We start from the raw sequence: 56855 nt of genomic DNA, 5'->3' as shown, positions 1-56855 counted from the left end.
AAGCGGTGATTTCAGGCCCGGGTTTTGGAAGCCCGACCAGTTCACACACTCGTTTATTTTGAGATTTTGCTTCAAGATCCCAAAGAGCACAATCGACTGCGTTTCGTGCTGCACCTGATGGGAGTAGATCCTGCAATGAAGTTCTGTTAAACTCAGAGGGGAGAGATTCAATTTGAGATTTGACGCTTTCTATCGTTTCATCATAACGTGAGTAGGGTACACTTTCACCCCGCCCGGTGATACCGTTTCTTGAAATCTCAACCAACACGACATTCGCCTCTGTCTTCGATCCACGTGCGATGGTAAATACCTCTGCCAGGGGAAAGGATTCAGCTCGAAAATGGATCTTGAAATCACTCATATTAAAGCTCCTCAAGGGCATCCACGAGTCGGGCAGCTCCCTGTCGATAGGGATCTACCGTTGGGAGACCTATCTGTTCTTCTACATTAGCGAGATAGTTTTTCGCCTCATTTTCATTTAAGGCTGAGGTGTTCACAGAAATTCCAATCACTTTGCAGTCGGGGTTTACTACCCGGGCTACCTTCAGGGATAGGTCGCGGACCTCTTCTAACGTGGGAAGCCCGAAATTGGGAATACCGCGCATGTGAGTTCGTGTCGGTTCATGACAAACAACAAGGGCATCGGGCTGACCTCCATGAATCAATGCCATTGTTACCCCGGAAAATGAGACGTGAAACAGGGAACCCTGGCCTTCAATGAGGTCCCAGTGATCGGGATCGTTATCGGGAGTGAGCCATTCAACCGATCCGGCCATGAAATCAGCAATGACGGCATCCACCGGAACACCTTCGCCTGTAATCAAAATACCGGATTGGCCAGTGGCTCTGAAATCAACATTCATCTCCCTGGCTTTCATCTCTTTCTCAAGTGCCAGCGACGTATACATTTTTCCGACAGAGCAATCCGTCCCAACCGTCAGGCAACGCTTACCGGTTCTCTTTTCTCCCGTTGCGATGGGATATTGATGCTGAGGGACCCGTACATCAATTAGTTCCTGTCCATGACGTGCTGCGGCATCGGAAAGGTGTGGATTATCCTGAAGACGGTTATGAAGCCCGGAGGCCAGATCAAATCCGCTTTCAAGGGCTTCAACCATCACATCTTTCCAGGTTTCTGAGATTACACCACCACGATTGGCCACGCCAATCACCATTGTTTTTGCCCCAGCATTGCGAGCTTCTTCAAGTGTCAAATCTGGTAATCCAACGTCTGCGTCACAGCCCGGAAGTCGTAATTGGCCGATGGCATATTCAGGACGCCAGTCGCAGATACCTTTGGCTACTTTGGCTGCAAGTTGGTCGTGGGCATCGCCTAAAAACAGGAGGTATGGTGTTTTGAGCATAGTTAAAATGGTTTCATTTCTGTCTTAAAGCGGCAAATGATACCAATAAATGGAATCATTTACCATTTTGACAAACTGTTGTTAAATCAAAAAATAGTTCTTTGAATGAGAATTAGTATCACCGAATTTTATGTCATTATCTCCTGAAAAAAGTAGTAGATGTCTGTTGCATCTTTTTGTGAGACAATGGTAAAAGCTGTATTACCCTGCTCTGTTCCTGTGATTCCCAACTACAGTGAAGGTTGAGCCTTAAAGTGTATCAAATACCGGAATATTACACCCATGGAATCCAATCAAGTACCGTCAAACAGTGAATTACTTTGTGCTGAAAGTACGCGTGATATTGTAAGACAAGTTCCTGATCACTGCTTGATATTCGTCTATTCTGAAACTCAAGGTTTAGGAAATTGTTATCCGGTACCCGTATCTATTTCAATGAATAATCTGTCTCAGATCCCAGCAAAGTTCAGGTGCCTGCTAGTGAGCATCTGTCATAGTTTTCCAGAAATTTTGACTGAAAATGAACTCAGTGTATAGAAGAATAAGGTGGAAGTGAAGATTAAATTTCTTTTTAACCCTATCCGTTTAAGTCTAAAATTATCGGAGTGATCGTAAATATACAGTCAGGCATATCTGGATAAATCAAACAAAATTACAACAAACTCATTAGTCATCACTATGGAACTGATGTACGATATCCGGCTGAACCACTTCCTGGAATGTGGCTTTAAACATATCAAACTGAATACCCTCCAAGATGAATTCTAATTTTTTATAGAGATATTTCGGATCTCTCGTAATTTTTGGGTACTGCATTAAAGTAACATCAGTAGAACCTCCGGATAACTGATAGATTACCTTGTATAATTGGTTTAGTAATACTTCTTCTTGCTTTCCATTGCCTGTTGATTTGGTGTGCCACAAACCTCCTGGAAACTCTTTCGGGTTAAACAAGTGTTTGAATTTTCCGATAGATGAGAGTTCAGAATAGCCTTTTTTTGTTACATATCTTCGGCTTTCGGCGGCGGAGTTCAAATCTCTAACAGGAATATATACGTGCTAGAGGATGATATCATCTCGCTGAATGACTTCTTCTGCATAATCACAAAACCATGGATCCTTTGCGATGTATGGGCAATTTTCCGAACCGATTCTGTATTCCAAACCTGCATTAGAAAGATCACTCTTAAAATGGTCAATATTCTCAATTTCAAAACCGGTATCTAATCCAAGATGGGTTAAAAGTTCAACTAAAAAAGTTGTTCCGGTTCTGCCTGTCCCCGTTATTACAACGTGTTTTTTTTGATTCATGATCAGTCAATAAGGTTGAGAATCATTATTTAACATTCAAGATCATTTTATATATAAGACTTTTGACCTGCCTTAACTTGTGGATTGAGTTAGAAAAAGTTACTTCAAGATTTGTTTTTATTTACCGTATTAGTAATATGGTTTTTATATGCAATCAAAAAATGCCTTTATAATTAGTCTCATTATTCTGACAATAGTACTTCTTAGTCAGAATTGTTTTGCGCAAGATGGGGCTGATCGTTTTTTGTATTGGCTGAAGGAAGATCCTGTAAATATATTCACTGATTTTGGTTCCGCACAGATGCTTAAAGTGGCGTCAGTGGGTGTGAGCCTCTCTGTAATCGCAATAGAAGATGATATTTCGAGCCGGCATTTCCAGAATAAGTATGGTCAGTCAGAATTTCTTCATTTCACTAATTTATGGGGTGATTGGAAGATTGCGGGAGCAGCTTCAGCGGGAATATTTGCATCATCCCTGGTAACCAACAACAGGAAATTTCAAGACGCAGCCTTTACGTCCTTGCAATCACTTCTGATGACAAAACTAACGGTGAATACAGCTAAATTTATATTTGGCAGAGAGCGACCTTATCAAGAGGATGGACCCTATGATTTTGATTTTGTACAGCCGGGCGGAACCTCGTTTCCTTCCGGTCATACCGCTACAGCTTTTGCACTGGTAACCCCCTGGATGGTGTACTATCCCGGACCGATAACATACGCCCTGATGGTGGTTCCCATAGGAACAGCGGTTGCCCGAGTAGCCAAAGGCAGGCATTGGTTCAGTGATGTAACCGCCGGTGCAGCAATCGGATTTTCAATGGGTCATTACCTTGCAAAAAAACACCTGAGTTTACAGACAGATCGTGTGCAGGTTATTCCCACTGCCGGGTACGACAATTTTTCTCTGACTCTTAATATTTCGTTTTAGAGATCGATAGACGATATCTTCCTACATCAAAGATTTTTTGAAAAACATATACCGTGTGAAGATCTATACAATCTCTTTCTCCTTCTAAAAATCATTCCCCTGATTTTAACTCAATCGTACAATTCCTTACACTATATTTCTGACCGGGAAGATGAATGTAGTATCTCTGTCTTTTAACCAATCTGTCATTTTCAGGTAGTACAGGAAAATCAATAATACTCCAAGGGGAATGCCTATCAGGTAATCAGGAAGAGAAGCGTAATCCTGATCTATAACAATCCAGAAAAACACTACAGTAACAGGTAAATATTGAAGGATACTCGTAATCATACCGGCATTAAAAAAGGTGCCTCCCTTGATATTAAAAAAGAATACATGAGCAATAAAGCTGCCAAATGAGAGTACGATAGTTGCAATTCCAAGCCAGATGGCCGATTCAGCCAAAACAGCCGCTCCCACATAAAATAACCACCCAATTCCAATATTATTGATAAGTGCAGTTTGTGTATTTAAAGGGTATCGGTCTGGAATATCACTTTCGAAAAGAGTTCTATTTACCATTTCGGGATATGTGCCAACAATTCGAAACTTTTCCAGTTGGTGTAAAAAAAGTGAAATCAGGTTTATATAAACTACGCTCTTATAGTAGGTAAAATCGTAGAAATTTAGAACCAGGTAAATAGATGTAATGACAGCCAGAAATCCGCCAAGATCATACCAGTGATTTCTCAGTATTTGCATAAATAAAGGTTAAGGCGTTTCCGGCTTTATATAGCTCTGTCCCGGGAATGAAGCAGGGAGATGGTACTACTTTACTACACTAAAAAAGCCGAAATAACAAACCATAAATTTTTTATAAACAGATGATAAGCTTGAGCTTGAACACAAACAATGTATGAAAATTAACAAGACCAACAAGTCTTAATTAGAGACCTTATAAATTTTTTAATGATAAGTGGTTTAATTCCCTGTCCCTCTGGGTCGGAAAAAGATGAAAATTCCCCTTTACATCCTACGTCAAAGGCTTCGGAGGACAGGCCCGCCTGCGCCCAAGGCTTCGGAGGACAGGCGGAGTGAGCCGGGGGATGACTTTCTGAGTTTAAAAATGTCAATGACTAGAATTCTGATCCACAATGAATCATCCCCATTGCCCCCTTCCCCGATGTTTCGGGACGCGGCGAAAGGAGGACATTCCAAAAAAAAGCCATGTATTGCCCAAAATGTTACGGGTTCTTCGTTGATACCTCGCGGGCTCTGCCCGAGGTAGTTCATTATAACTTTTTCAGGTAGCTCGATTTATGAAACGTTTTTATGATTCAATTTAAGGCGACTGTTTCGCATAAAGTTTAGAGATTTTATCAGACAGATATAAAAAGAATCTGAAAAAATTTGAAAAGAGGATGATAGTTCTCTGACTTTTTAACTAGATTTTTTTATTTATGTGCTCGTCACTGAATATTTAAAATTTGTGGAGTTTTTCTATGTCTGATAATAAAATGTCGCGAAGGCAAATGATTCGAAACAGCGGTCTTGCTGTTATGGGAGCTGCAACCGGTTTCGGTTTTTCAAAGAGTAAGCCTGTAAATAATAGAGCACAAACTCACGATTTACCTTTTCGAATCAGTATGAACACCTCCACGCTTCAGGCATATGAGTTACCGGCAGATGAACAGATACGGATGGTGGGCGATGCCGGTTTTGATGGTATAGAGATGTGGGTACGCGATATTCGTAGTTTTATCGATGCAGGTGGTACGGCTGAAGAGCTGGGTGAATTGCTTTCATCAAACAATCTTCTGCTCGAGAATATGATTGGTTTTTCGGAGTGGATCAGTGATGACGCTAATACCCGTGCAGAAGCACTTGATCTGCTTCGCAGCGACATGGAGATGATTGCGGCGATGGGTGGAAACTATATTGCCGCACCTGTTCAGGGAATAGATTCGATCGATCTCTCAAAACTTGATGAATATGCCGATCGCTATCGAGCTATCTTGGAACTCGGTGATCAAACCGGTGTGATTCCCATCCTGGAAGTTTGGGGAACCGGAGCCCTTCATAGAGTATCTGATTGTGTTCATATCGCAATTGCAAGTGGTCACCCCGATGCCACTGTTTTGTTTGATTTTTACCACGTCTACCGCGGTGGAAATGATTGGGATACCATCAATCTGGTTAATGCGGGCAAGCTATCCGTGATGCATATGAATGATTACCCGGCCAATCCGCCGAGGGATGAACTGACGGATGCCGACAGAGTTTTTCCCGGTGAAGGAATTTGTCCTTATGAAGATGTTATACCCAAACTATATAATGCCGGATTCCGCGGAGGATTTTCAGTTGAACTCTTTAACCGAGAATATTGGGATTCAATGGATGCCCGGACAATTTTGAAGGAGAGTTATGAGAGAACACATACGGTTCTTACGAATGCGATGGCTGATCTGAATTGAGTCAATTCAAATCCATCAATAACCTGTCAGAAATCTTTTAGTTATTGGTGGACTTTCATACTCAGGGATTGACTAATTCGATTCTGTCAATTAGCAGGTTGAAGGTTTCGGCTTTCTTATTTCCAATCAAAAAACCGATTTCGCTGATTGAATCATGGTTAAAATCAGGAAGATCCAAACGCCTGCCACGGAAGGTAGGGTAGAGCTCTCGCAAAGTAAATTCAACAGATTGCCAATCACCTTTCGTATTGAAATAGGTGATGAACGAATGCCTGTCGTTTTTATGCCGGACCCGGAATTGGTATTGCTTGCCATCCCCTTTTAATCGTACCCTAATGACACTGTTGCCTTCAACAGCCGTGTTTGGGCAATCGTAACGTAGTGATGAAAATCCCCCGTTATTTTCCAGGGATATCGTCCCTGAAAATTGGAGGTGTCCTTCTGGCGTGAATTCAATCGCTCCATTTGATCGCCCCCCCATCACCACATCGTCTACAATTCTCCAATTATTAAGGCTTGTTGATTTGCTGCTGTCAAATAGTACTTTGGCTGTTTTAGACATCATTCATGAATATGTTTTCGATTAATTGTGAAGACACTCAGGATTCGGTTAAAGGATCTTATCTACAATACAATTTTCTGAGGGAGATCATTTTAAAATTGTACATGAATCGAACCAACCAGTCCGCCGTACACAGTTGGAGCCAATCTGACGTTCCATTCTGCTTGATGCCTGTTTGATAAGAGGTCGTTTTTTGCACCTCGGTAGATTTTATATTGGCTTTCCTTGTCAGATTCAATAAGGAAACTGGAAATACCTCCAATCAATCCGCCTACTGCAGGCCAGATATATGTATTCGGATCATTTGAATCTGATGAATAGGCAACTGCAATGCTCGTAATCCCGCCGGAGACGATGGTCGTAACCCCGCCAATAATCCGTTCTCTGCGCCATTTTTGAGCCAGTTCTGAAAAACGCCTGTCCCAATAGACATATTTTTGCTGAATTTCACGCGGGGTCCTTTCCGGCATCTGTTCGAACTCCTCATTTAACCGTTCGGATTCAGATCGAATATTAAACGGAATCAGGCTCAAGCCACTGAGTAGTGCACCCCCGCCTAAGAGTGAATAACCGACCATTCGCGCATCATCTCCTTCACCAAAAGCTAACGTTGCTGCTCCTCCTACAGCGGTCCCTGCACCAAGGCCAAGTAATACAAATCCGCCAGTCCGGCGCCCCCTTCGACCTTGATCGGACAGTGTTTGAAAACCCTGGTCCATCAAGCCAAGTAAAATTTCTTGCTGCTCTGCTGTTACAGAATCTTGAATTGAGGAAGATAGTAACGACTTTTCAACCAAAGAAGCCCTATACTGGGAAAAAGCCTCAGTGTAAGAAAAAAGGGTAATAATGAATGTTATAGTTAAAATCTTCTTAAACAGATCTGTATTGAACATTATTAACTCTCATTTAATGATTTTATAATTACTATATATTGGATTACTGAGTTCAAGTCTGTAGTCGTGATTTACTTTATAATGTAGTGGATAACTGACTGTTTTTATAAGGGTATTCCTGATTGAATATGAATCACCTTTCTACTCATATTACATTATGGCTCAAGAGAAGATGGAAAATTCGACGCTGTTAAAAACCGCTGCTTTGTTAGTGATCGGGGTTTTAACGGTTCACATTATGATCGAGACTCAATTTATCTTACTTCCATTGGTGTGGGCGGTATTCATTGCCCTGTTAATATTGCCGCTGACGGAAAAATTGGAACATATAAAATTTCCCCGATGGCTCGCAATCATCACCGTGCTTCTGGTAGTAACAGTTTTGGTTGGATTTATACTTTACCTGTTGTCTGTACAAGTGGCGGGTTTGCTTGGAGATATTCCGGCTGTAACCAGTACTCTGAGTGCCTGGACTTCGGAGCTGCAGCACCTGCTTGAAATTCGGCTTGGTATCTCTCATGAACTTTTAACTCAACAGGCATTAAATTCCATTTCTCAATTCATTCAAACGGGACTCACGGAAGTTAGGAATTCACTCTATTCCGTATTTCGGATCATTACGGTGATCAGCGTTATACCGCTCTATATCTTTTTTATGCTCTATTACAGAGATCAATTCTATAGGGGTACAATTCAGCTTGCAGTCCATTATCAGCAAACTCAAACCATCTTCAATAAAATCATGAAGGTGGTACAGCAGTATTTGCGGGGACTGGTCATTGTAACCCTTATCGTAGCCGTCCTATTTTATATAGTTCTGACTCTTTTCGATATAAAATTCGCTTTTTTCTTTGCTGTATTCCTGGCTCTCTTTAACCTGATTCCCTATATCGGAGTCTTTATCTCGTCCGTAGTTGTAGTGTTATATTCGCTGGCAACGTCCGGATCATTGTTCTATCCGGTTGGTGTACTCATCTCTTTATGGCTGATACAGTTATTAGAAAACAACCTGATTACTCCTTATGTGGTGGGCTCTCAGGTAAAATTAAATCCGCTGGTTGCTTTGATCGCCATTTTTGCCGGAGCTTCTATTTGGGGCGTTTCGGGCATGATTTTGTTCATCCCGATTGTTGGAGTTTTGAAGGTGATTTTTGACGAGTTTGAACAACTGAAACCGATCGGTGTTCTTTTGGGTAAACCGTAATTTTTTAAGATTGATGAGGCTTATTCAGGAGAAAAGATCTGCCCGAATGAATAGAATATTATTTAAGAATATCGGATTTTATTAATGCACAAGTAAGGTACTGGCGTATAGTGCAATCGGGAAACCTTTTGGAAAGTGATCGGGCAAATGGCAGGGTGCATTTGAAAATCCATAGAGTCGACACAGTACTCGATCTGCTGCCATATTTTTACCTTCTCCATTATCTTGCATTGAAAAGAGAAGACACCCACGATTCAATCCTCCTCCGTTTACTACACATCTATATACTATTTCGTTTGATTCCTTACCAGCCTGAATCCAACTTACCGGACAGTTGAAATTAACTCCTTCATAGTCCGATCTCCCCTTGAAATCAACAGCTCCTTTTACATCTTTCATGAGTTTAGCATTAAACTGCAGATAAAATTCACGATCAGGACGTGCTCCCTTACATCCCTGAGCTCAATGATAGCCATCTTAATATCCACCTTCATAAGCTTCAGAGTCATGGTGAGTGGTTCAATCTTCAAGATTTCCACTGTATCCACCACTATTGTCATCTGGATTATCATGGCCGCCGTCACATCCCTGCCATTTTGCCCAAAATTCAGCTGTTGCATGCAATTTATCTATTCCAAAATTTGTTTGAAACAACTCTTCAGATATGGACGAATTGGATTGGAGCTTGTCTTCGTTAATTCCCGTTGGACTATCAAAGCTAGTCAGCAGTATCAAGAATGCTATAGGAACCATTACTAATAAATTTAGCAATTTCATAATATTTCTCCCTTTCTTTACAAAAAAATTGCCGGTTAATGACAATTTCTTAACCGGCAATTCTTGTGGTTTATAAGTTTGATTTAAATTATTAGTTGCCTTTCTGACCTTTACCGCCATCATCAGGTTTACCGCCGCCGTTACCTTTATTTCCATCACCGCCACCGGGTTTTCCGCTACCGCTTTTTAGTGTAAGGCGAACATCCATATAGGTAAGGTTATTCACAGCATCAATTATAGCTACTCCACCAGCAAGGTCTGGTTCCTCTTGAATGACAACTTCTTCCTCTTCTTCTTCTTTGAGTACGATAATTGTATTACTGTCGAAGTCGGTATTGTAGGTCACGATGCTGTTGGGATCCAGGACAAACGTAATTCGATAGTCCCCGGGGCCAGCAGCAGTTCTACGGGTCACCCAGTTGTATCCGTAGATTACTTTTCCTTGAACGTTGATCTCGGCTGAATATCCGGATGGTCCATCCACTGCGTTCCATACACCACTTTCAAATAGCGGAGATCCGATGTCACCTGTCCATTGAGAAAGTACCGGGTCCCAGGTGGTTGTCAATGTAGGATCATCGCGTTCTTTAAGCAGTTGCTGAATCACCAGTTTGGCTGTACCGGAATACACAGTAGCCTCACTACTTGGATAGATTACTCCATTGGTTCCCCATACTTCTGCAAGGCCCGAAACACTTGGATCTTCGATTTGCATTGTATAGGCATCCATTGGTGTGCTCAAGGTTTTGTAAAGTACTGTTTCAACCCGAACCTGTGCACCAAACGGCCATGCTTTTGATTCCAGGTTGTCTCCCCAGTCAATGGAAGAAACAACCACCGGAGATTCGTAACCTACTTCTGTAACGGCATTTACAGAAGCAGCCTGCCATGTGTTCAGATCATCATTTTGTACATACCAATCATATCCATCGGCTGTAAAAAATAATCCGTCAAATTGTGGAGTACCATATGTACCTCTTAAAGGTTTCACTACTCCATCTGACCATATAACTGGAAAAGACAGATTATTACCTACCTTATCTCCATCTGTTGGTTTTGCCAACGCGATCAAATCGGAGTCCAACGAACTTACTTCTGCCTTATCTGATATTTCTAATGGGGTTTCGCACGCCCAGATTAGAATTAATAAAAGAGGCAGTAAGTTTTGCAGATATCTTTTTGTTGTTCTCATCTGTTTACCTCTCATCTTGTTTATTTTTGTTCTTGTTTTTGAGCATAATTACTCACTCTTTCTTGTTATATAATATCCTCCTTAAACCCCAGAAGACTACTATGATTTACTATTCTGATATGAAAGGTATTTCAATCACATTTGTAAGAATATTGCTTACCCTCCTGTACTGTAATTACTTTTTTATTTTTGTACAGAAAAGATATAGAGCAAATACAAAGAGTAGTTTGCCCTGACGTTACCCTATAGATTTAAAAAGCAGGAATTTGCTTAAATAAAATACTCTAGATGCCGCATAAATTGATGATGCAGTTAATCTGAAAGGCAGGATAGATCGGGAGAACCGTATATTTCGAAGCCTTGTAGTCATTTGTACTATGCTAATTTGCGGAATTTAATTACATGCTGTGTTGAGTTAATTGTTATTTCCAAAGCTTGTTTATGTCTAAACTACTTTTGTAGATCATCTTACCAATAATCAGAGATCAGGAGATGTCATGAAAAAAATAACAAGAATGACTTCAGTACTATTGATGCTGCTTTTTTTGACTGTTAATGTTTTTGCTCAACAACGAGGTCAGCAACAACAACAGCAGCAACAGCAACAACAGGAGCAACAGATGCAACAACAAATGCAGCAACATATGCAGCAGATGCAGCAAATGATGCAGCGGATGAATCGACTTCAGGAACGTACCTATGCAATGAACCAGGATATGAATCGTCGAATGCAGCAAACACAGAATGAACAGTTGCGAAACCAATTTCAAAATATGCATCGATTTGGTGAACAACTCGGACTGACCATTGGCAACATGAAAAATGCAGCCCAGCAGTGTAACCTAATGCTGCAAGATCGTGATATGATTCAGGATCGAGACATGCAACGAGACATGGACCGCCTGCGACTGCACCTGAATGACATGACTGGTCAGGCTGAAGATGCCTTGCAAACGATGGATCAAATAAGAGATAGGTTGCGAGATCAAGATAGAATTCATCAATCAAATTAACCAAGGCTTGTTTTTCGAAACAGGTAACTATGAGAGGAGGTCCAATTGGAAATCCAGAGACGAAATCGCAGAATATTCACGGTGGCGTTACTTGGGGTTACTTTGGTAGTCGGTTGTGTACAGGCTCAACAGGTATCATACCATGGGAATGTACAGTACGCAACCGGCTCCTATTTTTTTGATGAATCAACGAGCAGTTTTTCTGCATCCAATGGATTGGGCTATGTAGGAGATAAATTCTCCGTCTCCTTTTCCGTGCCGTTTATTGTTCAAAATTCACCATGGATCTCATACAGTGCAGCCGGACAATTACCAACCGGTGGTCCTCAGCATGGAGGTCTCGCAGATTCGACGGGTCGCAGACCCGGTAAGGGAGGCAAAAATGGGAATGGTTCAAAAAATCAATACGGTAGTGGAAGCTATAGTACTCCGATTCTAGTTGCCGAATCTGAAGAAGTACCAATCACACTTCCAGATACCACTTCATATACTCAATCCAGCTTTGGAGATCCAAATATTTATGCAAGTCTCAAATTATACAGTTCGGGCTCAGGTTCCAGCAACATTCAGTTAAACTCAGGATTCAAAATTCCATTTGCTGATCCAAACAACGGGTTTGGTACCGGCGAGTGGGATTATGGAGTCGGGATATCCCTTTCCCAGCGCTTTGGAAAATTCTTTATGTATACTAATTTCATGAGATGGTGGCTTGGAAATATGCCCGACCTGGAATTAAAAGATCCTCTTACTTACAGTGCCGGGCTCACACGGACATTCGGACAAGGGAAGTGGTTTATCAACAGTACATTTAGCGGATATACAGAGATTATTAAGGATTACGATCCCCCCATGAATCTCAGTTTTGGGGTTGGACTTTTTGCATCTAATCGAATTTCATTAAATAGTACGTTTACTCTTGGCTTGAGTGAATCATCTGCCGACCAGGTTTTTGGAATAGGATGGAGTCTGAAACTCTAAACCAAGAATTTTTAATTGTTTGTGATATGCTCGTTTAATTTGCGTTGTAAATCACCTTCAGTGAACCGAGTCAATCAATATGTTTTTGAGATAGTTTTAAAATTTTTGACTTAATTATTTCATATCTATCCGAATATCCAATAACTAAAAATTTTTAATTTTCCTGTAAATAAGTTGTGATTAAGTTGAACCTATTTGATGGATCAAATGAAAAAATACAACGGATGAGTTTTTTTAAAATCAATTAACTACATTAAAAACCACGAGTTGTAGTTTTTTCAATCACTTTCCAAAGGTAAAAATGGAGAATACCATGTATCGTAAAGCCTGTCTTATCATTATCACATGTTGTTGGGTTACAGCTTGCAGCACCGCTGAGAAAACAGTAGAACCAGAAACATCAGCGCCTCCTGAAACACCGGTAGCTGAAGAGATCGTTGAAACGGTTGAACCAGTTGAACCGGAAGTTGTTTCTACCGAAGCAGTATTGCTTCGCCAGCCGGCAAATTTGTATCGAACCAATGATACATGTATTGATATTATCAAAGAATCCGAAGGATTACGGCTTGAAGCCTATCAAGGCCTCAGTGGACATTGGTATATCGGATATGGTCACCAGGGTGGTGTGACTGAGGGAATGACAATTACAGAAGCCGAAGCTGAACAGTTACTACGTGAAGATCTCAGGGTTTTCGAGGAAAACATAAGCCAGATGGTAGGGGTAGGTGTAACCAATAATGAATTTAGCGCGATGGTCTGTTTATCTTATAACATCGGCTCAGGAAACTTTGGCCAGTCCACCGTATTGAGAAAAGTAAACGAAGAGAAGTGGGATGAAGCTGCTGATGCCATTTTAATGTGGAATAAAGTTAATGGACAGGTGAATTCACACCTCGTAAGCCGCCGGGAAATGGAGAGAGAGTTGTTTCTAAGCGTGGATTAAACAATCTTAAATTTTTGCAGTTTATTATTATTGACTTTAAGGAGTTTAGGTTGCAATTAACTACATTTGCATCTACAAGGCATTGGCTTCACTTGATATAAAGGGGATATAATTAAACGAGGAGTAGAATATGAAAAAAATAGGTAGTCTAATCATAGTTATCTGTTTATGGATAACGGGTTGCAGCAGTTCCGAGAAAACAGCGCAATCGGAAACTTCAGAACCTGTGAGAATTGAAACGTACAGGCCGGTTGAAAGAAATATTCCTAAAGCAACTGAGCAGCCAACTCGAGAATCTGCAGAAGAATTCCGGACAAATGATGCCTGTATTGATATCATTAAGGAGTTTACAGGTTTGCGCCTGGAGGCTTATTCAGATCAGCGAGGGAATTGGTATATCGGGTATGGACGAAGCCAGGAAGTAACGGAAGGCATGAAGATTACCGAGGCCGAAGCTGAACAATACCTGAGGGAAGATCTCAGGATCTTTGAGGAGAGCGTTAGCCGCATGGTGGAAGTGGAAATTTCTGAAAACGAATTCAGTGCCATGGTCTGTCTCACTTATAACATCGGGCCGGGCGGTTTTGCCGAATCTACTGTTTTAAGGAAGGTGAACGAGCAGGCATGGGAGGAAGCTGCCGAAGCTATTCTGTTGTGGAACAAAGTGAACGGCCAGGTGAATGAAGCTCTTGTAAACCGACGTGAGAAGGAGAGGGATCTGTTTTTGAGACTGCAGTAAATCCGGATGATTTTTTATGAATAATTTATTTCATATTGTAAATCATGGGACTTTATTTTTTTAAAACATACCGAAATTACACAGTAATAAGATGAATTATATCAAATACATACGTCATATCATTTTTTCAAAAATTCTCATTCTTTCGATCATTACAGGGATTATGCTTATGGCTTGCGGTGAGGAAGAGAGGGAAGCTGAGGAGGGTATACAAACTGCATCGGGAGATGTAGAGGTATTAGACGATGCGGTAAACGACCTGATTGATTCGGAAGCGGTTCTGACCGAGCTGGGCAGCGGATATGCCTGGAGTGAAGGTCCGGTTTGGGTGGAAGAGCATGGATTCTTACTATTTTCCGACATCCCGAATAACATCATTCACAAGTGGACACCGGGCGAAGGAGTTACACCCTACCTTGAACCGGCCGGTTATACAGGAGAGGAGCCTCGAGGTGGTGAGTTGGGATCGAACGGACTTTATCTCAGCCTTGAGGGGGATTTGTTGTTGGCTCAGCATGGTGACCGGCGAATTGCACGCATGGACGCACCACTGGATGAACCTGGGGTAAATTTTACTACAATTGCGGGAAGTTACAACGGGCAGCGGTTAAACAGCCCGAACGATCTTGTACAGCACAGCAACGGCGATATTTACTTTACCGATCCGCCCTATGGTTTGGAAGAACAAGCAGATGATCCATCCAAAGAACTTGATTTCCAGGGAGTCTACAGGGTGACACCGGAGGGAGAGGTGATACTCTTAACGGATGAACTCAGCCGACCAAACGGGATTGAATTCTCTCCCAATGAAAAGACTCTATACGTAGCAAATTCAAGTGGTGAAAACCCGATCTGGATGGCATACGATGTGACAGAAGACGGCAATATTGCAAACGGTCGTGTATTCCACGATGCCAGTGATTTTGTGGGTGTTGATCCGGGAAGCCAGGATGGCATGGATGTAGATGCCAACGGCAATATCTATGCAACAGGCCCCGGTGGTGTCTGGATCTTTTCACCCGATGGAACTGTTCTCGGCAAAATCAAAACCAATAAACCTACCGCAAATTGTACGATTGGCCAGGACGGCAAAACGCTCTTCATAACTGCAAGTGACCAACTGTTGAGTATTCCGTTGAAGTAAGTGAAGAGTAAATCTGTTATAGGTTCCAAGCTCATCCCGGAAATTGATATGGTTGGGAATTTTGTGAACGCGGGTTTCGGTGGGGTGAGGGGGTATTGATAATGATGCAGCAACTGCGCAACCTGCTATTTATTTAAGGCGCTTTTCCCAATAACCCGGTTTTCGTTTCATATGCTTGACAGCAGTAATAGTGATTATATTTTCAGAAACGAAATAAATAATTTCATAAGGAAAACGGTCAAGTAAAATCCTTCGATCTTGTTTGCTAAGTAAAGATCCAGATTGAGGATGTGCTAATGCCTGAGCGATGGCTTCTTCTATCTCATCAAGAAATTCAGCCCCAAGCCCATTAGATTTTTCTTCGTAGTATTGAATAGAACTCGTTAATTCTTTTGCTGCCTCAGGATGATATTGAAAAGTCATTTTTTAAGAAACTCTCGGGCGGCTTTATGCACTTCTTGACCTGAAATTGCAGCTACCTTTCCCGATTTGATCTCAGCTTTTCTTTGTTTTACTTCATCAATCCATGCTTGTTCAATATCATCATCAATTTGCTGATCAAGGCTATCAATAAGCTTTTTGGCTAATTCAGCGCGTTGTTTTTCGTCTAATTCGAGAGCCGAATGCTGAATTTCTTTATAATCTGTAATCATAGTTTTGGGGTTTGTCTCTTTCTCCAATCTATTGAAAAACGAACAATTCTGACAATTATTTATTGAGTGGAAGAGTGGGTGTAACGGTCCAGTGTTTAACCGACTCGGCCTTTTTGATGGGAATTTAATATAATTTTGGAGTTACTTTTAGCTCTCTTTTGCTCATCAGTCAAGAAATGACTTTGCATTTTTTTTTCACTTCGCTCCAGGGCTTTGCAGAACTCTCACTTTGCTCATACCTGTCAATACGTTTTTTTAGTTCCTTTGACCAGGCTTCCTCCGAATTGAACTCTTTCTCCGATTGAAGACTGTCTATCAACATATGTGCAAGTTCCGCCCGTTCTTGATGGGATAGTTCAAGTGCCTGTTTTCTGATCTTTTTGTTAATCATAGGTTTTTCAAATCTTTTGAATACTTCTGTAGTATGGTAATAAACTCGAAAAAAGGAAAATAATTTTGTCGGAGGGTAGAGGCGTATGAATAATAGACTGGGTGAAAAATTTTTCAGCATCCAGCACTTTACGCTTCATCAAGGTTGGGATCATTTTTGTAGGATCCCGCAATCAGCCACCCGATACCAAACAGTGTGAGTCCCCAAACTTCGATCCATAAAACCATATTCTCCAAATCCGTTGCTCTGCCGTAAATAAAGATGGAAAGGATTCCGAGAACCATGAGTACGCTGATGGTGCGATAGGTGTAGGAACGGCCGGTTTTTCCTTTTTTCATCGCCCTGTTTGAAAAAAACCACATCATCACGATCAGGCATGCAAACAGGAGAATGGCAGCCCCGTAATGAATATTCATCGGTTCAAGGTTGACAGCATTTGCTACGGTTGTTGTCCAGGCGGGCGGTATATCAGAGCCGGTGAATCCCTGGGTCGGAAAAAGGGCAACGCAAATGGCAAAAACACAGGAGGCTTTACTCAAATAAAATTCCCAGTCTTTTTTGCCCCCGGTTCCGTTGTAGGCTGAAAGGAAAAAGCCTACGACCACCAATGAGCCGACAAAGATGTCATGTGCATCTGTCCAGTACGAAATGCTGATTGATGTTAAGGTTTCTTCCGATCCAGCAAGCAAATAAACCGTTGGAGCAAGCAAGACGGCTATCGCTCCAACAATCACACGCATGGTTTTGTGATTAATCTGACGATCCATAGAAGTTCTCCTTTTATCTATTTAGTTAACGACATGGCACATAAGCTGCACGCAAATAAATGTTGAATTAGCAACTAACGAAAGACGCGACTTAAAACCAAGAGGGGCAAAGAATTGGCGCCTGTCCTCCGAAGCATCATACCTTCATTGAAAATGTGGAGAATCATTGAACCGTAGCGTAGGAGGGAGGCGTGTCCCTAAATGCACTAGTTATACCGCTTTTATTAATTATGTAGCAAATTCTTTTGGGCTAATAGCGATCTCAGGAAATTCACGAGCAATTTTTTTATCAAATGTGACCAGCTGAATATTTAAATCATCAGCCAATGCTACAAATTCACAATCATATGCTGAACATGATGAATTTGCAACAAGACTCATAACCTGTGTCGAGTTAACATCGAATTCGTTGGCCTCCATCAAATGCTCAGCTTCTTCTGTTACTCGCAAAACAACGGAGAATTCTAAAATTTCCTTCCGTAAATATATCGATAGTATATTTCTAAATTCGGATCGCCAGAGAAGAGGAGCAACCCAATCATCATCTTTCTTGAGAACCTTGTAAACCCATTCATCCATGTCATTTGGCACCCACATGGTTGCAATTACATTGGTATCAACAACAATCATGGACGGCCTTTGTCAATTGCTTGTTGAATTTCATCCATAGAAAGAGAGCCTTTCGCTTTCTGTTTAAGTTTTTTGGCACGAGTAATTATTTGGTCTGGATCTCGTCGATTGCTTTGAGCTAATTTTTTCAAATAAACAATCACTTCACTGTTAATACTTCGATGATGTAGCTCAGCCTGCTTTTTTATTTTGGCATAAACATCATCAGGTATATCTCGAATGGTGATACTTGTAGGCATAAGATTGAATTTAATTTAGTTTCATTATGAAACTAATCAGAAGAGGTGATTATTGCAACAGAAGCGGTATATCATATGATTGAGCAGATTTCACAATCCTTTCGAATACGTTGCATAATATGATTCAATAAATTTGTAATGTATACTGCGGAGATGGTTCACATAAGTGGAAAACAAATATGGTCTATATTCACGTACTATACCGGGGATGGAGAGGAGTCAAAAATCCACTGGGTCAAAAATGATATGCGATCTCAGATCTTTGATCTGGGAAACTTCTGAGATCAAAAAACGGATATCTCCAATCAGAGATCAAGCTTTACAAAATGATCTTACAGACTCCAGGATTTTTCATCTTCAGACAGAGGAATGCAACCTCGGTAAACACCGGGAATTGGATCATAAACAAGAATTTCTTCGCCGACTTTTTCAGAACTGAAATAGGCCCATAATGTCAGCGATTTTAAGGACTTGTAGAATCCCGGCGGTTCTTCCTGGTCACCGACGGCCGTTCCCCATACGCTTTTTCTGAATGTGCCGCCCTCTTCTTCCTGATCGAGCAGGAACTGCTTCCTGTCATCATTATTTAAATCAATGAAAGGAGCCCCGTAATTCTGCTCCGCCTCTGCATTCAATTGATCCAGCTCATCTCGTACCTGCTGCTGGGATTCTGCGTCGTACGATTTTTCAAAAAACAGGTCGATAAATATATCCACGTTTACATCCAAGGCACCCGGAGTATCCGTGGCCGGAAGAATGGTATCCACGAAGGCGGAGATGAACAATGCCTGGTCTTCATTCAAAAAAAGTGGCTGCCAGTCCAAACGACTGGCTTTTGTGCAGGATTGTAGTAGGCCTAACAACGAAGGTCCCGCGAGGATACCTCCGGTCAATAGTGCTGTATTTTTTAAAGCTTCTCGTCTGTCCATAGGTTCAGAGGTTATTTTTTTTGAGTTCCGATACGGCATGATCTGCGGCCCGGGCCGTCAGGGCCATGTACGTGAGCGAAGGATTTACACAGGATGATGAGGTCATACAGGCCCCGTCCGTTACAAATACATTTTTGCAGGCATGAATTTGGTTGGTGCCGTTCAAAACGGAGGTTTCGGGGTCTCTGCCCATGCGGGCGGTTCCCATTTCGTGGATTCCGTATCCCATCTCGTGGTTTTTATCAAAATCCACAACATTTTTTAACCCGGCATTATCCAGCATCTCTTTGGCATCTTCCCTGATCTGCTTGTTCAGGGCCAGTTCATTTTCATGCCATTCGGCATCGATGGCAAGTGTGGGCTGACCCCACTTATCCAGGTTTTCGTTGTCGAGGTACACTTGATTATCATGATAAGGCAGACATTCCGCAAAACCTGTGATAAAGAATTCCCACGGGCCCGGTTTCATCATTCTGTCTTTGAAATCTCCTCCAACATCCTCTTCGTTGGCGCCTCTCGACCAATTTGCGCGTCCGGCACTGCCTTGGTACCCAAAACCGCGAACGAATTTATCCGATTGAGGCTGATCTTGCAGATTTACATATCGCGGGATATAGATGCCGTTAGGACGGCGCCCCTGGTAGTATTGATCTTCAAAATCCTCAGATTCACCCATAGCCCCAACTCTGTAGGTGTGATCCATAAGGTTATGGCCCAACTCACCGCTGTCATTCCCGAGTCCGTCGGGAAATCGGTTGCTGGTTGAATTTAAAAGAATTTGAGTAGAGCTGAGTGCTGAGGCATTGCAGAAAATGATTCGCGACTGGTATTCAATCACTTCATCCGTTTCAGCATCAATAATTCTAACCCCTGATGCTTTACCGGACTCTTCATCATAGATGATTGATTGTACAATCGAATAGGGCCTGATTGTTAAATTACCGGTTGAGTGAGCGGCTGGCAGCGTTACTGCATTACTGCTGAAGTATGCTCCGTAGGGGCAGCCACGGTCGCAGCGATTTCTAAACATGCATTTGCCCCGTCCGTTCATCGGTTCGGTAAGGTGCGCTACCCGGCCAATAATCATATTTCTTCCGGTAAATTCACTTTCAATTCGGCTTTTGATCTGCTTTTCCAGGCAATTCATCTCCATAGGGGGTAAGAAATGGCTGTCAGGCAGTTGAGGCAGTCCAAGCGATTCACCACTGATACCTGCGAATTTTTCTACATATGTGTACCACGGTTCAATGTCTTTGTAGCGTATGGGCCAGTCAACACCATGTCCGTCTTTTGCATTTGCTTCAAAATCGAGGTCTGACCAGCGATAACACTGCCTTCCCCATAAGAGGGAACGTCCTCCCATTTGATGCGCTCTGACCCATAAGAACGGCTTTACTTCGGTATAAGGATTCTCCTTATCATTTGCATAAAAATGTTTGTTGCTCTGTCCAATAAACCCGGCCCGAACGGCTTTATAATGATTTTCTCTGTCTTCGGGGGTAAGTGAACCCCTTAATTCATCATCCCAGGGGTCATCATGCATGGTTGGGTAATCATCAACATGTTTGACAATCCTGCCCCTTTCCAGTACCAGTGTTTTAAGTCCATTTTCGCAGAGTTCTTTGGCTGCCCATCCGCCACTTATTCCTGATCCGATAACGATCGCATCATAAGTTACATCACGCTTTGCTTGAATATTATAATTCGCCATAAAAAATTAATTAAAGAAACAGTATTATAGGTAGACTTAACATTTAATTGTATTCGGCAGAAATGTAATAATTCTGATCAACTTACATAATTGTAATCCAGTACAAGTGTTGATCTTAAAAAAACGATATCTCAAACGCTATAGGGCTACATTAAGTAAAATGATAGCTGGTTTAACTTATTATTCCGGATAATCATACTAAATTCTATTTAAACCGCTAAACCATGGATTTAGGTTTTGTCAACACTGGAGAAATTATATATAAAAAAATTGTGGAATGCAGATATAGATTCAGGATTGGTAACCAGGGGGAATCTGGTATAGAAAAAATGATATAATATTTAGGATATGCGAGCTTGGCTATTTGATCTAAGACCCGAGATCTGAATTCGCAGAATGAATCTCCATTCAGAGATCAATCACCTTATATGCGGAATCTCGGTCAGATACTGTGTATAAAGCGAAGTTGCTTGTTTTAGATCTATCTGTTCAAACTCAAGCATGGTTTCCAGTCCTTCAAGTTTGGCATCGCAGCCGCGAACCTGGGTAATTTTCGAGGTTAGATCACGGGCTTTTAACAATCCGTTTGCAATGACAGCAGACATGGATAAGAGGGTAGCCACTAAACAGAGCACTTGCCATACAGGAATACCAAATGATATCACACCCTTTGCAGATTCGATAAAACCGGGGCCTCCCACACCGGGGCCGGCTGTCAGTGCTGCAGCTAATGCACCGGCCACGATTGAGATGGTAATGTACCGGGAATGTCTTGGCTCATTCTTTTTTAGATAATCAGATACCTCCCCTCGTTTTGTGTTTATTTTTTTTAAAAGTGCATCCTTATCATTCATGGTTCTCCCGCTTGTTTGAGATTTATGGAAATGGTAATGATTAATTTAGTGGTGAGCAAGGGGTGAGATACGAGCCAAAACTATATATAAATATTGAATTTGTGGTTCCGCTCTGTTTTCGTCAGTTTGGCAAATCATTTCGGATAAACCATTTTACTTTATTAAAAGAATGAAACATCAATTCTTTCAAAAATCAGACTCTGAACAACAAAAGTTTCTTTGGAAAACTGGGCTGCTCCTATTCCTGGTAAGTTCTCTCATTTTGTTGATATGCTACCTCACAGGATTATATCTGCTTGCAGGGCTCATCCCCTTTGCTATTTTGATTACCGCACCGTTTATAGACCTTCCTATGGGCAGAAAAAACGGAAAATTTATTTACTATTCTCCATTATTCATCACTGAGCCAGAAAGGAATGGCAAGGTGGTTGTTCACGGCGGGACTCTGTTTGATTATCTGTTCACCATCACTTCGGATTTGAAAGGGCGGAACCGGACAAGATTTGTGTTGTATGGCTATATACTTGGCTTATTACGTTTTATCTCGGAACACGAGAATAAGAGTAGGGGAGACCTTCAAATTCGTGGAACTTCCTATATCATCAATGATAAAACTGCAGCCCGGTTTGGCTTAAAACCCGTTAAAACGGATATTCTTCAGCTTTTGATTTTATTGCTGAACTACATTCCTATTACACTTTCCTATTCCTATATCAAGCAAAAAGTACATTTTCCGAAAATTTCAGAGATAAAAACCTATGAGGGTAAACTGTCTGAAATGGTGAGGCATAAGGAGAAACTCATTGAGCTCAAAAATCAGTTAGAGCCAACATGAAGGGTTCATTTATTTAAAAACAGCTTTCCAAAACGTTTCTGCAATTGGAAAACATTTACTATGTCAATCGTAAACTCATCTGGTGCATGTATTAAGCGAAGCGTCCTCGGTCAAGAAAGCCTGCTGGCGTAGTTGACTCACCTGTACCCTTTTTATTTATTAATAAAGCATGCTGAAGGCCTGCAAGAGAAGACATTTTTTGATCTCAAAACCGTTTGGACAGATCTGTCGTTTAACAAATAGTACCCATTAACCCGGTTGGAATCCGGATATTGAATCTTGACAACAGTAGAAGGGGAATGTCGATGGACATTCATCATTCTGTTAATTGTCCCGATTGTCTGGATCAGTTAAAAAAGTTAAGTGTAGGGAGAGTTTTTACTCGTAGGGAATTGTTTTTAGAATATGTTTGATAGCCTCAAGTCGTGCATACCTTTTATTGTTGGCATCGATTATTCTCCATGGTGCATGTTCTGAATTGGTGACTTCAAACATTTTTTCCTTGTACTCTGTGTAAGAGTCCCAAAGATCTTGTGCTCTTTCATCTACGGCGGTCATTTTCCAGCGTTTTAACGGACTTTTTTTGATGTCTTTAAACCGCCGGGCCTGTTCTTTTTTTGTGATGGAAAAGTAAAACTTCACCAGGTACGTATTGGATTGAACCAACATCTTCTCAAATTGATTAACCTGGGACATAAAAACCCGGTATTCCTCTTCGGTGCAAAAACCATTGACCGGTTCAACGACCGCCCTGTTATACCAGCTCCGGTCGAACAGGACAATCTCCCCGGGGTTGGGTAACTGGTTAATGTATCTTTGGAAAAACCATTGTTTTTGCTCATCGTCAGAAGGAATATTCAAAGCAACACTGCGAAAGTGTCTTGGGTTGATGCGCTCCGTCAGGCGACGAATAGCTCCACCTTTTCCGGCTGCATCCCTGCCTTCAAAAACAATGACCACTTTTTTATCATTTTCTATAACCCAGCTTTGCAGTTTGATCATCTCTTCCTGCTTTTTGTTCATTTCATGGGCATATTTAGCCTCCTTCAAAGACTTTCTGATATTAAGCTTTTTCCTTTTAAGAAGGGCATAAAAGCCATCTTTGGAGTTCAGGAGCTCGATCTCTTTATCTGTTAGTTTCATCCTGTAAAAATTATTTAGATATCAATTTGAGTTGCACTTCGATGGTATCTCATCACAATATTAGGATCCGGAAGTAGAGTTGTGTCCGATTCACCTTTCCCTTCGTAATTAAATTTCGAAAGTATATATCTCATACTTTCCAGCCTGGCTTTCTTTTTACTGTTGGCTTTTACGATAATCCAGGGACTGAAATTAGTGTGGGTCTTACTGAACATCTGTTCTTTGTAATAGGTATAGCGATCCCAAAGCTCCTGGCCTTTCATATCAACGGGACTGTATTTCCACTGTTTCAACGGGTTTTGCAGTCGGGATTCGAATCGCTCCTGCTGCTCATCCTTTGAAATTGAAAACCAAAACTTGATCATAATGAGATTGTCTTCGTAAAGCAGGTGTTCAAATTCAGGTACCTGAACAATAAACTGTTCATACTCCTCCTCATTACAAAAACCCATCACAGGTTCCACAACAGCACGGTTGTACCAGCTTCGGTCAAAAAATACAATCTCACCCGGGTTGGGCAGTACTTTGATATACCTTCGAAAATACCATTGCCCTCTTTCAACTTCTGTTGGTTTTGACAAAGCGACCACCCTGGATGACCGTGGATTGAGATGCTGTTTAAGCCGTTTGATGGATCCACCCTTGCCGGCAGCGTCTCGTCCTTCAAAAATAATTGCAAGTCGTTTCTTCTTTTTGGCTATCCATTTTTGAAGATTCACCATCTCAATTTGCAACTGCTTTAGTTCAGCTTCATACCGTAATTTATCCAGTGTTTTTTGAACAGGTATACCGTTCTTTTTTGCAATTTTGATGAGATCATTTCTTGTATCTGCGTTTTTTAGGTGTTCAGATGTAAAATTCATGGTCCAGGATCGTTCCAATTTCGTAAAACAACGGAGATGCCTTCAGTAGATGCCCCTTGTATTTCCGGGATTTCTTGAGCCGTTCAGGTAGGCTGCTGCTGTTTTAATGCTAATTGAGATTCGTTGGTTAGTTGCTGTGTTTTTAGCTATTTATCCGTTTCAGGATAACGGCTCATTTATTTGATTGAATAGAATAAAATCGCCAAAAAAAGTCAAATATTCGATTTTATTCAGGTTAAATGAATAATAAGCTATAATTGAAACATTACGGTGAATATCTTCTCTGAATAAAAAGTGCATCAAAGCCGGGGAAGAGTTCTTCTGAATAGATCTTATGATCGGATGCGTCCTGCAGATTTTCAAAAAATGGATGGCCGCAAATGTAATCACCCGGGTAATGGTGGGGTTTTGTCAATGCATCCAGCTCCCAAACACTCCGGCGTTGTGTCAGGCTCATTTTGGTGCAGAGGTAATCATCTTATTCTAATTGTTACTCTACATATTTATGTGATCGATAATCCATTGCGGACTCATTAATGGTTGATAAGCAAAATTGGGCAGATTATTCCAGCGTTTGAGTTAAGTAGTTGAAACTGCTGGTGTTATAAAATGTCATTCGTCCGGGGGCGCACTTCATAGGTAACTAACCTGCCCAATCAGGGATTAATATGTTTCATCAGGCATAGCTAAAGAGGGGTGGAATGAATATCACAACAAGAGCTGCCCAAATAGCATAGACCGGCAGGTAATCGCTTTGCCATTTTTCGAGACGATTGTAAGATCCCTGTTTTAGTATATACCGGATATAGAGCAGGGCAGACCCACTTAAGTTGATAAGGAGAATCAGGTTTAAACCCAGTGCCACGATGCGATTCGGTGTTAAGCCGAGTTCGGAAATTCTTCCGCCAATACTCCAGAGCGCAATCAAGTCAACGATTAAAGCGCTCACCAGTAGAACGATCCGAACAAAATCAATTATCCCTGGAGTAGAATCTACCCGCCGGGCTGAGATGGAATAGAGCAAAAGACCCAGTACCACCACAAGAAGCAGATCCAGAGCAATAAGTACATCACGTTCTATTTCCATGGTGCGTCCGGTCCAAATCAGCGTACCCAGGAATGAAAGCAGTACGACAGCAAAAAGTGGTGTAAAGAGTCGTGCCAGCATAGGCGCAAAGTTTTCGGCTGCACCTTTTTTTATCTCCACCAGCCAGGCGGCGATAATTAAAGCACCAACCGATCCGCAGGGAAGTATCCATGATTCAAAGAGAGGTTCAATATCGATGGCGATGGTTTGGAATATGAATGCCATTAATGCCATCAAAACCCCGCCACCGAGGGCGATAAGGACATAGTAGATGAACAGTTCACCGGAGAATCGTATAAAATCCATACGAGCGCTAATCTGATTCCATTTACCGCCTGTATACGCTATTCCCACAAGCAACCATAGTGCAATTGGCATATGCAATGAAGTAAGTATGATCGTATCACCGGACGTTTCAAACGGATAGGTGTTGGCGAATAGAATTGCTGCCACAAAAGCAAAGGTCAACCAAGAGAGAGTTCGAATTCCAGGGCTTCGTTTCCAGGTAAAGTAAATGACAAGGAGCGGGAGAACGAAAAAGCTGAAATTCTGGATGTAAAAAACTTCATTTTGGTTTGTATCAAATCCTAAAAGATCGGGTAATTTAATGAACAGAGCCGCTGTTGTTGCCAGGGCAAAGACAATAATGGCTTCCTTGTATGTTTTTGTTGATTCGGTGAGTTGGGTTGGTGTTGACATTGAATGTATTCCATTTAGGTTTAATAAAGCTGGGCTTTATTGGTTTGTTTTCCGGCTGAATTGGGAACAAGAAGTTATTTGAAGATAGAAAGTACTTTGTAATTCAAAGTTATGATATAAATTTTTTTACATGTTGCGATGATCCTGCTTTACAGGCTTGAGTGTTGGTGTTCTGTGAACAAATGAGCAAGTATCCTTTTCAAAGATGAAAGAAAAGTGGAGCTTAACAACGTGTAAAGGGGTGAACTGTTTATTCAGCATCTATTTTTGTGATTTAATAATCTGTTCCATGAGGCCCAGGTAATCGGCGAAGGCTTTCTTACCCTCTTTAGTCATATAGTACCTGGTGTTTGGTTTGTTGTCGATAAATGATTTTTTGATCCCGATAAAGTTTTCCTTCTCCAATTTTTTAATATGAGTCGCTAAGTTCCCATCGGTCACATCTAAGAATTCCTTCAGTGAAGTAAAATCCAATGTGTCGTTCACAGCCAGGGCAGACATAATTCCAAGTCTTACGCGACTTTCAAATGCTTTATGTAGATCATCAAATGATAATTTCACTGTTTCTCACCGTTCGTACCTGAAATGCATGTAAATGCCATATATGATATGAACCAAACCAAATCCAACTGCCCAAAATATCAAACTGTATTCAAGGAAAACCGAGCTGAATAATCCGAGGGCGATCTGGACAAACCCCATCAGCCTGACCTCAAAAATGGTTGTATTACCAGCGTTATATAGAGCAAGTCCGTAAAACAGGAGTGTGAATGGGGCGATTAGCCCAATCAAACCTTTTGATATTAAAATTAGAATTAGAATTCCACCAGTGAACAGAGGAACTGCCATTTGGGTCAGTAACCGTCGTGATGTGGCATTCCATATGTTTTCACCATTGATGTTCGCATTTCTCCATGAAAAAAATATGGCGGTTAATAGTGCCACAACCAAAATGATGAGCGCCAGACTCACTACATTCGTAAGGGCAGGGGTGCTGTATGAAATTTCATCCGGGTAAAAATCAAAAAAACGGTAGGCGATGTAAGCACCCGTCAGTGCATAAATACCGGCCATGATTCCGGCCCATCCAGAAAGAGATAAAAATTTGGAAGATTTCTCCATCATGGAGCGTATCTCAGCGATATCTTGAATGTAGTCCCGTTCTTTATTCATACAAAGTACTTTTTATTTCAAAGTACATTCAAAATATGAATTAGTCAACAGATAGAATGAAAAAAAGAAGGGAAGGGAGGTGGGTCTATCAGATGATACTATGCGATACTTGCACATATGCTGATCAATAGTCTTCACCCAGAGAAGGAATTTGAATCTGAGGAAGCGTGGTCTGAAGAACAAAAAAACGTATTGACCGGTATGAACAAGGTAAAAGTTCTACAAAACCTTGGATTGAAGTAAAAAAATGCGCAGGCACTTCTTGACCGATGAGCAAAATGGCCTTTGAACTTGATAATGCGGCAGAGGCCAAGTTTTACGATATCGTTGATTATTATAAACGCGTTTACCAGTTGAATTTACAAAGCCATAGTCGTATTCATTATACGAAGCATGTTTTATAGGCTGATCATCCCCCTGAGTCCCCCTTACATCCTACGCCAAAGATGCTCACCGTAACCCTGCGCAAAGGAGAGGCTTCGGAGCACAGGTCGAAGGGGGAAGATTCGGGTGCTTTTTCCCGACCGCTGTCGGGAGGAATGACAATAGCTAAAAAAGCTCATTCCAGATAACTATAGGGTTTTATTTCTTACAATCTTAACCGGTAAACGCGTTATTATAAACAATTTGATCTGACGCTTTCCTACGATTTTATTCAAGAGTTTGAATATGCTGTACAGCGACTTATAAAATTCCCCAAAGCAGGCCATCCTTATCTACATCAAACCAAGCTTATTTTTCTGAATTGATTCCCTTATGCGATTGTATACAAGGTTTACAGGGATGAATTGATCATGGTTTTTGCATCTTGCAGATGAATCGAAAACCGGATTATTGGGAAAAACATCTTAAATAAATCCGCAGGTTGCATAATTTCCTAACCGAAATACCGGGCTATTGTCATTCAAAATGTCCTTCATTTTTTAACATCACATACGTCCAAATACCTCCCAGCAGGTCAATAACAGATATAATGATGATGTTTGGAGAAACAAAATCAAGCAGTGCAAATGCTGAAAAGAAAAAGATGATGGTGAAACGAATAAATGCAGTCGCTTTCATGATTACAATAATTTCATACCTGGCTGCTAAAAAGTAATAGACAGATATAGCCATCAGTAATATTCCGGAAAGCCGGACCCAGACTTCAAATGTGGGTTCGATTCCCAGGGGAGTTAACAGTGCATTCGGTACAAAAAGAAGCATTATTCCGTTAAAAGCTAGAAAAATACCATAAACTAAAACGCTGATAGCTGATCGGCTCATATCTTATCCATTTTTTAAAAAAAACAATACACAGTCTGATGATTAAGCTGCTGGTTTTCAAGTTGTTAATGCCAAAATAAACATCTGTAATAGAAATTTGGCAAATAAATATTCCCATAAGTGGGAAACTGTTTTATGATAAGTGGTTTAATTCCCCGACCCTCTGGCTCGAAAAAGATAAAAATCCTCCTTTGAAGTGGGACACTCCAAAAATAAGACACGTTTTGACCAAAATGTTATGGGTTCTTCGTTGATACCTCGCGGGCTTTGCCCCGGGGTAGTTCATTGTATGCTTGATTTACACAGACACATTCAATTGGTAAATAATCAACACGCCTGGATTCTCCATTCAACGATTATACGATCGGTACTGTGTGAGAATAATAAAAACTGATTGCTCCAAACGAATGGCAGATACAAATAACTTTTACCGATATCTCGACACTAATCTTTAGCTGCTTCTAAGACGGCTTCAAATGCAGGTTTGGCTTCAAACTCACGGTCAAAAAGAAGCGGATAATTCGTTCGTCCGCGAATTGGAAAATTATTAAGCCAGGATTGTCCGTCATTGAGTCCCCAAAACGTCACACGCTCTATTTTATCACTGTGCTTTTTAAATAGCTCAAACAGAGCTGAATAACGGTCTGCAAGTTCCTGGTGCATTGAGTCCGGCAGGTTTTCAGTGAATGGATTAAGGGCATCAGGTACCGGGCTATTTTCAGGAAGTTCAACATCTGCTTGTTCTTCCCGAGGCAGGAGGTCAATGTCGAGTTCGGTAATCATAACTTTCAGGCCCAATTCCGAAAAGGCAATGATGCTCTCCTCCATCATTTCGATAGAAGGAGTATCTATTTTCAGGTGAGCCTGCATGCCTATACCGTCAATGCGGATATTATTCTCCAGCAGGCTTTTCACCAGTGCAATTGCAGCTTCCCGTTTTTCAGGAATCCACAGGTTATAATCATTGTAATAAAGCTCAGCGTCCGGAGCGGCTTCACCGGCATACTGAAATGCTTTCTGGACGTAATCTTCTCCCACCAATTCATACCATTTTGATTCTCGCATGCCGCCTTCATCCAACACAGCTTCGTTGACGACATCCCAGCCGTCTATGCGTCCCTGGTATCGGCCTGCAACTGTTTGTATATGATTTCTCATTCTCTGTAGAAGTTCTTCCCTGCCGACGGCTTCGCCGTTCTCTGTTTCAAAGACCCAATCCGGAACCTGTGAATGCCATACCAATGTATGCCCAACAATAAACATCTTATTCTCTACACCGAACTCAACAAAAGTATCCACTGGAGTAAAATTATATTCGTCGGGATTTGGATGTACCCGTTCCCATTTCAGCAGATTTTCCGGGGTGATGGAATTAAAATGCTGCCGGATCAATGGAGTGACCCGTGGTATTTCTCCGGCCACTTGGGAATGGTTCAGTGCTACACCAATTTTAAAATCATGCAGGTAAGAATTTGATAATGAGTTTGAGTCGGATGACTCCAGGTTCTGTTGCTCATTTGTGCATCCAATGATGATCAAAAAGAGAATCAGAAAAAGAGTTGACCGGGTATTTCTGTCGATTGAGTGATTATGCTTCATCATCTTATCCTCACTATTGAATTTGTATGAATATCGATTTTAAAGAGTGACAGATACTAATTAACGTAATACAGAAAAATATCAGATTATTTCGTATAAATAACCCTATTTCTCTTTAATACCGTTTTCATTCAGTAATAAACTCCCTGTACGGTATGAAGGCTCTTAGCTCATATCCCTCATGGGGGAGAGGTTCAGGCTTTCTTCCTCAATGCTCCAATAAATAACGTAGCCGGTGGCATCGGGAACGGCGTCCCATGATAGCATCGCATTTCGGCGGTCGTCCATTCTCTCGACGATACAGTTATCGGGTGTTTGCGTTTGTTCACCCCAAACTTTTAAAAAAAGGAATTCGGATATGGCCAGGTATTTGTGAATCCAAAGTGCAACTGTACCACAGGTATGAAACAGCTATAAAACAGGTAAGGAAATTGATCTATTCGACACCACCAGCCAGTTTTGCTTATAGACTTAATCTATGGATAGTGGAGATAAATTTGTTTGGTGTCAAAGTTATATTAGAGAAGTCAATTGGCAAGCAATAAACGTGCCTGGGTTCCCCAACCGCCTATGAAGATATCATTTTTGCCATCCCCGTTGAGGTCTCCAGCTTCAAAACCCCAGCCTCGTCCCACAGTTTCTTCAGGAATATAATCTTCCGTTTTGTCTCTGAAATATCCGCTGCCATCATTGATATATGCACGAACTTGCAGTGGAACAAATCCCGGAATCTGGATCGGCCCGAGGAGGATATCCAGTGAACCATCCCGGTTCAGATCTACAGGTATGCCGGCGTAAACGGAAAACGAATTGTATGGCAAACGGTCAGGGGTTTCATCGTTAAACTGTCCCTGTCCGTCATTCACCAGCAGACGAACCCTTGGATTTTTATCCCAACCTGTATTATTACTTGTCAGGTTAAAAAAGAGGATGTCCAGGTGGCCGTCCCCGGTAAAATCCCGCACATGTACTTCTCGCGTTTCCAGTAGAGTGACAAGGTCAAGGCGATCCGAATGGTCTGAGAAGTGCCCGTTACCATCGTTTAGGAAGAGGGCATTGGGTGGTGTTTCATTGCCAAGTACCATATCCGGGTCTCCATCTTTATCGATATCTGCCAGTGCAATACCCTGCGTATTATCCTGAATCTGTGGCAACCGTTCACGGGTCACATCCATAAAACGGCCGGGCTGATCGGGATTGTTCAACCACAAAAAGTTCTGGTTTTCTTCACCGGTATTCCCAACAACGATATCCGGTAAATTATCCCCATTCAGATCACTGACTGCCAGGGCATTCCCCTCGCTCATCGCCGGAATTCGGTCACTTTCATCAGAAAAGCTTCCATCGGAATTTCCGAAAAAAAGTTGATGTGTTTGATCATCTTCTGCAATGAAAATGAAATCCACATGTCCGTCTTGATTAAAATCAGTTCCCACCACATGTTCTGTATCATGAGAGGCCCGGCCAAAAGCCCCCTCTTTCCAGCGAAAACGTCCCTGTCCGTCGTTGATGTAAAGCCGGTTGGCACCATATTCCACAGCAAGTGCGATATCCAGGTCACCGTCTTTATCCACATCTACAAATTCGGATCCAAGGGCATGAAGATCCGGGGCGGAGGGGAGATGTGTGCTTGTAACATCCCTGTATTGTGTTTGGGCTGTTGTAATACCAAAGCCGAGTATGGTGAATAGCAAAAGCAGTGTAGAAAACTTGTGTGGTTTCATATTCATTCTCGATTCGTTGGACGATTTTTTTTCTCTCTTATCAAACTATCTGAGAATTAAAGTTTAAGGATAATATTAGATGAATTTCAAAGTATAATTGTCTCTTGTTGATAAAAAAATATCAAATAACTGCTCAAGCATTACATACTCATAGGCAAAAATACCATTAAATAAGACGATGAAAAAAGCTTAGTTCATTTGTGGAGAGTTTTCTTTCCAAAAGTAATACCATCAAAATAATGTTCGAAATGACACTTGTTCACAAAAGGTTTTTACTTAAACGAGTTAGGAAACAATCAAGATGACACCTCCAATATGTTATAAAGTTCAATAAAGGTTTTACCGCTTAACATTGAGGTAACATTAGCATAAAAATTGATTTGTATCTTAATCAAGAGATATCGAACAACAATGAGCTGCATAAATTTTGGAACAGGCTGAAACAAAGAGTTCGGGTATTTTTGATAGTTACAGACATCTCATCAAGTGGGGTGCCGTAGCAGCACTCGTTTACTTGCTCTTGGTTGCAGTATCTATCATTGGAGATGGTTTTGAAATTGCCACAGGAGGAGCCGCAGCTCAACTATTTGAATTTGCCACGAATCCCATCATCGCGTTGATGATTGGAGTTGTTGCCACAGCGGCAATACAAAGCTCAAGTACTGTCACATCCATTATTGTCGGCTTGGTTGCGGGAGGATTACCGATGTCGATGGCGATACCGATGATTATGGGAGCCAATATCGGTACCTCGCTTACAAGCACAATTGTAAGCCTGGGGCATGTAAGGGACGGTGAAGAATTTAAACGAGCTTTTTCAGCTGCTACCGTTCACGACAGTTTTAATGTTTTTGCTGTTCTGTTGATTTTACCGATTGAACTTCTTTTTCATCCTCTTGAACATGCCTCCCTATGGTTAGCCGGGTTTTTTTCAGGCGATATAGCCATGGCAGATGTAGGTGTGAGTAGTTTTAATATTGTCTCATTTGCAATTGCTCCTTTAGTAAATCTGATTATGTGGTCTTCATCGCTGATCCAGGGAGTCTGGCAGGGGATATTTCTTATCATTCTTGGTGTGGGCCTCATCCTTTTTGTTGTCCACACGATTGGGAAAATACTAAAAAGGCTTATGACAGGGCGAGCTCTTGAAATCATGAATACTGCCGTGGGCCGTGGGCCGATCTCCGGAATCGGTGCAGGTACGGCAATTACGGTTTTGGTTCAATCCTCATCCACAACCACTTCATTGATTGTTCCGATGGCCGGAAGTGGGGTTATGTCCATGAAACAGGTCTATCCCTTTACACTTGGAGGAAATATCGGTACAACAGTTACAGCATTGCTTGCAGCAATGGCTATTACCGGGGCGACGGCTGTACTGGCATTTCAGATCGCACTGCTTCACTTACTCTTCAATGTTTTTGCTATTCTGCTAATTTTCTCCATTCCATTTCTGCGTAATGTTCCACCGACCATCGCCGAAAAAATGGCCGAAATGACCCAAAAGAGGAAATGGTTTGTGGGAGCGTATATTGTATCGGTGTTCTTCCTTCTGCCGCTTCTTGCCCTTGGAGTTTCAGAGCTGTTTTTCTGATCACAGACCTGATTTCATGATGGATTCCCTGGGTTAGTATTTTGAGTTTCACATTGAAGCTCAGATTTATTCAAAAAGGAAGGCCCGGTCTCGCGAAAACTCACTTCTTCTTCGCAATTTTTCAGCAAATGGGCGTATAAACTGCATGCAGTAAGCAACTGCAGAAGTGGTGCGCTGAATAGAATTTCAAAAATAGAATCGACTTTTTAGAATGATACCAGTGCAAGACACATCTCTATCATTCATTTATAGGTAATTCTTTAATAACCTTGGCAGGATTTCCGCCGATTACTACATTATCGCCGAAACTCTTCGTCACGACCGCCCCTGATGCCACAACCACATTGTCTCCAAGTTGAACTCCAGGATTAATTGTTGCATGTCCTCCAATCCAGCAGTTATCACCTATCGTAATTTGTTTTGCCAATTCTAACCCACTGTTTCTCTCGTGGGGTAACAGGGGATGTGTTGCTGTATAAATACCAACTTGGGGAGCTAATAAACAGTTATTGCCAAAACGTACCTCGGCTACATCTAAAATCACACAATCAAAGTTTGCATAAAAATTTTCACCGACATGAATATTTCTCCCGTAGTCACATCGAAAGGATGGTTCAATGTGAATATTTTGACCTGTTGATCCGAATAGGGATTTAATAATGTCAACTCTTTTTTGGCTTTCATTATGAGATGTTCTGTTAAACTTCTCAGTTTTTTGGCGGGCAATCTGCCGCATTTTTGCCAATTCGGGTTCGCCCGGATCATACAATTTACCGGCGAGCATTTTCTGTTTTTCGGTCATAGAACAAGAATTGAGTAGGTTTACCAAATGTCTAATGAGAGTTCATATATACTTCAGGCACTTATTTTTATAAGAAAGTTGAAGAGTGAAAGGGTAACTAATAAATAGATAGCGGGCAAGAACCGGCATGGCCTTACCAACAAAATACACAAGGAGGTTTTGAAATATCAGTCTGATATGGCAGATCTGATGAGCTTAACCAAAACTTGACAAGGGAGAACGAATTACAGTTTTCCTAATCCTGCTCGTTCTGCAATGTTGGCTCACCATCCAGATATCCTAAAGAGCTCAAGAAGCGATCCATTTCGATGACCGTCTTGTTGTAGTATTCTCTACTACTATAGTTAAAGAAACCGTGAGGCTGCCCCTCATAAAGATGGAGATCGCAGCGGCGGCCCTTTTCTTCCATCAGGCGTTTATATTTCCTGGCTGTACTCACCGGGACAAGACTGTCCTCAGTACCAAGGAAGACGATGGTTGGTGGTGCAGTATCGTCTATATTGTGCATTGGAGAGAACTCCTTCCAGTATGACTTGACACGAGAATGACCATAACCCTCGGGTCCATTATCAAATACTGGATTGAATAATACCAGCGCATCCGGACGGGAGGGTATACTCAGATCTTCCCCTTCTTCCTCAAACCCATCTGTTATTGCTGTGGCGGCCGCCACATGACCACCTGCTGACCCGCCACCTGCTGCAATTCGTTCTGGATCTATACCCAGTTCACCGGCATGTTGCCTTATCCATCTGATCGCCGAGTTGCCATCCAATACACACTCTCGCGGGGTTGTGTTATGCCGGGACTCCACCCGGTATTCTGCGGATATCGCCACCATACCGCGAGAAGCGAGGTACCTGCTTTGCGGGTAAAACTGGCTTGGCGATCCACCTTTCCACCCTCCGCCAAAGAAGAAGACGATGGCAGGTCTGTTATCGGACGTCTCATATCCTTCCGGGGTGAAGATGTGTAGTTTAAGTTCTGTCTCACCAATCGTCTTGTATGATACGATACTGTCAGGTGCATTATCATCATTCCCCGTTGCGCAAAATAAAATTGAAAGCAGTAAAAGAGTTAATAATCTCGGTGCTGAAGACATTTTCATTTCAAGCTCCTCACTAATAATGATCTACTGAATGGTAAAGGTTGATTACAAACAGAATGTACTACAAAATGGGGGAACTAGAAATCGGTAGAAGACAGAGAGGATATACCTTATCTCTGCACATTAGTCAAGATGATACTAACGCAGTATTGTTTTTGTGTCTGAAGTATTTAAAAAATATTGGAATTATGAAAACATCCGTACGAATGTAATCTGCCCATCGTTGACGGTATAGGCAACTACAGCATGTGCCTCTTCTGGAAAACCTTCAGCTTTGAGGCCTTCAAGTTTTTCCTCGTCAATGATCCAGTCACCAACTTTTGTTCGGTTGATGATGTCACAATGAAGTTCAGGGCTATTATTAAACAGGTTCTCATAAAAAGCGCGAAATTCATCAAGACCACTCATCATTTCTTCACCGCTTCCGTTTTCAGCTTTCACGTCAGAAGAAAAGGCTTTTAGAAATGCGTCAATATTCCGGTTGTTGAAGGCCTTGACTTGGTGTTCAACAGGATTTTCCATTGTAATTATCTCTCTTTTTGGGTTAAGATTTTATTTAGCAATCGAAGGGAATGAACTTGTACCCTCATACTCCTACTGTTCGTTAGCTATCCCAACGATATTTAAATCAACAGTAAAACCTTTTAAAAACAATTGGCAATTTCAAAGTGGCAACCTGACCTTGAGGTGTTTAAATGCCGAGTTGTTGATGATATGCTTTGATTTTTACTGCAAGAGACAGTTCCGCTTTTCATCCAAAAGGTAAAGGAAGTGTCTTGAGAAAGCGTTTAATGCGAATACAGATCGTTTTGATTTTGCTTTATAACATTTCAACGATCATCATATTGTTGCCACAAGTGTCGTCGAATATAGCCACCTTGGAAGTACCCATGTCTGTGGGTTCCATACTAAATTCAACTCCAATACCTGATAACCGTTCATATTCATCCTTAATATTATCTACTCTGAACTGGGTATACGGCATACCTGCATCCTTTACTGCTTTTTGGTAGACCTTTGCAGGTTCAAAATGATTGGGGGCGGGTTCAAGGAGCAACTCGGGACCATCTTGTTCATCCTTGGATACAACGGTCAACCATCGGTTTCCTTCACCCAGTGGAAAATCACGTTTTTTGATGAACCCCAATTTCTCTGTGTAAAATTTCAGCGCTTTTTCCTGATCCTTAACAGGAATACCTACAACTTTGATTTTCATAATCTCAAGTTTTTATTAATGGATAAATTGTAGCATTAAGATTATAAATCAACATGAGATTTACTTATTGAAAATTGCTGTTTTTGAAATCCGCTTGGTGTGATCCCGGTTTTGGTTTTAAATAACGTGATGGATTAGTTTGGGTTTTATAACCAGCTGCAAAGCAAGATTCGTAAAGTCTTCGTATAAATCCCTCTCCCAAAAAGATTAATTGACAGGGATACCATTGTTTGAATCAAGTTCTTTGAGATATCCACGTAGTTTTTCGAGGTTACCACCATGTTTTTGATACATAAAACGGCTTGCTATAACATAAGAAAGTACTGCTGCGGCGGAAACGATAAGCACCAGGTAAAAAAGGCGGATATCGGATACAAGGCCGTCGTTGAAAAGCCATTTATAGGCGATAAACCCAGAAAATACCGGTACAAATATCGCATCCGAATAGATGCCCAGTGAGATAATATTGCGCAGAATAGTGACGCTTTCACTCAGCATCTTTTTTAGGGGTTTTGAAGATTGCTCAAATTGTTTAACCCGGTTGTAACTCAATAGATTGGCTACAGCTGTAACACACAAGATAAGCCCCATCAGAAAAAGGATAACCCCCGTCTCCATAACACTCAGGAATGGCGCAACTGAAAGGGGCTCTTTTATAACTCCAAAAAAGTAAAAAGCGGCAAGTATCAAAGCACCCGTTCCGATGATACCCGCTGTTCCGGATTTGAACTGCATGGAGCGTTTTATTTTAGCAAAGGTCATCTGTGATTTTGACTTCATAAGTGATTGGATTTTTTCCTGTTCTATTTGATTGTTTTGAAAATGCTCTTCACTCTCTTTTTTCCAGATTGTTTTCATTGTTTCAAGTTCCATAGTATTATTCCTCCACTATCTGTTTGAGTTTCCTTCTGATGCGGGTCATTTTGACTCTTACATAATTTTGGCTGATTCCGATGATCTTTGCGATCTCTTCATTTCCTTTTTCTTCCAGGTATAACATTACAATAGCTTTTTCTACCTCGTTTAACTTCTCAATAGCAGCATACATTTGTTGTTTTTCTCTGTTCGGTAAGCCTTCTTTCCCGGAGCTTTTCATGGTATCAAAGGTGGTCGGAAGCATTACCTGCTCCATGTTTTTTGCTGTTTTCCGTAATCGCTGAAAAGCTAAATTCAGGCTTACCCGGTACATCCATGTTGTAAAAGTTGAGTCTCCCCGAAAGGAGGGATAGGATTTCCACAGGTTGATAAGAATCTCCTGGAAGAGATCTTTTTTGTCCTCTTCATTATCACAGTACATACCGCATACTTTATGTATAATGGCTTGATGGTCCATTACCTGGTCTAAAAATTGTTGTTCAAGATTTTCGTTTTTCAACGGTTAGCCTGCATAAATGAAAATTGCCTGTTTTATACTGTTAGTTACAAATCAACTATCAGAATTACATATTCCGTGATAATTTTTTTCAATAGGAGAAAATTAATCAATCAGATGGAACCGTATGAGGTTTTAACGGAGTTTGCAGAGCTTTTTAGGGTAAGAAAAAATATTTTCTTTCTTGGTGCTGTAGTTCCGCGCTTGTTCATCCGGATTCAGGATACACAATATGTTCTGTAGCCGTCCTGTAAATAGAGGGATCGCCTGGCTAACCTCTGTTCGTTGAGCTTCATTATCTGCTTGGTGTCCCATAGTGCCTGAGCGAGCCACCGTTGAATACTACTTGCACCGCAAGGGACGCCTTTGGCGTAATAGACATGCACAGGAAGGGTATCAGAACTATTTAGGCGAGAAAGGACAGTTTTGATCAGGAGTGCATCCGGTTGACATTGGAGGGCATAAATAGGTTATAAGTCAACTAACACATAAGGATGGATACAGCTTCTGCGTCGTTATTCATCCATTTCAACAACAATCTTTCCCAAATGCTTGCCTTCCCCGAAATATTGAATTAACTCAGGGATTTTATCAAATGGGTGGGGGCCATCAATAACAGGTTTCATTTGTCCCTTCTCTGCAAGTTTAGAAATCCGGTCCAAACCTTTATTTGGTTCCAGGATGAGAACACTCAGCTTTTTACTCGTAAAAAGTGATATGAGCGAGCCCATCAATGCTATTTCAATTAATCTGACCATCGACCCTCCGACTGTGACATAAGTACCATTCTTTTTGAGAGATCGTGCATATTTAAATACGGATCTGTTTGATTTTGCATCAAGGATGAGGTCGTATTTATCTCCGGTAGCGGTAAATTCCGTTTTTTTAAAATCCATTACGCTATCAAACCCCAGTGATTTCATCAAACCGAGTTTTTTGTCACTGTCAACACCGGTTACCTTTACCCCGTAAGATTTCAGGATTTGTATGCCCAAGGTCCCGACACCGCCTCCGGCGCCATTGATGAGGACACTTTGTCCGGATCTCACCTTTCCCTTTTCAACGAGCCCCTGTAGGGCGAGTACCCCGGCATGTGGCAGGGCAGAGGCATCACTGTAACTTATATTGGAGGGCTTTTTGGACAATATTTTTTCCGGAACACAAACGTATTCGGCAAATCCACCGAGACCGCAATCCGACAGATCGCAGTAGATTTCATCACCGATTTCAAAGGAACTCACATTACTGCCCAATGCTTCGATCTTTCCGGAAATATCAACCCCCGGAAACTGAATTTTGGGTTTTCTCAGACCGAAAAACAAACGGATCACAAATGGCTTTCCCCTGACCAATCCCCAATCCCAATCGTTAATAGATGCTGAGTGAACTCTCACCAGCACTTCATTGTGTTTCGGGACCGGTTTAGCCACCTTCCCAATTGTAAGATCGTACGGTGTTCCATACTTCTTTAAAAGTATTGCTTTCATGAGATATTTTTATGAAGAGATCACGAGGGTTGCCCGGAAATTCCACTGTGGCTACCGCGCTTTATGAATAGCAATTAAAGTAGCTTAACTGTTGGTGCATTCAAAGTGACGGTAACGCACTGCGTCATTATGATTTAAAAAAACGCGTATAAATTGATTGTAATTTTCGGTCTTTCATTTCCTTCTTTAGTGCATCGTATCTCTTTGATTTTTTTAAAAACAGGTAGATCAAAAACAGAGGAATTAAGGTAAGAAACCCCCAACTGCTCGCGGTTACACTGAAAATGATGATTCCGATTAAAAACCCAATAAAAAATGCATCAATGCCGGGGGATGGCTTTATTTTTTGTACTTCTTCCAGCAGTTCTTCGTCACTTAATTGAGAAATTTCTTTTTGGTTCATCTGATCTGATTTGTATTAATGATACTGGCGCTAAATTAGATGCAATGTTTTTACAATAAAAGCCAAAGTTGGAATATGTCCAATGCCGTTCTTCTATCCTAACTTCATAAACCAGTTCTATTCACGTTCTAAATAAAACTAACAGGGCAACATGAATAACGCCGATTAAATATCAAATTACTGTCAATATCTTGCGATTTAGAGTTTGGAAGATTGCTCGGTTAATTGATGATAGATTAAGGCAGATGATAGGAATAGAACTACCGGAGTGTAGTAAATTCAAGGCATATAGAGCCTCCTTGCCAATTAAGGAGCAGGCAGCGCAATGTTACTTTGCATAATAATATTCATCTTTATCTCGAAAAGTTGTTATTTATCTTATACTGAAGAAACAGCTGTGGGGCCGGTTACCTTTGCTTCGATTCTATAGAGAGTGGCAAACAGGTCATTCTAATTTTGCCATGATACCCCAACCGTTTGCCTTGTCAATAACTATACAATGAATTTCATTTTTACCTTTATTGAGAGGCAGGTACAATTTGTTGGTATTTATATCCATATGACCCATGTATTGTATTCCTTTAGCCCTGAAAGCGTTGTTACCTTTAAAAATGGGTTCGCCGTTGAGATAAACAATTATCCTGTCACTATAATCAAAGGAGAAAAGTTTTGTTTCCCGTTTATCTGCGTGAATTGTTGTATATGCTATGGTGTAATCTTCCCGGTTCTCCTCAAAATTACCTGATGATGGTTTCTCAAGATATTTGGAAATTGGTAGTAGACCGGAATTTTCTGTTGTAGCGGTCATATAATTTATACTTGAAAAATTATTTATACCAAACTCTTCTTCATTGAAAGGTTTTGCCTGGGAAATTTGCCATTCTGAGATGATATTTGGGTCCATAACACTATTGTCTTCGGTTTGCGAATCAACAGTATTATCACTGTTGGTTACCCGAAAATTTGAAAATCTATTGGTAAACAGAGCAGTTAGGCCGATTGATCCACGACTGTGGTTTGTCTTTAAATGATCAACCGTAAACATTTTTTCGTCATTTACAAACACCTCAGCACTGCTATTTGCCACTTCAATACGAAGAGTATTCCAGCCTGAATCTTTAAAAGAAACCATCGCCTGATGTTCTATGTATAATTGCCAGTTCGTCTCATTATTAAAAATGGGTGTATATTGAACTGCATCGGCCTGGCTGGATTTGTGAAGTCTCATATATACCTCTTCCATGGTCTGATCTTGCTTTCTGAAGATGATGCCGGCAAAACTTCTCTTTGAATTGGCGTATATATCCACCTCAATGGTTCCGTTTGTGAAATTTTGGTTTTTCACAATGGCCTTTCCATTCAGTAGAAGCGTTTCTTTGTTATCAAACCTTTCTAACACGGCTTCCTCGGGCAAGTCCCAATTGGAAGCATTCATATCAATTTTTACGGTTGAGTTTTGAGCAGTGGATAGTTCAGCGACGAATAATACGATTAACAGGTAGAGTAATTTTATCATGATATTTTTGTTTACAAATAATGGTTCGTTTGTTCACAAAAATAAGTTTGGATCAGTATCTCCTTAATATCACTTTATCAATAATTACTATCATTTTGGTAATTATTCCTGTAGGCTGAAGGGCTGATACCCTCTAAATTTTTGAAAAACCTTGTCAGATTATTGGACTCACTAAAATTGAGGGCAAAGGCTATTTCGGCTATTGTTTTATCGGTATATCGAAGTTCCATTTTTACTTCCTGCAGCAATCTGTTGTTAATCATACTTTTGGAAGTGAGGCCGGTATGTGCTTTTACCATTTTGTTTAGTTGTTGGCGGGTAACCCGCAGCAAACGGCAATATTCTTCTACCAGATGAGTGCTGCGAATATTTTTTTCTAACATCTCTTTGAACTTGTAAAGAGTAGAATCCGATTGAGTATCAGGTGAGATATTATAGCGCTTTGAATACAGCCGATTGAGCTTGGCTAAGGAGAAATATAGAAGTGAACGCAAAATGTGGAGACTATCATTTTGATAATTTTTTACCTCGGCGATAATTTCATTTAAGGTTAATTTGATGATATTATAATCTTCATTTTGCAGCTGTAAGTATTGAGGATATTGAGAATTAAAAAAGTATTGCAGCCGGTATGTGAAAAGTTTGTCGTCAAAAAAATCAGATAAAAAGTCATTTTGAAAAACAAGATGAAAACCCTTGACTGTAGCGGGATCGATTTTACAACTTTTTTTTTGAAAGGGAGAGGTGAAGAACAGGCTGTTCGTTGTTACATCCAATTTGTGCCCGTTTAGTTCAATCTGACCGTTTCCGTTTTCAAAAATCATCACTTCAAAAAAGTCAATCGTATGCGGATTAGGATCAAAAAATACGTTTGCATTATCTTCAAATTTGTGCAAATCCATCAATAATTCGAATCCGTACTTCCGATTTTCAAATGTGAATTTTCTCAAATTGTTATTCTTTGTTTTGGGTTCATTAATGTCTAAGAGGCGAGGGGATTATGGATCAATGAACGAATAATGATTTTAAACAGTCACGCCTTGCAACAAACCAGGATGTGGAATTCCTTTTTACTAGGAAAGATTAACTAATAATTAGGAGGCGGGCAAGAATCGGCGAGGTGTGTCAGTGAACTGTGCGAGTTGGGGGCTAATTGGAGTTGATGAAATTTAGAGGCTGGACATTGCGTAGTAGGTTCGATATTTGCAAGGGGTTTTGAATATCCTCAACTTAAGGCTATCACATTTGACCCTGGATGGTTCTCTCTATCTTAATGCCCGAATTGGCAAAAGAAAAAACAGTACAGGAATGCTGCTCGTGCTTTTCAAAAATTCACCGCAATCTGGTAGTAGAACATCTCGTTTTGTGGTTTCTGGATGATCTCTCTTTCAATGAGAACGTCCGTCGCTTCCGTGTAAATCCAGTGGTACCAGAAAATAAAGAACTCTTCAAAGGAGATCTCTTCATCAAAGTTCAGCTCACTGTAGATGGCTTCAAAAGCGGACCGGTTTCTGTTCAGGATATCGAGAAGCGTTGGAAAAAACAGGTCGGGCATGGTTTGGGTGATCAGCTCCGTATCGTGTTCATCAAACACATGGATATTTTTGTCTTCGTAATTGTCCCAGCCGGGGTTCGAAGATGTACGCCGGTTCCCGTACACGGAGATGCCTGTGGAGTCGCTCCAGTGAAGCCCCCGGTTACCATAGATTCCGTACGGTTCGGTGGCGGCGGCCAGATCATCTTCGACAATAGCAAGGTAGTACCGGCTTCCGTTTCGTAACGGACGTTGTTGATTTAAAAACTCTTCTTCCACCCGTTCGATCTGAAAATTGTCGAGAATGACATTGCTCAGATAAAAGAGAGACAATTCGCGGAAGTCATGGTTCTGCGAAATGTGCGATTCATTATGGATCTCCTTTATTTCCGGTAACCATGCGGATATGCTGTCTGAAATTTCATTCGCTACGTTTTGGGCTTTTTCTTCTAATAAATTCCCTCGCTCCAGCGTGATGATCCCGAGGTTTGGTTGATAGTCATCACCCTGCTTTATGAGCAGTTTATTTTCAATAAGAGCATTGATATGCCTCTCCGTTGTCTCCGGACTCCATTCCAATTCATGTTCAATGTCAGAAAGTGGAATATCGTAATGCAGTGCAGTCAGAAATTCAGTAAGACTGTCTGATTTGATATCGATTTTGGGCCCCTCGAACCCGGATATTTGATATACCCTGAACGTGGAGTTAAGAATATCATCTACGGTTCTGTTGGTTTCAGCAGTACAACTTAACAAAAGAATACAAGCAAGAACGGTAGTCAAAGTCTTCATAGAAAGATCATTTTGTTTAATTTTTCTGTTTGCGAAGCTCTTACGTTTAGAGGTTGTTCCGGGTATGCCAGCATCATTTGCATACCTTTGATACTATTCAAATTACGTTGGATTTGTGAGAGTAATATGAATCAGGACTCATTAAAGACAACGCACCAATATCATCTAGCCATAAAGAATGATAGAAATTGCATGCCCGGATCTTGGTTCCTTCAGGGAAGAGAATATGAATAGTACTGCTGGAGAGTACTGCGCTCAAGCTATTTAAATTCTTTTTGTTTAACCCTAAGGGAGTCAACACAAATGCAACCGTTCAAAGCTAAACCGGACTGCACTCTCTTTTTAAACGTGAAGGGATATGCTTTTTACCAACTTTGTAAGGGTTACCCGGTACCAACTGCTTTCTATCCTGAATAGAAAACATATCAATTTGATTGGTTATAAAATTCGTCTACCAACGAACTATTTTCGGGAATAATCTCTCTGAATTGATAACATCAATGTTCAGGGATCATTCTGCTACTTTCTTACCTGTCTAATTACATGTTTTTTTTGAAAAAACAGCCCCGCCATTCAATAAATAGCTTAAGAATGTGTACATTTATAATAAGTATGGATAAAGAGAGCTAAAACTCTAAAATAGAAAAATTATGTGTCTTGGGATCCCGGGAAAAGTAATCCAGATTAGTGAAGAGCAAGACGAGCTGACAATGGGGAGAGTCAGTTTCGGCGGTCTTGTTAAAGAAGTCTGCCTCTCCTATGTACCTGAAGCAAAAATCGGCGATTATGTTATCGTCCATGTTGGATTTGCCCTCAATAAAATTGATGAACAGGAAGCCACTAAGGTATTTGAATACCTGGAGCAGCTGGGAGAAACCGACGAACTCAAGAACGAACCATAGAAAGTAGATTAACGGCGTTACACAGGGAGTTAATATAGGATGACTTATTATGCATGAACTCTCAATTGCAAAAAACATCATTCGAATTGCCGGGGAACATCTCTCTCCGGATGAGCAGGCATTGCTAACGAAGATTCGAGTCCGAATTGGAAAGTTTTCCACGATTGTTCCCGATCTGTTACAATCCGGTTTTGAAGCTGCTGTGGATGGTACTGCAATGGAAAATGCCAAGTTGGAAATAACCGTCATTCCGCTTCGTGTTCAATGCAATAGCTGCGGAGAAGTCAGTGAAATCGAACCCGTTGATTTTACCTGTCCTGTCTGTTGCTCCAATGATGTTGATGTCGTTGAAGGCAATGAGATCATGATCGAGAATCTTGAAATTACTGAACCCATAAACCACTAAGCCATGAGTATCAAAACAATTGAAAGAAAAGTCTTGCAAAAGAATGATGAAGTAGCCAACCAAAACCGATCGTTTTTTGACAAACAGGGAATCTTCGCTCTGAACCTGGTAAGCTCTCCCGGCTCAGGTAAAACCAGTTTACTTGAATGGACGCTCAAAGAACTGGAGGGAAGAGTGAAAACAGCCGTGGTGATCGGTGATGTTCAGACTAGTTTGGATGCCGAACGTTTATCATCATTCGATCTGCCAATTATACAGCTGGTGACCAATGGATCATGCCATTTGGAAGCAGCTTTGGTCAAAGATGCCCTGGCCGATATCAATCCGGAAGAAACCGAACTGCTGTTCATAGAAAATGTTGGTAATCTCGTTTGTCCGTCCAGTTTCGATTTGGGCGAAGAGATGAAAGTCGTCATCTCAAGTACAGTAGAGGGAGACGATAAACCGTTGAAATACCCGGCTATGTTTCGGAATTCAAAGGTTTTAATTATCAATAAAACGGATCTCTTGCCATACACAAATTGTGATCTTGACCAATTGCGGACCAATGCCTTAAAGATCAATCCTGATCTGACCATTTTTGAGACCTCTTGTGTTAGCGGTGAAGGAGTTGATGATTGGTGTAACTGGTTGGAGAAACAGGTGATGGAAAAAACATGGAAAAACGTTTCCGCATAACAATTCGTGGAGCTGTTCAGGGAGTGGGCTTTCGGCCGTTTGTTTATCGGTTGGCTACTCAATTCGGATTGAATGGATGGGTCGTTAACGACCCTGCTGGAGTTACTATTGAAGTGGAGGGAGCTGAACAATTGCTTGATGAAATGCTTGAGACTCTGCAGAACGACAAGCCTGCCCACTCTTATTACCAGTATTTTAATGTAGAGTCGCTGGAAGTTGCAGGATACTCTACCTTTAAAATCAGGGAGAGCAGCGATCAGGGGAGCAAAAAAGCATTGATGCAGCCTGAACTTGCCACTTGCTCGGACTGCCTGGAGGAGATTTTTGATCCCGGTGACCGGCGGTACCTCTACCCGTTCACAAACTGTACGCATTGCGGCCCGCGATATTCCATCATAACCGGGCTGCCCTACGATCGTTCACAGACTACGATGAAGAATTTTATCATGTGTCAGAGATGCCAAAAGGAGTATGAAGATCCGGTAGACAGGCGCTTTCATGCTCAACCTAATGCCTGTCCGGACTGTGGGCCCCATGTTGAATTGTGGAGTAAACAGGGTAAAGTTCTGGCGACACATCACAAAGTGATTGAGACTGCAGCCGAGGAGATCAAACGCGGGAAAATTGTTGCGTTGAAAGGCTTGGGAGGATTTCAACTGCTGACGGATGCAACCAGTGAAGGTGTGGTTTCAAGGCTTCGGCAGCGTAAAAACCGGGAAGAGAAACCGTTCGCTTTAATGGTCTCGTCTTTGATAAAGGCTCGGGAGATCTGTTCGATCTCAGAACAGGAGAAAGAGTTGCTAACCTCTGCCGAGGCTCCCATTGTTATTTTAAATCGGAAGAAATGGGCCAGTGAGTTTATAGCTGATTCTGTGGCTCCGGAGAATCCAACACTTGGAATCATGCTGCCTTATACACCTCTGCACCACATTCTCATGCGATTGGTGAACGGGCCGGTTGTGGCTACAAGTGGGAATTTGAGTGATGAACCGATCTGCATTAATGAAAATGAGGCGATAGAGCGAATGGGAGGGATCGCTGATCTCTATTTGGTGCATAATCGCCCCATCGAGAGGCATGTAGATGATTCGGTCGTGCGAATAATTGCCGGAAAACCAACTTTGCTGCGTCGTGCCAGGGGATATGCCCCCTTTCCCATCAAAGTAGATGCTTCTGATCAGGATCAATCTCAGGAAATACCGACATGCCTGGCGGTGGGAGGTCATCTGAAGAACACAGTAGCTGTTAACCGGGATACCAATCTATTTATGAGTCAGCATATTGGTGACCTTGATACCTACGAGGCGATAAAAGCATATCACAGAGTGATTGAGGATTTGCCGGCATTGTACGATTTGCATCCCGAATGGATCCTGCATGACGATCACCCGGAATATTACTCAACCAAGGATGCACTGAAGCGTACTCTGCCGACGATTGGGGTTCAACATCACTACGCGCACGTTCTTTCATGTATGGCCGAGCACAACCTGGAAGGACCCGTGCTGGGAGTGGCGTGGGATGGTACTGGGTTCGGGACGGATGAAACTATTTGGGGAGGCGAGTTTTTACTCGCAGACATGGGGTCCTGGAAGCGTGTGGCGGCCTTTCGGCCATTTCTTTTACCCGGTGGCGATCAGGCAATCAAAGAGCCGAGGAGATCGGCTATCGGAGTGTTGTATGAAATCTTTGGAGAGCAACTGTTTCAGCAGACAGATTTGCTACCCATTCAGGCTTTTGAAAAACCGGAGCGAGAGATTCTTCAGCGAATGCTGGATCAAAAGATCAATACGCACATCACCACCAGTGCAGGAAGAGTGTTTGATGCCGTTGCTTCCATACTGAATATCAAGCAGAAGATATCCTTTGAGGGCCAGGCAGCCATGGCTTTGGAATATTTGATCTCGCAAACAGAGTCTGCAGATGTTTATCCCTACGAGATCGGCCGGGATGGAGATCTGGATATCATTGACTGGGAGCTTCTCTTCCGTGAAATATTGCAAGATTTGAATCGGCTTAAAGCGTTTGAGATATCAGCGAAGTTCCACAATACGCTTTCCAAAATGATTGTGGATGTAGCCAAACAGGTTGGCCGTGAGAAAGTGGTTTTGTCGGGTGGATGCTTCCAGAATGTTTACCTGGCGGAGAAGACAGTCGACGGATTGAGAAAGGAAGGATTTCAGCCTTACTGGCATCAGAAGATTCCGCCGAACGACGGAGGTATTTCTGCAGGCCAGCTCTTTTATGCATTAAAGAACATCAACAGTTACAAAAAGGAGCAAGCTCTCGATGAAGTACCTGGATGAATATCGTGACCGCGAAGCGGCCGAAAAGTATATCAACCTGGTCAAAAAGATGGTGACCCGGCAATGGACGATTATGGAGATCTGCGGCGGCCAAACCCACGCAATTGTTAAGTACGGTCTGAACCATCTTTTGCCCTATGAAGTCAATTTTGTTCACGGCCCGGGCTGCCCGGTCTGCGTAACGCCCCAGGAGTTGATCGACAAAGCGATTGCAATCGCTGAACAACCCGATGTGATCTTTACCTCGTTCGGAGATATGATGAGAGTTCCCGGCACTCACAAAGACCTCTTGATGGCCAAGTCGGAAGGAGCCGACGTCAGAATGGTTTATTCTCCTCTGGACGCTTTAAAGCTGGCTCGCGGGCATCCCGGGAAAGAGGTTGTTTTTTTTGCAGTTGGATTTGAAACAACGGCACCGGCAAATGCAATGGCTGTCTACCAGGCCTCAAAAACCGGCGTGAAAAACTTCTCCATCCTCTCATCGCACGTGCTGGTACCCCCGGCAATGGAAACGATTCTTTCGTCTCCGGAAAACAGGGTGCAGGGATTCCTGGCTGCCGGCCACGTCTGTACGGTTGTTGGGTACGAAGAGTATTATTCGCTGGCTGAACGATATAAAGTCCCTATTGTGGTTACAGGTTTTGAGCCCCTGGATATCTTACAAGGCACATATATGGTTTTGAAGCAACTTGAAGAGGGCCGTTACGAGGTTGAAAATCAATATGCCAGGGTGGTTCAGTCCCAAGGAAATATTCCGTCGCAGAATATCATCAAGAAAGTATTCCGGGTTACAGACCGCAATTGGCGGGGGGTTGGTGGAATTCCAAAAAGCGGACTTGAGCTCAGGTCGGAGTATGAAGCTCATGATGCAAATAAGAAATTTGAGGTGAATATTGGTGAAGCGGAAAACAGTCCTGAATGTATCGCAGGGGAGATACTTCGAGGGGTCAAAAAACCGATTGACTGCCCGGTATTTGGAACAAAATGTACGCCGGAACATCCGGTGGGAGCTCCCATGGTCTCTTCAGAAGGAGCTTGCGCCGCCTATTACCATTATGGAAATTATCGGCAGAGGAGCTTGCAGAGCGGGACTCCTGGGCAGAAAGAACTTCAAACAGAAAAAAATCTGGGAACAAACCAGTGAACAGAAATTGAGATCAAAAAAAGGTTCAGATGAGTAAGTCAGAAAAAAAAGAAGGAACGGCCTCTTTTCATTGCCCCATACCCATTTCCGACTATAAATCGGTTCTGCTGGCCCACGGTAGCGGCGGGAAATTGACGAACGACCTGATCCGGAAAATGTTTGTGCCTCCCTTCAGAAATGAACAGTTGGAAAACCTGCACGATGGCGCCATCCTGCCCTCGCTGAATGGACGGCAGTTAACGATCTCCACAGACTCCTTTGTTGTAAACCCGATCTTTTTTCCGGGAGGGGATATCGGGTCTCTATCCGTGCACGGCACCGTCAACGATATCGCCATGTGTGGGGCCGAACCGCTCTATCTTTCTGTCGGCCTGATCATTGAAGAGGGTTTTCCGATGGATGATTTATGGACAATTATATTATCCATGGAGAAGGCCGCAAAAGAGGCCGGAGTTCAGGTTGTAACCGGGGATACAAAGGTTGTGGACAGGGGTAAATGCGACAAGATTTTCATTAATACGACGGGTATTGGCGCCGTTTGGCCGGAGATGAAGATCGGCGCTTCAGAAATTCAAGCCGGCGATAAAATTATCGTCAGCGGTGATATCGCGCGTCACGGAATTTCAATTATGTCTGTACGCGAAGGACTGGAATTTGAGACTGTAATTGAAACTGATTCGGCTTCGCTGCATGGCCTGGTGAACGCCATGCGAAAAAAAGGGGAAATTCATGCCCTTCGCGATCCGACAAGGGGCGGTGTTTCCAGCGCGTTAAATGAACTGGCTGAGGCATCCGGTTACGGGATTCAAATAGATGAGGAGAATCTGCCGATTCGTGAACAGGTTCGCGGAGCGTGTGAGCTTCTCGGGCTTGATCCGCTCTACGTAGCCAATGAAGGCAAACTGCTTGCTTTTGTGAATAGTGAAGATGCTGATGCTGTTTTAAACGCAATGAGAGCAGATCCTTTGGGGAAAGAAGCTGCAGTGATTGGTGAGGTTGTAGAAGATCATCCCGGCCTGGTTGTTCTGAACAGCCGGATAGGGGGGAGACGGGTTGTCGATATGATTACCGGAGAGCAGCTCCCCCGAATCTGCTAATCACTCTTCATGATTTGAGGCCGACCTTTAAAGCGCTGCCTGCTGCCTGGTACAGTTCCGGGTACTCTTTGATCAATGTTTCGATTTCCAAAGCTACATTGAGGGCTGCTTTTCTGACCTCCGGGGAAAGGTCTGTGCCATGGCCCAGTTCACCCGCTTCAATTGCATAGATCCATAAATTATTCGGCAGTTGATTCAGCGTCTTTCCCAAAAAGAGCGTCTCGGGAAGACTCAGCGAATGGGTGGATACCGGTGAGAGTTCAGCTTGGATTTCATCATTCAGGGCGTTAAAATATCGGACGGTTCCAACCGGACCGATGCCTCGTGCAGCGTCCACGATGATAACAAGCTCCCTGCCTTTCCAGGCTTCCAGCAGGGAGTAACCATCGGGTTTAATTCTCCTTGTTTCAGCGTCAACGCCCTTATTCTCCAACGCATCAATCACAAAGAAACCCACACCATCGTCGTGCCTGTAAGGATTTCCAATACCGATGATCAATATGTCGGTTTTACTTCCCATAATTCACAATGAAAGTTTAATTCCTGTTCACTTCAAGATTGAGAAAGTGGACGGAACAGGAGATACAGGGATCATAATTTCGGATGATCTGCTCACACTTCCATTGAAGTTTATCGTCTTCCATATCGATATGTTGCTGAACAAAGTCTCTGAGATCACTTTCTATCATAGGCTGGTTTTGAGAGGTGGGCGGAGTGATCTTTCCATTTACGATTTTCCCGTTTTCATCCAGCTCGTAACGGTGATATAAAATGCCCCGGGGCGCCTCTGTACAGCCGTATCCTCGACCCGCTTTTGAGGGCATCTCAACAAAAGGTTGAGCCGGTTTCACATACTCATCGATGATTCGCAACGCCTCTTCACATGAGTAAACCAGTTCAAGGCATCGGACGATAATGCCCTTATGGGGGTTAAAGCATCTTTCCGCAATTCCGGCCTCTTCAGCAGCTTTATGAACAGTTGGGGTTAGTTGATCATAATTCAGGTTATACCTTGCCAACGGACCCACAAGATAAGCTCCACCTCCGATTTTATTTCCGTGCAGTGCAGTGGAGTGCTCAATATGCAGCTCCTCAAAGGTATCCTCAAACTCACTGATGTGGATGTCCACTCCTTTATTTGAAACCAGCCGTCCTTCATTAAACGGGTACTCATCCGGATGCCGGAGAGCTACAAACTCATAATCGGGCTCAAAATTTGGAAAAGGCAATCCGGAAGCAAATTTTACGGCTTCAAGACTGGCTTCTTTGGCCCATTCCAGCCTGTCCACAAGGGCATCCAGATCTTTCTTGTCAGGTGCCTTGTAAAAGCCACCTACTCTCACATTGATCGGGTGGACCGACCTTCCCCCCAAAACATCTAATAGCTCATTGCCGATCTTTTTCAGTTTCAGTGCCATCTTCACCTCTTCAGGAAAATCTTTGGCCATTTGTAGAGCGTCCTGGTAGCCGAGAAAATCGGGGGCATGAAGCATGAATACATGGAGGGCGTGGCTTTCGATCCATTCGCCGCAGTAGAGCAGCCTTCGCAGCTCACGTAATGCGCCGTCAACATTTATTCCCAGGGCATCTTCCATCGCATGGCAGGAACTCATCTGATAAGCAACGGGACAGATACCACAAATTCGTGCCGTTATATCCGGAGCTTCAGAATAGTCGCGCCCCTGAAGCAGTGCTTCAAAATATCGGGGCGGTTCAAAAATATTGAGTTCAACATGCTCTACAATATCTCCGTTGATATCCACCCGCAAGGCTCCTTCACCTTCAACGCGGGCCATGTAATCTACCTTAATTGTTTTCTTGTTCATGGTATGTGCTTTCTTTTCTGAAGGGTTCGGCAAATGCATTAAAAGTGCGATACACTCTCAACAGTTGATCTTCACTATATCCCATCTCTTCCATCTGACGGCTGAGGGATCTTGGGTTTGGAGTTTCTTTAGGGCCGAAGCAGCTGTAGCAACCTCTGTTAAAATAGGGACAGAGTGCCCCACAGCCGGCTTGTGTAACAGGACCCAGGCATGCTTTTCCTTGTGATACCATGACGCACGGAATTCCCCTGCGCTTACACTCCACACAAACGCTGTATGTCGGTATTTGTGGCCGTCGGTCAAAAAGGAATGCGCTCAGAACCTCAACCAGCTGTTCCACGCTGATGGGGCAACCGCGCAATTCAAAATCTACCTCTACATGGTCGGATATGGGAGTTGAGGTTTTTAACGTGGTAATATATTCCGGCGATGCATAGACGATTGAGGTAAACTCATCAACATCTTTAAAATTTCGCAGCGCCTGGATACCACCGGCCGTTGCACAAGCACCGATTGTAATCAGGAACTTCGATTGCTCCCGAATTCCTTTGATTCGCTCCAGTTCGTGAGGCGTGGTTACCGATCCTTCTACTAGCGAGAGATCGTAAGGCCCTTCCACTTCGGCACGGGTAGCTTCCGGGAAATAGGCTATTTGAATGTTATCCGCAATGGTTAGCAGTTGATCTTCACAATTCAGAAGTGTGAGCTGACATCCATCACAGCTTGCAAATTTCCAGACTGCCAGTTTGGGTTTTGTTCCGTCTCTCATACATTACACCTCCTTCAATGACAAATAGGATTTGAGTTTATCGTAGCTGAAAACCGGACCGTCTTTGCATAAAAAGTAGGATCCAAGCTGGCAATGTCCGCAAAATCCGATTCCGCATTTGTGATTTCGCTCCATGGATAAAAAGATGTTCTGTTCAGCAAAATTTCTTTTCAGAAGCTCCACGGCGGTAAAGCGCATCATAATTTCCGGCCCGCAAACAAAGGCTGTTGAGTTGTCGGGGTTGCTTATGATCCTGGGGATCAATTTAGTCACAACACCTACAGGGCCTTTCCAGGTTCTGCCTGCAGCATCAACGGTAACACTTACATCCATATCGAGTCTCGAGCTCCATTCCTCCAGCTCTTTACGATATAATATTTTATCCGGTGATCGAGTCCCGTAGATCAGGGTAATGCTTTCATAATCATCCCGATGGTTTAGGAAGTGGTAGATGATAGGGCGAAGAGGGGCTAATCCGATGCCGCCTGCAATTACAACGACATCCCGTCCCTTTGCTTTCTCAACAGGCCACCCGTTGCCAAATGGCCCGCGGATTCCGAGCAGATCACCCACTTTCAAGTGCTGTTTCCGTTTTGTCACATCCCCCACAACCCTCGTTGTATGATATAAACGGGTGTTGATATCAGGGTCTCCGCAGATGGATATGGGTATTTCCCCTACACCAAATATGTAAATCATATTAAATTGGCCGGGATGGAAGTTAAAAAACCTTCCCTCATCGATAGGAATCAATTCATGGGTGAACGTATCATCCGTTTCCCAGTAAACTTTATCAATTCGGAAACGCCGGGGCTGCATCGACCCCTTCATCAACAGTTGTTCGGTTGTCGCTGTACTATGAGGGTATTCCATATATATCCAATAATTGAAGTCTTGTAGCTTGCAATCTTTGATCGATGATTTGTGAGAACCGTTTTAGCAATTCATAACCAAGGTCATGGTTTTCCTCACATTTCTCACGTAAGCATTTACCATCCAAACCGATGGCTCTGACCCGGTCTTGTGCATGTCCGTCAAAACGCCAATGATAGGGTGGAAATAACCAAGACCATCCCAGTATTTCTCCATCTGAAAGTGTATCGATGGTGATTTTTCCTTTGCCGGGACCCTGAATTTCTAAAGCCACAGAACCTTCTCTGATAATGTAAAACTTATCAGCTTTATCGCCTTCTCGAATGATCATATCATCCTTCTCAAATCTAACATTCGAGGCACACCCGACAATCAAATTCAGACTATCCTCATCCAGATCTCTAAAAAATGGATGCTCCGATAAGATTTTTTCCAGATTTTCCATTGCGGTTGATTTAAGTTATCGTGGTTGATCGACCGTTTCTTCGGGTACGGTAGAACTGTTTCTAATGGCGCTGACTTCCTCTGTAATATCAATTCCTACAGGACACCATGTGATACAACGTCCACATCCAACACACCCCGAAGTATCAAATTGATCGTGCCATGAAGCCAGTTTGTGGGTCATCCACTGGCGGTACCGGGATTTTGTTGAATGGCGAACACTACCTCCATGTATATAGGAGTACTCGAGAGTGAAACAGGAATCCCAAATTCTCCATCGTTCGGCGTTATCTCCTTCGAGATCCGTCTTCTCTTCAACGGTATTGCAGAAACAGGTGGGGCAAACCATCGTACAGTTTGCGCAGCTAAGACATCTTTCCGCAATGTCGTCCCACTGCGGATGCCGGTAGTTGTCAAACATCAGGTCATGAATCCGGTCGGTATTCAAATTTCGGCCCATCGATTGAGCGGCATTCTCAATTCTTCTTTCTGCCTCTTTAATTTCACTCTCTGATGCTGTTTGCGGCGAAAGCGCTTCCAAAACCTCCAAAGCTTTATCCGACCCGATCTCAGTAACAAAAAAGTGGCTTTGTTCTGTAACAATTTCGGTCAGGCAAAGGTCGAATCCCTCTTCACTTTTCGGCCCTGTTCCCATTGAACTGCAGAAACATGTGTTCCCTGCTTCGGTGCAATTTACGGCAACGATAAAACTTTGCTTACGTCGATTGCCGTATACATTGTCCACACAGAAATCATTGATAAAAACCTTGTCGAGAATTTTGATGGCTTTCACATCGCATGGTCGAACTCCGATAAATGCGTAATTGGGTGCATTCCCGGTTTCCTGTACAACATTAAACCCGTTTTCGGATCTACTTGCATTGCACACTCTCACCCTGGCGGGGCTCAGGTAAGTTTTCCAGCTGTATGGACCTACGTTATATCCGAAGTAGGCATCATCATTTCGCTTTTCCAGCCGATAGCTGCCTTTTTCCTGGCTGTCCGTCCATCCGATTGGCAGATCCTCCATGCCCTGGATCTCATCATAAACAATAGCATTTTCCCGAAGAGTGGGCCCGATGGTTTGATAAGAGTGACTCCTTAATATGTTTAGCAACTTCGCAAGATCATCCTTTTGTAAAATGACCACGCTTTCCGGGTTCAGTTTGGCCATATCAACCTCCTGATACATTTATGTTTTTAAGCCTGGATTGTAACTCCTCTAATCTCTTTTCTTAGAACCTCTCATTTATTCTGATTGATCGATCATCAACTGTGATTTCTAACAAACTCCCTTCTATATAATATATACATTTACAATGTGAAGGGAGTTTTAATTCATGCATTTATTTTAAAATAAATCGTGTTTCGGAGAAGAAAAGGGTTTTGAGAAAGATGAAAACCTCTTTCAAGAGCTCTGAAAAACAGGGATAGTTTATCACCATATAAGCGGAGCAGTTTCTATGGCAGATTCACCGAATTAGTGACGCTTGAATGAAATCAATCAAGCGCAGATACCCAAAACAGGCTGCAGCTTTGTAAGTGGAAAATCAACTTGTCATTTCAGGGAACAAGCAGGTATATACCCAAGAGAGTAATCGCAACGCCGGCATAACGAACGACCGGTACACGTTCACTATTCGTAAAGAGTATCCCAAAGCCGATACCCACACCATGCAGGATGATAGTAGCTAAACCGAATCCGAGTGCGTAGGATAATCCGGTGATGGCAGCAGGGATTTCTTCACCGTGAGCATGACCGTGAAAAATTGCAAAAAGGCCGACAATCACGGCGCTGGTACCCAATGGAAAACGGGCAGCTACGGCAATAAGAATTCCAAATAACAGTACAGATATCAGGATGCCCTGCTCAACAAAGGGTACAGCAATACCGGCTATTCCCAATGCAGCCGCAAAGAGCATCACACCGACAAAAGTTAAAGGCACGGCCCAGACAGCCCGGTCCGACATTTGGGATGCCCAAATGCCTACGGCCAACATCGCAAGCAGGTGGTCAAGTCCTCCAAAGGGATGGCCTAATCCGACCAAAAAACCTGAGGTAAATCCCGCACCGGTATGAGCGAGAAGCAGAGAAGGAATTAACATAAGAATGGAAAACAGGAACAGGCTACTCTTTTTGATTCTATATTTCATAGATCCTCGTCTCTTGTTATTGATTTATTGTAACCAATGAACTTCAAACCATACTGTAGTATGGAGATATATTTTAAAACTATTATGAATAAATAGAGAATTTTTTCCAGACAATGGTATAACCAGTTGATTTGGAGGCCATATACAGGTTAGGCATTCCTAAAACTGGAGATCATAATCTTCCTCACTTTCAGAAGTCGAAGAAGATTGATTAACATTAAGTCAATGGATGAGTGTGTTTGCTAAATTCTTGAATTCAAACTTTTTTAATCATCCGATGACTCCCCAAAACTGACGCAAGTGTTAAATCCGGTATTTCAAAGTAAAGATTGGAATTATGCAGAGTTTTATTGCCGGAAAAATCA

General features: G+C 42.2%; 62 protein-coding genes (1 of these 62 running past the window's edge). 16 read left to right on the top strand and 46 right to left on the bottom strand.

Annotated elements, in window-relative coordinates; all coding sequences use genetic code 11:
- From dgcA to L6773_RS09700, 4 genes are all read right to left on the bottom strand, one after another.
- A protein-coding gene (dgcA, locus tag L6773_RS09715) for an N-acetyl-D-Glu racemase DgcA (RefSeq protein ID WP_237853834.1) crosses the window boundary here: on the bottom strand, positions 1-361 show its start. Its footprint begins 614 nt before the window's first position; 361 of the gene's 975 nt are visible here — the first part of the coding sequence; its start codon is at positions 359-361; the stop codon falls past the left edge of the window.
- Position 362: 1 nt separating this feature from the next.
- Positions 363-1364: an N-acetyltransferase DgcN gene (gene dgcN, locus L6773_RS09710; protein WP_237853832.1), complete on the bottom strand. Its 1002-nt coding sequence runs from the start codon at positions 1362-1364 to the stop codon at positions 363-365.
- A 666-nt stretch (positions 1365-2030) separates the two neighbouring features.
- On the bottom strand, positions 2031-2399 hold the full coding sequence (locus tag L6773_RS09705; RefSeq protein WP_237853830.1) for a hypothetical protein: 369 nt from the start codon (positions 2397-2399) through the stop codon (positions 2031-2033).
- 24 nt (positions 2400-2423) lie between these two features.
- Positions 2424-2675 carry a hypothetical protein gene (locus L6773_RS09700; RefSeq protein ID WP_237853828.1) on the bottom strand — a complete coding sequence of 84 codons (252 nt, stop codon included), beginning with the start codon at positions 2673-2675 and terminating at the stop codon, positions 2424-2426.
- Positions 2676-2823: 148 nt separating this feature from the next.
- Between L6773_RS09700 and L6773_RS09695 the strand changes: the two genes are divergently transcribed.
- Positions 2824-3606: a phosphatase PAP2 family protein gene (locus L6773_RS09695; protein ID WP_237853827.1), complete on the top strand. Its 783-nt coding sequence runs from the start codon at positions 2824-2826 to the stop codon at positions 3604-3606.
- A 126-nt stretch (positions 3607-3732) separates the two neighbouring features.
- On the opposite strand, the gene L6773_RS09690 is transcribed toward L6773_RS09695, so the two are convergent.
- Positions 3733-4347 carry an HXXEE domain-containing protein gene (locus L6773_RS09690; RefSeq protein ID WP_237853825.1) on the bottom strand — a complete coding sequence of 205 codons (615 nt, stop codon included), beginning with the start codon at positions 4345-4347 and terminating at the stop codon, positions 3733-3735.
- Between the two features lie 740 nt (positions 4348-5087).
- Between L6773_RS09690 and L6773_RS09685 the strand changes: the two genes are divergently transcribed.
- The gene (locus L6773_RS09685) at positions 5088-6059 is read left to right on the top strand and encodes a sugar phosphate isomerase/epimerase family protein (RefSeq protein WP_237853823.1); all 972 of its coding nucleotides are present in this window, start codon (positions 5088-5090) and stop codon (positions 6057-6059) included.
- Positions 6060-6120: 61 nt separating this feature from the next.
- Here L6773_RS09685 and L6773_RS09680 read toward each other — a convergent pair whose 3' ends face one another.
- Positions 6121-6624 carry a CIA30 family protein gene (locus L6773_RS09680; RefSeq protein ID WP_237853821.1) on the bottom strand — a complete coding sequence of 168 codons (504 nt, stop codon included), beginning with the start codon at positions 6622-6624 and terminating at the stop codon, positions 6121-6123.
- 89 nt (positions 6625-6713) lie between these two features.
- On the bottom strand, positions 6714-7514 hold the full coding sequence (locus L6773_RS09675; protein WP_237853820.1) for a hypothetical protein: 801 nt from the start codon (positions 7512-7514) through the stop codon (positions 6714-6716).
- Positions 7515-7671: 157 nt separating this feature from the next.
- Between L6773_RS09675 and L6773_RS09670 the strand changes: the two genes are divergently transcribed.
- Positions 7672-8718 carry an AI-2E family transporter gene (locus L6773_RS09670; RefSeq protein ID WP_237853818.1) on the top strand — a complete coding sequence of 349 codons (1047 nt, stop codon included), beginning with the start codon at positions 7672-7674 and terminating at the stop codon, positions 8716-8718.
- Positions 8719-8799: 81 nt separating this feature from the next.
- On the opposite strand, the gene L6773_RS09665 is transcribed toward L6773_RS09670, so the two are convergent.
- The 3 genes from L6773_RS09665 to L6773_RS09655 form a co-directional block, all read right to left on the bottom strand.
- The gene (locus tag L6773_RS09665; RefSeq protein ID WP_237853817.1) at positions 8800-9117 is read right to left on the bottom strand and encodes a hypothetical protein; all 318 of its coding nucleotides are present in this window, start codon (positions 9115-9117) and stop codon (positions 8800-8802) included.
- Positions 9118-9237: 120 nt separating this feature from the next.
- A complete protein-coding gene (locus L6773_RS09660) occupies positions 9238-9651 on the bottom strand; it encodes a hypothetical protein (protein ID WP_237853815.1) in 414 nt (137 codons plus the stop codon).
- Complete coding sequence (locus tag L6773_RS09655; protein WP_237853813.1) at positions 9587-10687, bottom strand: hypothetical protein; 1101 nt, start codon at positions 10685-10687, stop codon at positions 9587-9589. Before L6773_RS09655 ends, L6773_RS09660 begins: the two co-directional genes overlap by 65 nt.
- Before the next feature lie 515 nt (positions 10688-11202).
- Between L6773_RS09655 and L6773_RS09650 the strand changes: the two genes are divergently transcribed.
- The 5 genes from L6773_RS09650 (at position 11203) to L6773_RS09630 (ending at position 15504) form a co-directional block, all read left to right on the top strand.
- Positions 11203-11700 carry a hypothetical protein gene (locus tag L6773_RS09650; protein ID WP_237853812.1) on the top strand — a complete coding sequence of 166 codons (498 nt, stop codon included), beginning with the start codon at positions 11203-11205 and terminating at the stop codon, positions 11698-11700.
- 45 nt (positions 11701-11745) lie between these two features.
- A complete protein-coding gene (locus L6773_RS09645) occupies positions 11746-12678 on the top strand; it encodes a hypothetical protein (protein ID WP_237853810.1) in 933 nt (310 codons plus the stop codon).
- A 313-nt stretch (positions 12679-12991) separates the two neighbouring features.
- Entirely contained in the window at positions 12992-13621 is a 630-nt protein-coding gene (locus L6773_RS09640; protein ID WP_237853808.1) for a lysozyme, read from the top strand.
- A gap of 130 nt (positions 13622-13751) precedes the next feature.
- A complete protein-coding gene (locus L6773_RS09635) occupies positions 13752-14360 on the top strand; it encodes a lysozyme (RefSeq protein WP_237853807.1) in 609 nt (202 codons plus the stop codon).
- A gap of 91 nt (positions 14361-14451) precedes the next feature.
- Positions 14452-15504, top strand: coding sequence for an SMP-30/gluconolactonase/LRE family protein (locus tag L6773_RS09630; RefSeq protein WP_237853805.1), 1053 nt, complete (start codon positions 14452-14454; stop codon positions 15502-15504).
- 129 nt (positions 15505-15633) lie between these two features.
- Here L6773_RS09630 and L6773_RS09625 read toward each other — a convergent pair whose 3' ends face one another.
- The 9 genes from L6773_RS09625 to L6773_RS09585 form a co-directional block, all read right to left on the bottom strand.
- On the bottom strand, positions 15634-15927 hold the full coding sequence (locus tag L6773_RS09625; RefSeq protein WP_237853803.1) for a type II toxin-antitoxin system RelE/ParE family toxin: 294 nt from the start codon (positions 15925-15927) through the stop codon (positions 15634-15636).
- A complete protein-coding gene (locus L6773_RS09620; RefSeq protein WP_237853802.1) occupies positions 15924-16157 on the bottom strand; it encodes an addiction module protein in 234 nt (77 codons plus the stop codon). Before L6773_RS09620 ends, L6773_RS09625 begins: the two co-directional genes overlap by 4 nt.
- A 169-nt stretch (positions 16158-16326) precedes the next feature.
- On the bottom strand, positions 16327-16548 hold the full coding sequence (locus L6773_RS09615) for an addiction module protein (RefSeq protein WP_237853800.1): 222 nt from the start codon (positions 16546-16548) through the stop codon (positions 16327-16329).
- Between the two features lie 128 nt (positions 16549-16676).
- Positions 16677-17315 (bottom strand): hypothetical protein, encoded by a 639-nt coding sequence (locus L6773_RS09610; RefSeq protein WP_237853797.1) that lies wholly within the window; start codon positions 17313-17315, stop codon positions 16677-16679.
- Between the two features lie 228 nt (positions 17316-17543).
- Positions 17544-17945 carry a type II toxin-antitoxin system VapC family toxin gene (locus tag L6773_RS09605; RefSeq protein ID WP_237853796.1) on the bottom strand — a complete coding sequence of 134 codons (402 nt, stop codon included), beginning with the start codon at positions 17943-17945 and terminating at the stop codon, positions 17544-17546.
- Positions 17942-18184, bottom strand: a complete 243-nt coding sequence (locus L6773_RS09600; RefSeq protein WP_237853794.1) for a FitA-like ribbon-helix-helix domain-containing protein — start codon at positions 18182-18184, stop codon at positions 17942-17944. The genes L6773_RS09605 and L6773_RS09600 overlap by 4 nt, the downstream gene beginning before the upstream one ends.
- A 332-nt stretch (positions 18185-18516) precedes the next feature.
- Positions 18517-19113, bottom strand: coding sequence for a gluconate 2-dehydrogenase subunit 3 family protein (locus tag L6773_RS09595; protein ID WP_237853792.1), 597 nt, complete (start codon positions 19111-19113; stop codon positions 18517-18519).
- A gap of 4 nt (positions 19114-19117) precedes the next feature.
- Positions 19118-20824: a GMC oxidoreductase gene (locus tag L6773_RS09590; protein WP_237853791.1), complete on the bottom strand. Its 1707-nt coding sequence runs from the start codon at positions 20822-20824 to the stop codon at positions 19118-19120.
- A gap of 419 nt (positions 20825-21243) precedes the next feature.
- The gene (locus L6773_RS09585; RefSeq protein ID WP_237853789.1) at positions 21244-21678 is read right to left on the bottom strand and encodes a hypothetical protein; all 435 of its coding nucleotides are present in this window, start codon (positions 21676-21678) and stop codon (positions 21244-21246) included.
- 169 nt (positions 21679-21847) lie between these two features.
- On the opposite strand from L6773_RS09585, the gene L6773_RS09580 reads away from it, so the two are divergent.
- The gene (locus L6773_RS09580; RefSeq protein WP_237853787.1) at positions 21848-22513 is read left to right on the top strand and encodes a hypothetical protein; all 666 of its coding nucleotides are present in this window, start codon (positions 21848-21850) and stop codon (positions 22511-22513) included.
- Between the two features lie 378 nt (positions 22514-22891).
- On the opposite strand, the gene ppk2 (L6773_RS09575) is transcribed toward L6773_RS09580, so the two are convergent.
- From ppk2 (L6773_RS09575) to L6773_RS09535, 9 genes are all read right to left on the bottom strand, one after another.
- On the bottom strand, positions 22892-23656 hold the full coding sequence (ppk2, locus tag L6773_RS09575; RefSeq protein ID WP_237853785.1) for a polyphosphate kinase 2: 765 nt from the start codon (positions 23654-23656) through the stop codon (positions 22892-22894).
- A gap of 14 nt (positions 23657-23670) precedes the next feature.
- Positions 23671-24519: a polyphosphate kinase 2 gene (gene ppk2 / locus L6773_RS09570; protein WP_237853783.1), complete on the bottom strand. Its 849-nt coding sequence runs from the start codon at positions 24517-24519 to the stop codon at positions 23671-23673.
- 265 nt (positions 24520-24784) lie between these two features.
- Positions 24785-24976: a hypothetical protein gene (locus tag L6773_RS09565; RefSeq protein ID WP_237853782.1), complete on the bottom strand. Its 192-nt coding sequence runs from the start codon at positions 24974-24976 to the stop codon at positions 24785-24787.
- A 219-nt stretch (positions 24977-25195) separates the two neighbouring features.
- On the bottom strand, positions 25196-26305 hold the full coding sequence (locus tag L6773_RS09560; protein ID WP_237853780.1) for a hypothetical protein: 1110 nt from the start codon (positions 26303-26305) through the stop codon (positions 25196-25198).
- A 261-nt stretch (positions 26306-26566) separates the two neighbouring features.
- Positions 26567-26866, bottom strand: coding sequence for a winged helix-turn-helix domain-containing protein (locus L6773_RS09555; protein WP_237853779.1), 300 nt, complete (start codon positions 26864-26866; stop codon positions 26567-26569).
- A 6-nt stretch (positions 26867-26872) separates the two neighbouring features.
- Positions 26873-27478 (bottom strand): hypothetical protein, encoded by a 606-nt coding sequence (locus L6773_RS09550; RefSeq protein ID WP_237853777.1) that lies wholly within the window; start codon positions 27476-27478, stop codon positions 26873-26875.
- Between the two features lie 900 nt (positions 27479-28378).
- Positions 28379-28744 carry a hypothetical protein gene (locus tag L6773_RS09545; protein ID WP_237853775.1) on the bottom strand — a complete coding sequence of 122 codons (366 nt, stop codon included), beginning with the start codon at positions 28742-28744 and terminating at the stop codon, positions 28379-28381.
- 444 nt (positions 28745-29188) lie between these two features.
- Positions 29189-30346 carry an endo-1,4-beta-xylanase gene (locus L6773_RS09540; protein WP_237853774.1) on the bottom strand — a complete coding sequence of 386 codons (1158 nt, stop codon included), beginning with the start codon at positions 30344-30346 and terminating at the stop codon, positions 29189-29191.
- 524 nt (positions 30347-30870) lie between these two features.
- Complete coding sequence (locus L6773_RS09535) at positions 30871-32067, bottom strand: FG-GAP repeat domain-containing protein (RefSeq protein ID WP_237853772.1); 1197 nt, start codon at positions 32065-32067, stop codon at positions 30871-30873.
- A 457-nt stretch (positions 32068-32524) separates the two neighbouring features.
- Here L6773_RS09535 and L6773_RS09530 point away from each other — a divergent pair, with 457 nt between their 5' ends.
- The gene (locus tag L6773_RS09530; protein WP_369431560.1) at positions 32525-33661 is read left to right on the top strand and encodes a Na/Pi symporter; all 1137 of its coding nucleotides are present in this window, start codon (positions 32525-32527) and stop codon (positions 33659-33661) included.
- 238 nt (positions 33662-33899) lie between these two features.
- Here the strand turns inward: L6773_RS09530 and L6773_RS09525 are convergent, their stop codons facing one another.
- The 11 genes from L6773_RS09525 to L6773_RS09475 all read right to left on the bottom strand — a co-directional run bounded on the left by L6773_RS09525 (position 33900) and on the right by L6773_RS09475 (position 43891).
- Positions 33900-34463, bottom strand: a complete 564-nt coding sequence (locus L6773_RS09525) for a sugar O-acetyltransferase (RefSeq protein ID WP_237853768.1) — start codon at positions 34461-34463, stop codon at positions 33900-33902.
- Between the two features lie 235 nt (positions 34464-34698).
- Positions 34699-35571, bottom strand: coding sequence for an alpha/beta hydrolase (locus L6773_RS09520; RefSeq protein WP_439653429.1), 873 nt, complete (start codon positions 35569-35571; stop codon positions 34699-34701).
- A gap of 186 nt (positions 35572-35757) precedes the next feature.
- Positions 35758-36093, bottom strand: a complete 336-nt coding sequence (locus L6773_RS09515) for a nuclear transport factor 2 family protein (protein WP_237853764.1) — start codon at positions 36091-36093, stop codon at positions 35758-35760.
- Between the two features lie 298 nt (positions 36094-36391).
- Positions 36392-36787: a VOC family protein gene (locus L6773_RS09510; RefSeq protein ID WP_237853762.1), complete on the bottom strand. Its 396-nt coding sequence runs from the start codon at positions 36785-36787 to the stop codon at positions 36392-36394.
- Positions 36788-36994: 207 nt separating this feature from the next.
- Complete coding sequence (locus L6773_RS09505; protein ID WP_237853760.1) at positions 36995-37645, bottom strand: hypothetical protein; 651 nt, start codon at positions 37643-37645, stop codon at positions 36995-36997.
- A gap of 19 nt (positions 37646-37664) precedes the next feature.
- Positions 37665-38162, bottom strand: coding sequence for an RNA polymerase sigma factor (locus L6773_RS09500; protein ID WP_237853758.1), 498 nt, complete (start codon positions 38160-38162; stop codon positions 37665-37667).
- 512 nt (positions 38163-38674) lie between these two features.
- Positions 38675-39646 (bottom strand): NAD(P)-dependent alcohol dehydrogenase, encoded by a 972-nt coding sequence (locus tag L6773_RS09495; protein WP_237853756.1) that lies wholly within the window; start codon positions 39644-39646, stop codon positions 38675-38677.
- Between the two features lie 127 nt (positions 39647-39773).
- Positions 39774-40049, bottom strand: a complete 276-nt coding sequence (locus L6773_RS09490) for a hypothetical protein (RefSeq protein ID WP_237853755.1) — start codon at positions 40047-40049, stop codon at positions 39774-39776.
- A gap of 445 nt (positions 40050-40494) precedes the next feature.
- A complete protein-coding gene (locus L6773_RS09485) occupies positions 40495-41565 on the bottom strand; it encodes a 3-keto-alpha-glucoside-1,2-lyase-like domain-containing protein (protein ID WP_237853753.1) in 1071 nt (356 codons plus the stop codon).
- Positions 41566-41642: 77 nt separating this feature from the next.
- Positions 41643-42467, bottom strand: a complete 825-nt coding sequence (locus L6773_RS09480) for an AraC family transcriptional regulator (protein ID WP_237853751.1) — start codon at positions 42465-42467, stop codon at positions 41643-41645.
- Between the two features lie 422 nt (positions 42468-42889).
- Positions 42890-43891, bottom strand: a complete 1002-nt coding sequence (locus L6773_RS09475) for a hypothetical protein (protein ID WP_237853749.1) — start codon at positions 43889-43891, stop codon at positions 42890-42892.
- 650 nt (positions 43892-44541) lie between these two features.
- Between L6773_RS09475 and L6773_RS09470 the strand changes: the two genes are divergently transcribed.
- From L6773_RS09470 to hypE, 6 genes are read left to right on the top strand one after another with little or no spacing between them, the layout of a single operon-like run.
- Positions 44542-44793: a HypC/HybG/HupF family hydrogenase formation chaperone gene (locus L6773_RS09470; protein ID WP_237853748.1), complete on the top strand. Its 252-nt coding sequence runs from the start codon at positions 44542-44544 to the stop codon at positions 44791-44793.
- Positions 44794-44842: 49 nt separating this feature from the next.
- Positions 44843-45199: a hydrogenase maturation nickel metallochaperone HypA gene (hypA, locus tag L6773_RS09465; RefSeq protein ID WP_237853746.1), complete on the top strand. Its 357-nt coding sequence runs from the start codon at positions 44843-44845 to the stop codon at positions 45197-45199.
- Between the two features lie 3 nt (positions 45200-45202).
- The gene (hypB, locus tag L6773_RS09460) at positions 45203-45877 is read left to right on the top strand and encodes a hydrogenase nickel incorporation protein HypB (RefSeq protein WP_237853744.1); all 675 of its coding nucleotides are present in this window, start codon (positions 45203-45205) and stop codon (positions 45875-45877) included.
- Positions 45856-48183: a carbamoyltransferase HypF gene (gene hypF, locus L6773_RS09455; RefSeq protein ID WP_237853742.1), complete on the top strand. Its 2328-nt coding sequence runs from the start codon at positions 45856-45858 to the stop codon at positions 48181-48183. The genes hypB and hypF overlap by 22 nt, the downstream gene beginning before the upstream one ends.
- The gene (hypD, locus tag L6773_RS09450; protein WP_237853740.1) at positions 48167-49327 is read left to right on the top strand and encodes a hydrogenase formation protein HypD; all 1161 of its coding nucleotides are present in this window, start codon (positions 48167-48169) and stop codon (positions 49325-49327) included. Before hypF ends, hypD begins: the two co-directional genes overlap by 17 nt.
- 29 nt (positions 49328-49356) lie before the next feature.
- Positions 49357-50424 (top strand): hydrogenase expression/formation protein HypE, encoded by a 1068-nt coding sequence (gene hypE / locus L6773_RS09445; RefSeq protein ID WP_237853738.1) that lies wholly within the window; start codon positions 49357-49359, stop codon positions 50422-50424.
- A gap of 7 nt (positions 50425-50431) precedes the next feature.
- Here the strand turns inward: hypE and L6773_RS09440 are convergent, their stop codons facing one another.
- The 7 genes from L6773_RS09440 to L6773_RS09410 form a co-directional block, all read right to left on the bottom strand.
- Positions 50432-50944, bottom strand: coding sequence for a hydrogenase maturation protease (locus tag L6773_RS09440; RefSeq protein WP_237853737.1), 513 nt, complete (start codon positions 50942-50944; stop codon positions 50432-50434).
- Between the two features lie 16 nt (positions 50945-50960).
- Positions 50961-52250: a Ni/Fe hydrogenase subunit alpha gene (locus tag L6773_RS09435; protein WP_237853735.1), complete on the bottom strand. Its 1290-nt coding sequence runs from the start codon at positions 52248-52250 to the stop codon at positions 50961-50963.
- Entirely contained in the window at positions 52231-53019 is a 789-nt protein-coding gene (locus tag L6773_RS09430) for an NADH-quinone oxidoreductase subunit B family protein (protein ID WP_237853733.1), read from the bottom strand. Before L6773_RS09430 ends, L6773_RS09435 begins: the two co-directional genes overlap by 20 nt.
- 3 nt (positions 53020-53022) lie before the next feature.
- Positions 53023-53892: an FAD/NAD(P)-binding protein gene (locus L6773_RS09425; protein ID WP_237853730.1), complete on the bottom strand. Its 870-nt coding sequence runs from the start codon at positions 53890-53892 to the stop codon at positions 53023-53025.
- Positions 53876-54337 carry a cyclic nucleotide-binding domain-containing protein gene (locus L6773_RS09420; RefSeq protein WP_237853728.1) on the bottom strand — a complete coding sequence of 154 codons (462 nt, stop codon included), beginning with the start codon at positions 54335-54337 and terminating at the stop codon, positions 53876-53878. The genes L6773_RS09425 and L6773_RS09420 overlap by 17 nt, the downstream gene beginning before the upstream one ends.
- Before the next feature lie 15 nt (positions 54338-54352).
- The gene (locus tag L6773_RS09415) at positions 54353-55528 is read right to left on the bottom strand and encodes a 4Fe-4S dicluster domain-containing protein (RefSeq protein ID WP_237853726.1); all 1176 of its coding nucleotides are present in this window, start codon (positions 55526-55528) and stop codon (positions 54353-54355) included.
- Between the two features lie 371 nt (positions 55529-55899).
- Positions 55900-56490, bottom strand: coding sequence for a HupE/UreJ family protein (locus L6773_RS09410; RefSeq protein ID WP_237853724.1), 591 nt, complete (start codon positions 56488-56490; stop codon positions 55900-55902).
- Positions 56491-56855 lie beyond the last annotated feature (365 nt).

The sequence above is a fragment of the Rhodohalobacter sulfatireducens genome (assembly GCF_022012475.1).
Taxonomy (GTDB): Bacteria; Bacteroidota; Rhodothermia; order Balneolales; family Balneolaceae; genus Rhodohalobacter; species Rhodohalobacter sulfatireducens.
Note: the sequence above shows the minus strand (reverse complement) of the source record. Positions and strands in the feature narration are given on the sequence as shown.

Excerpts from the sequence above, each read along its gene's own strand:
- dgcN (WP_237853832.1), bottom strand. The coding sequence starts at position 1,364 with ATGCTCAAAACACCATACCTCCTGTTTTTAGGCGATGCCCACGACCAA.
- L6773_RS09700 (WP_237853828.1), bottom strand. The coding sequence starts at position 2,675 with ATGAATCAAAAAAAACACGTTGTAATAACGGGGACAGGCAGAACCGGA.
- L6773_RS09695 (WP_237853827.1), top strand. The coding sequence starts at position 2,824 with ATGCAATCAAAAAATGCCTTTATAATTAGTCTCATTATTCTGACAATA.
- L6773_RS09690 (WP_237853825.1), bottom strand. The coding sequence starts at position 4,347 with ATGCAAATACTGAGAAATCACTGGTATGATCTTGGCGGATTTCTGGCT.
- L6773_RS09685 (WP_237853823.1), top strand. The coding sequence starts at position 5,088 with ATGTCTGATAATAAAATGTCGCGAAGGCAAATGATTCGAAACAGCGGT.
- L6773_RS09680 (WP_237853821.1), bottom strand. The coding sequence starts at position 6,624 with ATGATGTCTAAAACAGCCAAAGTACTATTTGACAGCAGCAAATCAACA.
- L6773_RS09675 (WP_237853820.1), bottom strand. The coding sequence starts at position 7,514 with ATGTTCAATACAGATCTGTTTAAGAAGATTTTAACTATAACATTCATT.
- L6773_RS09670 (WP_237853818.1), top strand. The coding sequence starts at position 7,672 with ATGGCTCAAGAGAAGATGGAAAATTCGACGCTGTTAAAAACCGCTGCT.
- L6773_RS09665 (WP_237853817.1), bottom strand. The coding sequence starts at position 9,117 with ATGAAAGATGTAAAAGGAGCTGTTGATTTCAAGGGGAGATCGGACTAT.
- L6773_RS09660 (WP_237853815.1), bottom strand. The coding sequence starts at position 9,651 with ATGGAAATAAAGGTAACGGCGGCGGTAAACCTGATGATGGCGGTAAAG.
- L6773_RS09655 (WP_237853813.1), bottom strand. The coding sequence starts at position 10,687 with ATGAGAACAACAAAAAGATATCTGCAAAACTTACTGCCTCTTTTATTA.
- L6773_RS09650 (WP_237853812.1), top strand. The coding sequence starts at position 11,203 with ATGACTTCAGTACTATTGATGCTGCTTTTTTTGACTGTTAATGTTTTT.
- L6773_RS09640 (WP_237853808.1), top strand. The coding sequence starts at position 12,992 with ATGTATCGTAAAGCCTGTCTTATCATTATCACATGTTGTTGGGTTACA.
- L6773_RS09635 (WP_237853807.1), top strand. The coding sequence starts at position 13,752 with ATGAAAAAAATAGGTAGTCTAATCATAGTTATCTGTTTATGGATAACG.
- L6773_RS09630 (WP_237853805.1), top strand. The coding sequence starts at position 14,452 with ATGAATTATATCAAATACATACGTCATATCATTTTTTCAAAAATTCTC.
- L6773_RS09625 (WP_237853803.1), bottom strand. The coding sequence starts at position 15,927 with ATGACTTTTCAATATCATCCTGAGGCAGCAAAAGAATTAACGAGTTCT.
- L6773_RS09620 (WP_237853802.1), bottom strand. The coding sequence starts at position 16,157 with ATGATTACAGATTATAAAGAAATTCAGCATTCGGCTCTCGAATTAGAC.
- L6773_RS09615 (WP_237853800.1), bottom strand. The coding sequence starts at position 16,548 with ATGATTAACAAAAAGATCAGAAAACAGGCACTTGAACTATCCCATCAA.
- L6773_RS09610 (WP_237853797.1), bottom strand. The coding sequence starts at position 17,315 with ATGGATCGTCAGATTAATCACAAAACCATGCGTGTGATTGTTGGAGCG.
- L6773_RS09605 (WP_237853796.1), bottom strand. The coding sequence starts at position 17,945 with ATGATTGTTGTTGATACCAATGTAATTGCAACCATGTGGGTGCCAAAT.
- L6773_RS09600 (WP_237853794.1), bottom strand. The coding sequence starts at position 18,184 with ATGCCTACAAGTATCACCATTCGAGATATACCTGATGATGTTTATGCC.
- L6773_RS09595 (WP_237853792.1), bottom strand. The coding sequence starts at position 19,113 with ATGGACAGACGAGAAGCTTTAAAAAATACAGCACTATTGACCGGAGGT.
- L6773_RS09590 (WP_237853791.1), bottom strand. The coding sequence starts at position 20,824 with ATGGCGAATTATAATATTCAAGCAAAGCGTGATGTAACTTATGATGCG.
- L6773_RS09585 (WP_237853789.1), bottom strand. The coding sequence starts at position 21,678 with ATGAATGATAAGGATGCACTTTTAAAAAAAATAAACACAAAACGAGGG.
- L6773_RS09580 (WP_237853787.1), top strand. The coding sequence starts at position 21,848 with ATGAAACATCAATTCTTTCAAAAATCAGACTCTGAACAACAAAAGTTT.
- ppk2 (WP_237853785.1), bottom strand. The coding sequence starts at position 23,656 with ATGAAACTAACAGATAAAGAGATCGAGCTCCTGAACTCCAAAGATGGC.
- ppk2 (WP_237853783.1), bottom strand. The coding sequence starts at position 24,519 with ATGAATTTTACATCTGAACACCTAAAAAACGCAGATACAAGAAATGAT.
- L6773_RS09565 (WP_237853782.1), bottom strand. The coding sequence starts at position 24,976 with ATGAGCCTGACACAACGCCGGAGTGTTTGGGAGCTGGATGCATTGACA.
- L6773_RS09560 (WP_237853780.1), bottom strand. The coding sequence starts at position 26,305 with ATGTCAACACCAACCCAACTCACCGAATCAACAAAAACATACAAGGAA.
- L6773_RS09550 (WP_237853777.1), bottom strand. The coding sequence starts at position 27,478 with ATGAATAAAGAACGGGACTACATTCAAGATATCGCTGAGATACGCTCC.
- L6773_RS09545 (WP_237853775.1), bottom strand. The coding sequence starts at position 28,744 with ATGAGCCGATCAGCTATCAGCGTTTTAGTTTATGGTATTTTTCTAGCT.
- L6773_RS09540 (WP_237853774.1), bottom strand. The coding sequence starts at position 30,346 with ATGATGAAGCATAATCACTCAATCGACAGAAATACCCGGTCAACTCTT.
- L6773_RS09535 (WP_237853772.1), bottom strand. The coding sequence starts at position 32,067 with ATGAAACCACACAAGTTTTCTACACTGCTTTTGCTATTCACCATACTC.
- L6773_RS09525 (WP_237853768.1), bottom strand. The coding sequence starts at position 34,463 with ATGACCGAAAAACAGAAAATGCTCGCCGGTAAATTGTATGATCCGGGC.
- L6773_RS09520 (WP_439653429.1), bottom strand. The coding sequence starts at position 35,571 with ATGAAAATGTCTTCAGCACCGAGATTATTAACTCTTTTACTGCTTTCA.
- L6773_RS09515 (WP_237853764.1), bottom strand. The coding sequence starts at position 36,093 with ATGGAAAATCCTGTTGAACACCAAGTCAAGGCCTTCAACAACCGGAAT.
- L6773_RS09510 (WP_237853762.1), bottom strand. The coding sequence starts at position 36,787 with ATGAAAATCAAAGTTGTAGGTATTCCTGTTAAGGATCAGGAAAAAGCG.
- L6773_RS09505 (WP_237853760.1), bottom strand. The coding sequence starts at position 37,645 with ATGAAAACAATCTGGAAAAAAGAGAGTGAAGAGCATTTTCAAAACAAT.
- L6773_RS09495 (WP_237853756.1), bottom strand. The coding sequence starts at position 39,646 with ATGAAAGCAATACTTTTAAAGAAGTATGGAACACCGTACGATCTTACA.
- L6773_RS09490 (WP_237853755.1), bottom strand. The coding sequence starts at position 40,049 with ATGAACCAAAAAGAAATTTCTCAATTAAGTGACGAAGAACTGCTGGAA.
- L6773_RS09485 (WP_237853753.1), bottom strand. The coding sequence starts at position 41,565 with ATGATAAAATTACTCTACCTGTTAATCGTATTATTCGTCGCTGAACTA.
- L6773_RS09480 (WP_237853751.1), bottom strand. The coding sequence starts at position 42,467 with ATGGATTTGCACAAATTTGAAGATAATGCAAACGTATTTTTTGATCCT.
- L6773_RS09475 (WP_237853749.1), bottom strand. The coding sequence starts at position 43,891 with ATGAAGACTTTGACTACCGTTCTTGCTTGTATTCTTTTGTTAAGTTGT.
- L6773_RS09470 (WP_237853748.1), top strand. The coding sequence starts at position 44,542 with ATGTGTCTTGGGATCCCGGGAAAAGTAATCCAGATTAGTGAAGAGCAA.
- hypA (WP_237853746.1), top strand. The coding sequence starts at position 44,843 with ATGCATGAACTCTCAATTGCAAAAAACATCATTCGAATTGCCGGGGAA.
- hypB (WP_237853744.1), top strand. The coding sequence starts at position 45,203 with ATGAGTATCAAAACAATTGAAAGAAAAGTCTTGCAAAAGAATGATGAA.
- hypF (WP_237853742.1), top strand. The coding sequence starts at position 45,856 with ATGGAAAAACGTTTCCGCATAACAATTCGTGGAGCTGTTCAGGGAGTG.
- hypD (WP_237853740.1), top strand. The coding sequence starts at position 48,167 with ATGAAGTACCTGGATGAATATCGTGACCGCGAAGCGGCCGAAAAGTAT.
- hypE (WP_237853738.1), top strand. The coding sequence starts at position 49,357 with ATGAGTAAGTCAGAAAAAAAAGAAGGAACGGCCTCTTTTCATTGCCCC.
- L6773_RS09440 (WP_237853737.1), bottom strand. The coding sequence starts at position 50,944 with ATGGGAAGTAAAACCGACATATTGATCATCGGTATTGGAAATCCTTAC.
- L6773_RS09435 (WP_237853735.1), bottom strand. The coding sequence starts at position 52,250 with ATGAACAAGAAAACAATTAAGGTAGATTACATGGCCCGCGTTGAAGGT.
- L6773_RS09430 (WP_237853733.1), bottom strand. The coding sequence starts at position 53,019 with ATGAGAGACGGAACAAAACCCAAACTGGCAGTCTGGAAATTTGCAAGC.
- L6773_RS09425 (WP_237853730.1), bottom strand. The coding sequence starts at position 53,892 with ATGGAATACCCTCATAGTACAGCGACAACCGAACAACTGTTGATGAAG.
- L6773_RS09420 (WP_237853728.1), bottom strand. The coding sequence starts at position 54,337 with ATGGAAAATCTGGAAAAAATCTTATCGGAGCATCCATTTTTTAGAGAT.
- L6773_RS09415 (WP_237853726.1), bottom strand. The coding sequence starts at position 55,528 with ATGTATCAGGAGGTTGATATGGCCAAACTGAACCCGGAAAGCGTGGTC.
- L6773_RS09410 (WP_237853724.1), bottom strand. The coding sequence starts at position 56,490 with ATGAAATATAGAATCAAAAAGAGTAGCCTGTTCCTGTTTTCCATTCTT.